Source organism: Histidinibacterium lentulum, from assembly GCF_003789055.1.
GTDB lineage: Bacteria > Pseudomonadota > Alphaproteobacteria > Rhodobacterales > Rhodobacteraceae > Oceanicola > Oceanicola lentulus.
The window spans coordinates 1-55,955 of record NZ_ML119081.1 but is presented as its reverse complement, the minus strand read 5'-3'; the positions used below and the strand labels follow the sequence as shown (position 1 = coordinate 55,955).

Below are 55,955 nucleotides of genomic sequence, written 5' to 3'. Positions count from 1 at the left end.
CGCGCGCCTGCCGGAGCCGGGTTGCCCATGGCGCCCTCGGTCCCGCGCTGGCCGCGCAGCAGGCGTGTCAGGCGGTATCGACCCGGCGCCAGCAGCTCCGCCGCGCCCGCCTGCACGATCTCCCAGACCCCCGGCGCGGTTTCCACGGCCAGCGCGTTCGCCCCGCCGAACAGGGTGAGATCCGTGACGCTCTCCAGCGTGCCGGTCAGCAGATCGACCACCAGCGCATTGCCGAGGTCGAAGCGCGAGGTGGGCCCCGCGTAGAAATTCGAGGCCAACGCCCCGATCCGGGCGCGGCTGCCAAACGTGGTCAGCAGTTCGAAGCCATCGGTCGAGGGGCTGCGGAACACCGCCACCTCGCCGGGCCAGGGAACCGCATGGGCGGCGACCAGCGGCCGATGCGCGGGCTGGTCCTCGGTCAGCTGCGGCAGATCCATCAGCACCGCATCCGGCGCGCCGAACACGACGGCGCGCGTCAGCGACGCTGCGCGGGGATCGCCGGGTGGCAGATCGTAGGTCGCCCGGTCCTGGCGGACCGCCTCGATCCCGCGCGCCTCCGAGTCGGCGATGGAGACCAGCCGCAGATCGACCAGCCGCCCGTCATGCTCCAGCCGGATCGCGTCGGCCGGATCGAGCGCGAGGCGCGAGGGCGGCAGACGGAACGCCGCGGTCTCGCGCCCCACCCACGCCTCCATCAGCGCGCGGCGGCAGCGCCGCTCGGCCTCCTCGGGCGGCACCGCCATCTGGAAGGACTCGGACGCAATGCGCGTCGTGTCCACCGTGATGCGCCGCGCCTCGACGAGGGCCGCGTCGTAGTCCTCATCGGCGCGGGCGACCTGCCACTTCAACGCCTGCGGCAGTTCCGTCTCCTGGCCGCGGGTCAGCTCCAGCACGTCGCCCTCGCGGGGGGCCACCAGATCGTCTGGCCCGAGGGTGACGACCGAGGCCCGGCCGCGCATCACGAAGCGGATCACTCCCTCGGTCTCCACCGCGTCGAAGCCGAAATGGCGCGACAGCGTGGTGATCGAGGCGCGCGGGCTTTCCAGCGCCGTGATGGCGTAGCCCTCGACCGCGCCCCAGAGGCCGGTGACGTCGATGCGATCCTCGGGGAGCCCCGCCCGCTGGCAGAGATGGCGGACCAGTGCGGCCAGCGACACCGCGCCGAGCCGCCCCGTCAGCCAATGGCCGAGCCGCCAGTTCGCCCCGTCTGTCCAGACGTCGGTCAGCGCCGGAAAGAATGGGTACGGCCGCGCGTCCCAGGTCCAGGCGGCGCATTCGGGGGCGTGCACCATGCGGCCGCCGTAGACTGAGGAAACAGGGTTGTTCGCCGCGGTGCCCCACCAGAGGTACGTTGCCTCCAGATAGGCCCGCTGAATGGCGTCATCCCGCCAGCCCCGCGAGAAATGTGGCGTGAAACTCTCGGACGACTTCGGATCGAAGAAGACGTTCGGCTGGTTGGTGCCACGGTCGATGGCCGGGCAGCCCAGCTCGGTGAACCAGATCGGCTTGGACTGCGGCGCCCACGCCGTCGGTGTCGCGCTCTCGACTCCGCCCGGGCGGTCGTAATGCGTGTTCGACCACCAGGCGCGCAGATCCTTGTAGCGGAAGACCCACGGCTTGCCCGCCGCGCCGTCCGTGATGGCTGTCCGAACCTGCGCCGACCGATCCGCCGCGCTGGCGTAGAACCAGTCGAAACCTTCGCCGCCCGCGATGTTCCCCTGCAGGTAGGCCCGGTCGTAGATGGCGGGCCAGCCCTCGGCCGCGTCGAGATGCTCGAACCCGTCACGCCAGTCGGAGAGCGGCATATAGTTGTCGATCCCGACGAAATCGATCTCCGGATCGGCCCAGAGCGGATCGAGGTGGAAGAACACGTCGCTCGAGCCGTCGCCCGGCTGGTGGCCAAAGTATTCCGACCAGTCCGCCGCGTATCCGATCTTCGTCCCGGCACCGAGGATCGAGCGGACATCCGCGAGCAGGTCCCGATAGGCCTGCACCGCCGGATAGGTACTGGCGCCCGAGCGGATCGTCGTGAGCCCGGGCATCTCGGTGCCGATCAGGAACGCATCGACCCCGCCCGCCGCCGCGCAGAGATGGGCGTAGTGCAGCACCATGCGGCGCAGACCCCAATCGCCCGCAGGCCCGGTCCACGAAACCGACTGTCCCGCCACGCTGAAGCTGGCGGGCGTGGCCGCACCGAACAGCGCCGCGACCTGGCTTGCGGCCGTGGCGGTCTTGTCCACCGTCCCGGCGAAACCGGCCGCGGGCGAACAGGTGATCCGGCCGCGCCAGGGAAAGGCGGGCTGGCCCGTCCCGGCGGAGTTGTCGGAATACGGGTTCGGCAGGGTGTTGCCGGGCGGCACGTCCATCAGGATGAAGGGATAGAAGGTGACCCGCAGCCCGCGCGCCTTCATCTCCTGGATCGCCTGCACCACCGCGAAGTCCGACGGCGTGCCGCCATAGACGGGGCGGTCCTGATCGTCGCGGCTGACGAGGAAGGCGCTGGCGCGGCTGACGCCATTCACCGACCAGCTGGCGGGCGTGGTCGACTTGGCGGACACCTCGACGCCCGGCCGCACCTTGCACGATCCCGCGCGCAGGTCGTCGCCGAACCAGGCGACGACGAGGCTGACGCTCTCGACCGCTGGCGCCATCGCCTGCAGGCGATCGAGCGCTTCGACCATGTCGGTGGAGTCGGCCAGCGCGTTCAGGTTCTCGGGCACCGTCGCGCCACCATCGGTCTTGCGGATGGCCTGCGTGGCGTAGGTGAACTCGCCCGAGGCAGGGATCATGGTGACGGCGCGGGTCAGCCCTTCGGCGGTGTCGGGATCGGCCAGCGGCCGGAACACCTCGAACGACAGTTGCGGCAACCGGTTGCCGTAGGTGGACAGCGCCAGTTCCTCGAAGACGACATAGGCCGTGCCGCGATAGGCCGGCGTGCTGGCCGCGCCCATCCTCGCGGCGATGAACGGGTCAGCGGTCTGTGCCTCGTCGCCCGGATACCAGCGCCAGGTGACGCCGGAGAGGTCCATCGGCTTGCCGTCGGCCCAGATGCGGCCGATGCCGGTGATCGGCCCCTCGCAGAGCGCCACGGCAAAAGAGGCGTAGTACAGATACTCGGTCGTCTTGACCTTGCCGCCCCCGCCGCCCTTTCCGCCACCCTGCGTGGTGGTCTTCGTCTCCTCGCGGAAATCCGTCGCCCAGATGATGTTGCCGCCCATCCGCATCCGGCCGTAGAGCCGCGGGATGACCGCGCCCTCGGTGGCCGAGGTGATGCGCAGCGTGTCGAGCCGCGCGCCCTCGATCCGCTGGGTCGGCGCCAGTGATGAGATGATCCAGCTGTCCACGACCGAGCCGACGGTGGAGCCGATGAAGCCGCCGATGGTGGCGGCGCTGACGCCGAGGATCGCGCCGCCGATCGAACCGCCAATGGCGGCGCCAGCGGCACCGAGAACGAGGGTGGCCATGTCGGGGTCTCAGCGTTGCGGGAACAGGAAGGCGAAGGCGATGCGCCGTCGCCAGGATTGCGTCAGCGGTTCCTCGATGACGCCGAGCCGCTCGTAGGCATGGAGGAAGCTGTCGGGCCCGGTCAGGATCCCGACATGCTTGGCGATGGCGCGGGGCTTCATGCGGAAGAGGACCAGCGCGCCGGGGCCTGCCTCGGCGGGCGACACCTCGATCATCATCCGGCGTGCGCCCTCGGCCAGAACCTCGCACGGACCGGTCTCGCCCCAGTCGCGGCTGTAGGGCGGGATCGGGAATGGCTCTGGGCCGACGACCTCGCGCCAGACGCCCCGGGCCAGCCCAAGGCAGTCGCAGCCGACGCCGCACAGGCTGGCTTGGTCGTGGTACGGTGTGCCGAGCCACGCGCGCGCAACCGGGATTACTCGGTCAGGATTAGCTGCAGCCTTGGGTGCCGCCGTGGGGGGCGCCTTGCCATTCCGAGGGATTTGTGGCGTCACCATGGGTTTGACTACCGTGCCTTGAGGGCTATCGAGATGAACTTTACTGGTCTGTCCGCCTTTCCAATCACGCCGGCTACCGGGGACGGGCGCGTGCAGACCGACGCGCTTGTTCGGGTGCTGGAGCAGTTGCGGCGACCCGATCTTGGTTCGGTGGGCCTGCTAGGCAGCACCGGCACATTCGCGTATCTGACGCGCGCAGAACGACGCCGGGCGGTGTCTGTGGCGGCTGATGTGCTGGGCAGCAGTGTGTCGCTGATGGTTGGGGTCGGAGCGCTGCGCACCGACGAGGCCTGTGCATTGGCCCGCGATGCGGCGGAGGCTGGTGCAAATGCTGTGCTGCTGCCTGCGGTCAGCTACACGCCTCTGACTCAGGATGAGGCCTACGCCCATTACAGCGCCGTTGCGACCGCAAGCGATCTGCCGCTGTGCATTTACAACAATCCCAGCACCACGCATTTCAACTTCGACGTCGCGCTAATACAGCGACTGGCGCAGGTACCCCGGATCGCTGCAATCAAGATGCCGTTGCCCGCGCAAGGCAGTCTCGCCAGCGATCTGGCCCGGCTGCGCAGCACGCTGCCTGCAGACTTTGCCATTGGCTACAGCGGGGACTGGGGCTGCGCCGAGGCGCTGCTGGCTGGTGCAAATACGTGGTATAGCGTGATTGGCGGGATCCTCCCCGAGATCGCATTGCGGCTGACTGCGGCGGCGATGGCAGGCAATGCGGCGGAGGCCCGCCGGATTGATGAAGAGCTTGCCCCGCTCTGGGCGCTCTTCAAAGCCCATGGCTCGCTGCGGGTGGTTTATGCGATGGCGCGGCAGATGGGCCTGACCGACTGCGACCCTCCCCGCCCAATCCTGCCGCTGGACGACGAGACGTGCCGCGAAATCGCCGCGGCGACCGAGCCTCTGGCTCGCTAAGCGCTCCCCTCACAGCACGCCCCCATCATGACCACCGTCCTTGGTCGCGTACCGCAGGACTGCGTCCTGACCGGGGATGTGCGGGAAGCCTCGGAAGTTGGCGGTGTTCCCGAACTTCGCGCCGCAGGTCTCCATGCGCTTGTCGCAACCCGCACGGATGATGAAGGCGTCGTCCTCGGCGATCGCGCGCACCGGTGCCTCGAGCAGGGTCAGGATCGCCACGCCGTCGGTCACCTCATGGCCCAGCACCTCGGTGCGCCGTCCTGCGTTCGCACCGCTCGTCCAGTCCAGCGTGCCGAAGGTGAACCAGCCGGAGGTGAAGCTGCCGAGACCCGAGGCGGTGAAGGCGCGGTCACGCAGGAGATCGATGACGGCGCCGATGCCCTTGAAGGTCGGATCCTCCAGATCGACCCCGCAGCGCGCGTCGCCGAGCGCGGCATCGCAGGTCGCCTGAAAGGTTCGCCCGACCGTCTGGCCCAGCACATGGGCGAGCGAGCGGACTTCGGCGACGAAGGCCAGCCGCCCACGCCGGATCTGGCCAATGGCGCCGCGCCGCATCAGCACGCGCTGGCCGGTGCCCGCCCAGTTCACTCGCCAGACCTCCACCGCCGCGTTGTCCCAGCGACCGTCGAGGATCTCGGTCTCGGTGATGCGCTCCGAGGTCAGCACCCCCTCAGCGTCCTGCGCATCGACGGACAGGTCCGAGCCCGAACGGACCTCGGAGGCGGTCAGCCCGCTCTCGGGCTCAAAGTCTGTCCCGTCGAAGGCGAGTGTCCGGTCGTGATCGGTGAAGCCGAAGGTGGCGCCGTCGGCCCGCGTGATCCGCCAGCACCAGGCGAGCGTCGTCGTGCCCTCGTCGAGATGGGCCTGAAAGGCAGGAGCGAAGGTCTTCATCGGCGCAGTTCCAGAAGCGGAATGGAGGTGATCGAGCCGAGCCGCTCAAGGTCGAGCGTCACGTCGAGCACGTCGGTGTCGAAGCGGACCGGCACGTCGAACTCGAACCCCGCGGTGATCGCGACGCCAGCGCCCGGCGCGGTGCCGAAGGTCACGACGCCGGTGGCGATGTCGACCGACCAGCCAGACGGCTGCTCCACGCCGCCGAGCGCGATGCGCACGGTTCCGGTCACCGGTTTGGCTATGGCGCGTGTCCAGGTTTGCGCGCCGGAGGTGTAGCGCTTCACCAGCTGGAAGGCGCTCGTCGTGCCGTCGCCGGTGCCGATCGCCTGATCGGTCGGTGACGGCGTGCCCGATGGCAGGCAGGACTTGTGGTCGCCCCAGTCCTTGAACCGGAAGCCATGCAGCCGCCCGTTCCGCGCCTCGAAGAAGGCGACGACCGCCGCCAGATCGTCGGCGCGGCGGATGCCGTAGGCCACATCGTAGCGGCGGCGCGAGTTGGCCCAGCTGGCGTTCCTCTCCTCGTCGCCCGAGGCGAGCTCGACGATCTGGGTGCGCCGTTCCGGCCCGCCGCGCGCGCCGCGACTGATGTTGTCGGGAAACCGGACCTCGTGAAACGCCATCACATGCCCCTCCGCCCGAGCGACACGGCGCGGGCGATGTCCGCCGCGACCTGCGTGCGCGACTGCCGAAAGCTCTCGGCGTCGCGGGCCATGATGGTGACGTTGACGCCGCCGCCCGCGCCGTAGCTCTGGGCCTCCCGCCGCGACAGCACGCGCTCGCCGCGCTGCAGGATTGCGGGCACCTCGTCGTGGCGGAGGCCAGCCATCCCGCCGCCGTGCATCCGAGGGGCAGCGGCGAAGGCCATGGCGGGCACCATGCGCGAGGGCCCCGCGAACCCGACCATCCCGCCCGCATGTAGGACGTTGGCGAAGATGCCGCCCGCCCCGGAGAACACGCCGGAGAGCGCATTGGCGATCGGCCCCAAGATGAACCGCCGCGTCGCCAGCTGGGCGAGATCGGCCAGCAGCGAGATGACGAGGTCTCGGAAGTTCAGCTTGCCGGTCTTCACGAACTGGCCCACCGCGTTCTCGGCCGACTGGAAGGCGCCGACGAGGCTCTGGCCGATGTCGCCGCCGATCTCACGCGCCTTGCTGGCGTAGTCCGAGAGCGCAGCCGTGACCGCCTGCCAGCCGGTGACCGCGATCTCCACATTGGGCTCGGCTGCAGCTGCGGCAGCACCCGCGGCGGAACCGGCATCGGTCGCCGCCTGTCCGGCGCCGTCGAGCGCGGTCTCGAACCGCTCCGCCGCGGCCGTTGCCTCGGCCAGCGCATCGGCCCCGTCCTCATCCGTGCCGCGCACCGCGTCGCGCAGGGCTTGCCAGCTTTCGAGGGGCGCACGAGCCCCCTCGGCCAGATCGCGCGCCGCGCCGCGATAGAGGTTTGCGGACTCGAGCGCGCGAGCGGCCGCGTCCGTGAGCCCGAGATCGGGCGCGGTGAGCGGGTTGTCCTCGAAGGCCCGGTCGAACGCCGCCTGCGCAGCTGTCGTGGCAGCACTTGCCGCGCCCTCGAAGCGGTTCTCGATCTCGCCCAGGTCGAGGTCGGGCACCAGCGAAATGCGCCGCTCGGAGCCGAGAGCTTCCAGTCCCTGGTTGATGCCGCCGATGAAGCCGTTGATGCGCGAGACCACGCCGTTCAGCATGGCCTCGACGCCGTCGACCAGGCTGTTGGCCGCCTGGAACGCCAGATCACCGATGGCGGCGGGCAGCAGGCCCCAGACCGCCTTGATCGCCTCGTAAGCCCCCTCGAACGTGTTCGCGGCGGTGTTGCCGAAGCTCACCACGCTATCGATGGCGCTCTGCATGCCCGAGGCGGCGTCCGCCTTCAGGTCGAAGAACATTGCCGTGGCGGCCGCGGCCGCCGCAGCGGCGCTCATCTTGATCCGCTCCCAGACCTCGACGGCGAGATCCTTCAGAAGCGACATCGCCTCGCCGAACCCGCCCGCGCCGGAGACGAGGCGGGTGAACTGGTAGACGAGTTCACCCGCACCGACGATCAGCGCGCCGATGCCGGTCCGGATCAGCGCCCCGCGCAGCACGACCAGTGCTGTGGCGAGGCCGCGGACGGAGATCGCCGCAGCCGCCATGCCGGCCACCCAGCGTCCCGTGAGGAAGGCGGCGAAGGTTGCGGCGTAGGTCGTCAGGCGGCCGATGTTGTCGAAGAGGCCGCGGATCGCGATGCCGAGCGGCCCGGTGCGGCTGGCGACCGCGGCCATGGCGTCGGCGACGGCTTCCAGCGCCGGAGCCGCAGCGACCGCCAGCTGGTTCGACAGCCCGCGCCAGATAAGGCCGAGCCGCGAGATGGCGTCGTTCGTCCGCTCGATCTGGTCGGCGTCCTGTTCGGAGACCACGACCCCGAAGGCAAGCACGTCCTCCGTCGCCTGGCGCAGCGTCGCGGTGTCGATCCGCGACATGGCGATGGAGCCTTCCTCGCCGAAGAGCTGCCCCGCCACGGCGGCGCGTTCTGCGGCGGGCACGAAGCTCTCGATTGCCGCATTGATCGCGCCGACGCGCTGGTCCAGCGGCAGGGCGATCAGCTCATTGGCCGAGAGCCCCAATCGGTCCAGCGCGTCGGCAGCAGGGCCGGTCCCGGCGGCCGCCTGGCTAAGACGGCGCGTCAGATCCTTGGTGGCTTGCTCGATGCCGGACATCGACACGCCCGCCAGCTCGCCCGCGCGCTCCAGTGTCTGGATCGAGGCGACCGTGGTGCCGAGCGACTGCGCCAGCTTGGCCTGCGCGTCGACCGTCTGCAGGCCGGAGCGCACCATCGCCACGCCAGCGGCGGCTGCGGCGGCCACGGCAGCGGCTGCCGCGACCCGGACCCGCCGCGAGAAGGCCGCGAGCCGGGCGTTGGCCGCCTCCATCTCCCGGCTCAGCCGTCCGAAACCGCGCGATCCGGCTTCGCCCACGCCTTCGAGCTCGGCGCGCACCTGCCGTCCGCCCACGGCAGCGAGGCGGACGCTGACCCTCTTCTCAGTCATGGGAGTGATCCATCTGTTCGTTGAGCTTGGCCACCATCACCGCTTCGATGACGGGCAACAGTTCGGCCATGGCGAGCGGCGGCACGCCGAGCGCGTCACCGAGCGCGAGTGCTGCCGACATGTCCCAGCCGATCACCGCGCCGGGCAGGACGCGCAGCTGGCCGCCGAGCCGGCCGACGAGATCCCAGACCTGCCAACCCTCCGGAGTTTCCGGACGGTTCAGCCGCGCCGGGCAGTCCGGGCAGGTTTGCGCGCAGGCTTCGCAGTAGCGCTCGCCCCCGCCGAAGGACCATTCGGCGAGAGCGCGGAGGCGTTTTTTTCCTGTTCCAGCAGCAGGCCCTTCGAGACGTAGGTCAGTTGGAACGCCTCGAAGATCGGCCAGATGTCGAGCAGCGCGTCGATGGCTTCCGGGCTCGGGGCGATGGCGTTGCCGTCCGCATCGCTGATGCCCTCCCAGCCGAGCACTGCCCGCCGCGCCAGCGCCTTGGCGAAAGCGACGGCGCGCTCCTCGTCCGAGGCCTCCTCGGGCACCGCCTCGACGGCCGGATCGCTACGCGTCGCCACCATCAGCGCGGTGGTCAGCGGGCGCAGCTGCACCCGGACACCGGGCGCGAGATCGTGCCAGCGCGGCGCGTTCGTCAGGTCGAGCGTCAGCATCAGTAGCTCTCCACGTCATTCACGAGGGTCGCGGTGCACATTCGGCCCACGACGCTGTCGCGGGCGGCCTGCCAGTCGAATGTCGCCTGCACGCCCTGCGGCCCGGAAATCTCGATGCGCGGGCGCGGCAGGTAGACGGCGTGGACGGTGAAGGTGAAGCTCTCGCCCGAGGGCAGGACGTAGGCGAACTCCATCTCGCAGGCCTCGCCATTGATGGCCTGCGTCACCAGCGTCTGGTCGGCGAAGCGCACCTCGATCCGGCCGGTCAGCGCCGCGATGGACGGGTCCGCGCCATCGATGCGCCCGTCGCTTCGGATGGTCTCGATGCGGTCGAGGTTGTTGGCATAGGTGATCTCGGCCGAGACCACATTACCGAGCACGGAACCGTTGCGCTGGATCGACCCGTTGAAATGGCCGAAGCGCTTCAGCTCCAGCGCAGCTGGGGTACCAGCGCTGGTGGTCATGCCCACCGTCTCGCCCTGCGCCACCAAACGCGCCGTGGCGGTCAGCAGCCCGGAGCGCTGCATCTGCCAGGTGATCTGGTCGAGCACGCAGCCGGAATACATGGCATAGCGCGGCACCTCGGGCATGCCGGTCTCGATCGACATGCTGGGCAGCGTCCAGGACCCGGACTGGAACTCGTGGGTGTAGGGAGCTTCCGCGCCCGTGGTCGTGGGTGTCCCGAAGGCCGCCTTCAGCCAGAAGCCGAAGGCCTCTGCGTCGAGCGGCACGACGACGTCGCCATCGGCCGTCACCGCGTCCTTGATCGGCGCCAGCGGATCCCGGCCGTAGCCGAGCAACTCGCTGTTCAGAAGCGGTTGCTCCGCGCCAAGCGAGGTGCTGGCGAAGGGCATGCGGGTGAAACCGCTCGCGGGCGGCGTTCCATAGGTCGTCTCGAACGCAAGCGCCATCAGCGCCCGCGCCCCCTGGGCTCGTGCCATGTTCGTCTCCTCGAGTTGTCGGGGTCAGGCCAGCTGGTCGGCCGTGGAATAGTGCAACACCACCGGGATCACGGCCGCCTTCAGGCTCGCCGCGCCCTCGACCGGCACGTCCACGGGGCGCGGCGCTTCGGCCTCGATCCAGTCGCAGAGCCCGCCAAGCGTGCGGTCGGCGGCGAGCGCCGTGCCTATGCTGGCGGTCAACGTGTCGAAGGCGGCGTCACGGTCGTCGCCCTGCACGACCGCTTCGATCTCGGCGCGGTGCTGGTAGTGGTAGCGCAGCGGCGACAGCGTGACCTCCGGCTCTCCCGGCTCGCCGTCGCGCAGGATCAGGAGCCCCGCCGCCGGGACGCGCTCGGGTAGCACCTCACCGCGAAGCACGGTGGCGGGCAGCGCCGAGAGCCGCGCGTGCAGCGCGGCGAGGATGGTTTCGCGTGGGGTGGGCATGAAGAATGAAGCCTACGGCGTCGCCGACCAGCTCAATCTTGCCGAAATCGCTCGTCGGTAGTTCGTATCGATCTGAGGTGGAGTTTTCCGAACGTATTGCTCTGCATTGTCCCGGGCCGCCCCACGAAGTCCCGCGAGGTAGTCCACGACTTGATCTTCGGTGGGTATCTTCTCGGCGTCGCCAAACTTGGGTGGAAGCGCGGTCCAGACAACTGCGTCCAACTGCTGATACCGAAGCCATTCCGCGCTGCCCACTATTTGCGCCGGTCCATCACCACCGCGTTCTAGGGAGCCGATAAACTCTGGTTTACTCTTTGGCACGCCTTCACGGGCGCGCAGCGCTTCCCGAGCAGCCTCAATGTCTGTGCAATCCATTAGTGCCCACAGAGAGCGCACAATTGCGCCTGCTTCGGTGAGGACAAGGGTTATGCGTCCGTCCCGTGATTGACGAGCAAACTCAACTTGGACCAGTGGCCCATCTTCGAACCACGAACCTCTAATCGGCAGGTCACGCGGGTCCCAGACCAACGAACCCCATCCGAGGCAAGCTATCCGCATTGATTCCCTCCTGCCGACGTCTGTGTGAGTTCGCTAGTCCCCTTTGTCTCTGTCGAATAGCTCAAAGACGAACGTCGATCCAATTCGCCACGATCAGCCCCGACACGCTATCGAGCGCCCGCTCGGCGTCTCGGTCGAGGTCGAGCCGCTTCGGCAGCTTGACCTGCGGTACCAACAGAAAGATCGGCGCGGTGACCTGGTTACGGCCGGTCTTCGAACGCGAGGCGACCGCCTGACCGCGGTTATTGATGCGAGCCCTGTCGGCGACGAGCAGGCTCGGGCCGCGGCGGCGATAGACGAAGCGCAGGCGCAACCCCCGGCGGCGCTCCCATTCGCCGGGGGTGATCTTGCCGCCGCGAAGGCCCCGCCCGGCGGCTTCGGTCGGGATTGCCAGCCAGAAGCCCTCTTTCGAGCGGATCAGCGGGCCGGTGTCGTGGGCGCCGACGATGACTGGCGCCTTGGACCAGACCAGCGCCGCAGCATTCAGGCTCTCGCCGGCCTTCGGGTAGGTCTGGCTGCGGATCGAGTTCGCGAGCCGCCGGCCGAGCCCCGCTCCGGTGATCTGGCCGCGCCAGGCGGTCTTCAGCCCCGTCCCGGCCTCGCGCATGGCGGCGGTGACAGCCTTCTCGCCGGCCTTCACCTCGGCGGCCATGGCGGCGATGAGGTCCGGCGTGATGTCGAGCTTCAGCTTCATCACAGTCAGACAGGGCGCAGATCGACGGTCCAGACCAGCCGCTCGCGGTCGCGAACGGGCTCGCCATGGATCAGGAAGGCCTCGCTGTCGATCTCGATGCGGTCGCCGGGCCGCGGGGTCGCCACCTCTGCGAGGCGCAGGTCCAGCCGGGTCGTTTCCGACCAGATACGCGCCTCGCCGAAGCCGGTCACTTCGTCTGGCTGGCGCAGGATGGCGCGGACCAGCGACGGCGCGCCACCTTCGGCGGTGTAGACAACATCGCGCGCGAGATGCGCGTCGGCGAAGAGCGCATCCAGTGCCGTGGCGAAGGCACTCATCAGGTCCGCCTTGCCGAGCGCAGCACCTGCGGCCGGGTGCAAATCGGGAGCGGATTACTCTCGATCTCGAGCCGCACCCACTCGTCGCGATCCCGGTCGGGGATCGTGCGCGCATAGAGAGGCTGGCCGAGCGTGTTCACCGTCTCGAAGGTGTCGGCGGGGGCGTAGTAGATCTCGAAGAGGCCCTCGATCCCTTCGGGATAGAAGTACGCCTTGTCGGTGGGCACCGTGAAACCGACGCCGCCCCGGTAGCGGCGGAAGGTGATGCCGCCGAAGCTGACCTCGTCGGCGACGCGCCCTCGCAGATCGGCCGCGGCGGCGGTGTTGAGGTAGGTCTCGCGCACTTCCTTGTGGGCCACGAGATCGGCGAAGAAGGCCGAGCCGCATTCGGCGCGGATCTGCACGGCGCCGGCCGAGAGCCCGCCCATCGAGTCCTCGATGCTCTCGATGAGCGCCTGGCAGCGCTTGCGCAGCGCGCCCGAGGCCGGGCTCGCATTGTCGAGGTCGAAGTCGATCTCGGCGGCAGGCGAGATGCCGAACTCGGTAAAGTAGTTCACCACCGTCGCGTGGTCCTTCGGATCCTTCACCAGCCCCTGGATGCCGTTCAGGAGGTGGTACTCGAAGGTCGTCTCGGCGTCCTGGCGGAGCTTCCTGAGCCGATACGCAACCTCCGTCTGCACCTGCTGGGTGGCGCTCTCGGAGCCGAAGTCGCGGACGGACTGGATTTCGGAAGCCCAGAGCACGTCCTGCTTCTTGAACTGGCGGCAGACGAAGGCGCGCATCTCGCGCCGGTCGGGCACCTGCTGCTCGTAGGCCGACCCGCGCTCCGAGAACGGGATCAGCGAGAGCGTGCCGTCCCGGCTCTCGATCACGACGGTACGGGAGCGCACGCCGCGCGGGCTGAAGAGGTTCGAGCCCGAGAGCAGCGCGGGCTTGTAGGGGATGTTTTCGAGCGCGCGCGTGAGCTCGACGATGGTGAAGGCATCGCCTTCGAAGATGTCCATGGTGGCCATGAGGATGCCTCCTGTCAGGAGCGCGCCCAGCAAAAGTGGATGCCGGTTTTGCGTGCGGGCGCGCGTGAAAAAGGGAACTGGGTCAGCGGACGAGGATGCCCGCGGCGAGGAGCGCCGTGTGGGCGGCCGCGATCTCGCCCTCGCTGGGCGTGCCGGCGAAGACGAGGTCGTGACGGTTGACGATGGCGGGGCCGCGGACGACGGCGACGGCCGGCACGTCGCCGGCGGACGCATCCGCATTGCCCCAGAGCACGGCGACGGCGGTCTCGGTGCCGTCGACGGCGGCCGGCTCGTGGGCGGTGTATTTGCCGGACGCGGTGATCTTGCCCAGCACCGTGCCGGGCTCTAGCGTGCCGGCGGCGACGGTGATCGTCTCGCGGGTGTAGTCGCGGAAGGCTTCCCAGACGAGGAAGCCGCCGGGGTGCGTGCCTTCGACCAGCGTGGTCATGGTGTCATCCTTTCAGCTTGAAGGTGCGGGCGACGATCTCGCCCCAGGGGCGCGCGGCCGAGGAGCGGCCGGGCTGCGGGTGATGGGGCGCGATCTCGGGCTCGGCCTCGGCCTTGGCGGCGAGGAGCGCGGCGCGCACCTCGTCGAGGCTCGCGTCCTCTTCGAGGAAGCGGCCCGCCATCTGCGGTTGGCCTGCGAGGAGGCAGAGGTCGACGACAGCCCGGGCGTGGCCTATGGCCTCGGCCCGGATCGCGGCGGGATCGGGCGGCGCGCCACTGGGCGGTGGCGTCTCGGCCGGCGGCTCCGGGGTATCGGAAGTGGGGGCCGGCTGGTCCTCGGCGTCCGCGACCTCGTCGCCTTCGGCGGCGGCCTCAGTGTCCTCCTCCGCTTCGATCTCACCGCCGTCGCTCTCGCTGTCGGGCTCCGGCTCGGCCCCGATCGCTTCGACCAACATCGGCGGCGCGTTGCGGAAGCGCCCGATGTCGAAGTTCGCGGCGATCCGGACAGGCTCGATCAGCCGGTCGGCGAAGCCCTGCGCCACGGCGTCCGACGCGTCGAACCAGGTCTCGGCAGCCATGAGCGCCGAGACTTCCTCCGGCGTCCGGCCGGATTTCGCGGCATAGCCGGAAACGAGGCTGCCTTTCACCTTGTCGAGCGCCTCGGCCATGGCGCGCATGTCCTCGGCCGTGCCCATCACGAGGCCGGCCGGATCATGGATCATCAGGAAGGCGTTCTCCGGCATGACGATCTCGTCGCCCGCCATGGCGACATAGGAGGCCGCCGAGGCGGCGATGCCGTCGATCCAGACCGTGACCGGGCCTTCGTGCCGCTTGATCGCGTTGTGGATCGCGACCGCGTCGAAGACCGAACCGCCAGGGCTGTTGAGCCGCAGATCGACGGGCGTGCCCTCGGACAGCGCGCCCAGGTCGCTGAGAAACCCCTTCGCCGAGACCCCGTAGGCGCCGATCTCGTCATAGATCGCAACTTCCGCCCCCGTTCCCCGGGCGCGGATCGCATACCAGCTTGCCATGTCGTCACTCCTGTTCGGTGGCCGGATCGGTCGTCGCCGCGCCGTCGTCCGAGTCGTTGCCGGCGCCATCGCCGGGCGTTGCCCGCGTTGCCGGAGACGCGCGGGCGCCTTGCGTCTCGCCGGGGCTCGTGCGGTAGCGCAGGCCGAGACCCGTCGCGTGCGCGGCGTCGGCGGCGTTCTCGCGGTCGACTTCCTCGATGTCGTAACCGGTGGCCTCGACTACCTTGCGCCGCGAGGTGATGCCGGCCTCCATCGCCAGCACCTGCGCCTGGATGTCCTTCAGCGGATCGACCCAGTCCCAGCGCGGCGGGATCCATTGCACCGGCCGCACCGCCGCAGCATCGGCATCGAGCGCGCCCGACAGCACCGCCGTCTCCAGCCAGCGCTGCCAGACCGCGCGGCAGAGCTGGTGCACGATCACGCCATGCTGCAGTTGGCCGATGCGGCGGCGGAACTCGACAAGCTCGGCCCTGAGGCTCGAGTAGTTCGCCTGCCGGACATCGCCGGTGACGAGGTGATAGGGCAGCCCGAGCGAGGCCGAGACCGCCAGCAGCGTGCGGTATTGGAACGCCTCGTAGCCGCCGCCGACATCCGCCGGCGACGAGAACTTCACGTCCTCGCCCGGCAGCAGCACCTGCATCGTGCCGGGCTCGAGGCTCGCGATGGCGGCCCCGTCCAAGTCCGCCTCGGCCTCGCCCATCATGGGCTCTTCCGGCGCGGTCTTGGTGATGAACCCCGCGAACATCGCCGCGGTCTTCTTCCGATCGAGCTCTGCGTCGTCGTACTGGTCGAGCAGGAACAGCCGCACCATCGCCGGCGCGATATGCGGTAGTCCCCGGATCTGGCCCGCATCGATCGGCCGGTAGATGTGCAGCACGTCGGCCGCCGGCACGCGCGCAGTCTCCGGGATCACCGCCCCCTGGTCGGTGCTGTCACCCGGATGCCGGCGGCGGAAGTGGTAGGCCACGCGTCGCCCGATCGCATCGAACTCGATCCCGCAGCGGATGCGGTTGCCGTTCGCCGCCGTCTCGGTCTTCTCGAAGGGCAGCATCTCGGACTGGAGAAGCTGCAGCTGCAGCGGGACGAGCAGTCCGTCCTCGGTCCGGCGCGTGCGCAGCCGGACAAAGCACTCGCCGGCGACGAACATCTCGCGCGCGACCATGGCCTGCAGGCCGTAGAAGTCGGTCAGCCCGTCCGCATCGGCCTCGTCGGTCCAGGCGAGCCAGAGCCGCTGCACCTGGTCGCGCAGATCGGCGTCTCCGATCAGCGAGGACGGCTTGATCCCGTCGCCGACAAGGTTGGCCGCGAAGGCTTCGCAGGCGTTGGCGGCATAGCCGTTCGTCACCACCAGCTCTCGGGACCGCGCCAGCAGACGCGGGCCACCGGAGGCGACCAGCGCGTTGATGTTCTCGAGCGGCGGGTTCCAGCCGCGCAGCCGACGCTTCGCCATGGCGCCCTCAAGGCGGGCGCGTACGGCGGCGGGGCCGCCGGCGGACCGACGGCGGAAGCGGTCGAAGAGGCCCATGGGTTCAGAGCCCCTTCGCCGTCGTCACGCGCACTTGCCGCACAAGCCGACGCCCCTCGGCCGTGGCGATCTCGCGATCCAGCGCCTCGATGGCCCGGTCGATCTCGGCGACGCTGCGGTAGTCCACGGTCTTGCCGTCATAGCTGACCCGCGCCACGCCCGAGGACCGCTGCGCGGTCAGCGCGTCGCGGCGGGCGCGGAGCTCGGCGGCCGTGGCCATGGATCACCTCATGTAGCTCGAGCGCACCGTCCGCCGGCGCGGCGTCGTTCGTGTCGGGCTGGACGGCGCCATCGCCGGACCAGCCTCGGGCCCGTCCTGCTTCGCCACCCCGAGCTGCGCTTCCAGATCGGCCCAGCGTGCTTCGGGCCAACGATCCGCGCCCGCGATCCACGCTGCCGCGCGGGCATAGACCCGTGTGTCCAGCGCCTCGTTGCGCTCGCGGAGCTTCTGCCATTCGAGCCGCGCAAAGCCGCGTTTCGTGCGCACCGTCACCAGCTGCTCGGCGGTCAGCTGCTTGAGCCATTCGCTGTCCGCCCAGTCCGGTAGGTGGATCGTGCCGGGCGGGCACAGCGCACCGGCCGCCTGTTCTTCCCTCGTCGGCCGGTCCTGCCGCAGGAAGCGATAGGTCTCGGCCTTGAAGGTCGAGGTGGCGACGGTCCAGAGCCGCGCGCCGCGCCGGAGCCGCTTGCCCGCGACAGTCGCATCGACATAGGTCGGCCCGGTCACAGGACTTGTTCGCGTGAACCCCTCGACGCCCTTCACCGGCGCCACCTGCGCGAACCCCACCTGGCGCGACCAGGCATAGACCGCGCTGGTCTCGTAGCCCGTGTCGATCGCGAGCCGCGCGAGCGCCAGATGCTCGCCGGAGGCATGGGACCATGTGCGCCCCAGCAGATCGGTGAGCAGCTGCCAGCAGGCCGGATCGCCGGGACCGCCCTCAAGCACGAGGTGGTCGACGAGCCAGCTTTCCAGCCCGCGGCCCCAGGCCCAGACATCGACCTCGATCCGGTCCTTCTGAACGTCGGCGCCCGCGGTCAGGAAGAGCCCGCGCTCGGGCACCGTGCCCGGCGTCCATGCCTCGCGCCGGTCCGCCAGCCGCTGCCAGTCGGGCGCCTCGCCGGTTTCCATCCAGGTCTCGCCGAGAATGGTGTTCCGGAACGCCCGCATCGCCTCGTCGCTGCCCCGTGCCGCCTCATGCGCTCGAGCAATCCGCTGCCAGCTGAGCCAACCCACCGGCGAATAGAGCGCCGAGAGGTGGTAGCCGGCCGTCGTGGGATCGGTAGCCGTTCCCGTCGCGCGCCACTCGCCGCGCTCGAGCATCCTCGTCTTGTGGTGCTCGGCGATCGGCCGCTCGCAGCCCTCGCATTGATACTCAGCCTTCTCCGGCCGCCCCTTCTCCCAGCGCAGCCGCTCGAACTTCAGCCACTGCATCGCGTCGCAATGCGGGCACGGCACGAAGTACCGTCGCTGGTCGGACGCCTCGAACTCGCGCTCGATCCGGGAGAGCCCCCGGATCGTCGGGGTCGACACCAGGAACACCTTGCGCCGATGGGCGAAGGTCAGCGAGCGGGCCTCGGCCAGCGTGACCGGGTCGCCTTCCTCGTCGGCCGAGGCTGGATAGGCGTCGACCTCGTCGAGGAAGATGTAGCGCGCCGGTGTGGACCGCAGCCCGACCGCCGAGTTCGCGCCCGTCATGATCAGGATGCCGCCCGCGAACTCCTTCGACAGCATCGTGTTGCCAGCGTCGCGGGAGCGCGCCGGCTTCACCCGCTCCCGCAGGCCGGGGCTCTCGTCGATCAGCGGGTCGATCCGCTGGCGCGAGTTGCGCTTCGCCAGCTCCACCGTCGGCTGGACCGCCAGCATCGGCCCCGGCGCCTGGTGGATGACGAAGCCGATCCAGTTGTTGCCGGCCTCGGTCGCGCCGACCTGCGCGGCCTTCATGAACACGATCCGATGGGTGGGATCGCCGGGCGAGAGCCGGTCCATGATTTCGCGCATGTAGGGCGTGCGCGCGGACCGGTACTGCCCGGGCTCGGCCGAGGCGCGCGAAGCGAGTTTCCGGTGGCGGTCCGCCCAGCTCGAGACGGTCAGATCCGGGTCGGGACGCAGCCCCCGCGACCAGGCGCGGATCAGCGCGGCGGCGCCGTCGAACCCGAAGAGATCCTCATCCAAGCCCGGGTTGGATCTCCGCGAGGCTGTCGAGCTGGGCGCGGACATGGGCCTCCAGAACCTTCTGCATCTGCGCCGCCTCCACCTCGCATGCATCCCCCAGCGCCGCGGTGATCTCCGAGGCCATCAGCGCGGCAACTCGCGCGGGCCAGGTCACCCACGCATCGCGTTCGTCGCGCGCGAGCCGGAACATCAGCGTCTCCGCCCGCGCACGGTCGACCAGTTCCCCCTTCAGCTTCTGGAGCCGGATGCGCCGCTCCTGCGCCTTCAGCACCTCGTTCGCGGTCTTGGCCTGCAGGAACGTCGTGCCGCCACCCATGGCCGGGGCGGATAGCCCCTGTTCCCGTAGCGTGTCGCCGACGGCGGCGACGGCGGCCTCGGGCACGGGCTTCAGCTTCGGCGACGCCGGCTTCCTGGTCTTCGACGGATCCGTCGTCTCGGCTCGCCGCTGGTCGGACGCCGCTGCGTCGATGCTGCCATCCTCGTGCAGGACGAGCCGGCTGGCGGCCTTCGCCTTCTGGATCGCGCCGCGCGACAACCCGACATGGGCGGCGTACTGGCGCTCGCTCATGCCCAGCATCGAAGGCTCCGATTATCATTCAGAATCATGTGCTTATCGAGTTGATAAGCGGTGCGGACAGAGGGAACGTGTCTCCAGGAGGACGATGCAACTCACCACGGAGCCACCCCGATGACCACCCGCCTGAACCAGATCACCACCCCGCGCCACGAACTCCGCGCCGAGAAGGCGCGCCGGAACAAGGAAGCCGCGCTCGCGGCCTTCATCGGCAAGAAGGCCGAGATCGACGAGATGCTCGCCCGCCTTCAGGCGCTCAGCGACGACCATTTCAACTGCGCGCCCGACGAGGTGGGCTGGGCGATGGTCGGCACGCTGGAGCACTACGCCAGCCTCCTGAAGCGCATCACCGACAGCGCGTTCGGCGAGGGCGAACACGCCGAGTGATCTCCGGCCCCGCCGGAACTCCCGCCGCGCGCCCTGCGCGGCTCGGGGTCGTAGAAGGCGCCGCATGTCGCGGGCCCCGTACACGGAGACGACCCCATGACCAAGCTTTCCGACACTCAGCTCGTGATCCTCAGCGCCGCCGCGCAGAACGAGGACCGCAACGTCCTGCCGCTCCCCGGCTCCCTTCGCGGCGGCGCCGCCGCCAAGGTGGTCGGCGCGCTCCTCTCCCGCGGGCTGGTCGCCGAGACCACGACCGACAGCCGGACCAAGGCCGACGCAGCCCTCAACCGCATCTGGCGCAACGACGAGGACGGCCGCGCCATCCTTCTGCACATCACGGACGCGGGTCTCGCCGCCATCGGCGTCGAGCCGGAGGGAGGCGACAGCGCGCCCACGGGCGCCGACGAGGCGCAGAGCCCAGAGCCCCCGCAGGACGCTCCCGCCAACGCCGACCCCGCACCCAAGGCGCGCGCACCGCGCGCAGGCACGAAGCAGGCGAAGCTGATCGAGATGCTCCGCGCCGAGGGCGGCGCGACCATCGACGAGATCGTCGCCGAAACGGGCTGGCAGCCGCACACGGTCCGAGGCGCCTTCGCCGGCGCGCTCAAGAAGAAGCTCGGACTCGAAGTGACTTCCGAGAAGGTCGAGGGCCGCGGGCGGGTTTACAGCCTGCCCAGCGACTAGGGCCGCAGATCACCACGGTCCGATGCCGCCGTCCCGCTCGGGGCGGCGGCTCTCGTTTCAGTGATCCGTCTTCCGGAACACGCTGTACTGGAAGCTTTGCCGGTTGCCCTTCGGCGTGATGTGCAGATGGCGTCTAGCGTCAATCATATCGAACTGCCCCGGCAGCAACCTGTCGAGTTCCTGCGCCAGAGCCTCGGGCGCATAGCGCACCACGGGCAGACCCGAGCACATCTCCGGTCCGTCATCCGCAAAGGTCGCAATGATCGCAATCCCACCCGGTCGCAGGGCGTCCGAAAGCGCGCGGGCGTAACCGGCACGGTCGTCGACTGCGGTCAGAAAGTGGAACACCGCACGGTCGTGCCAGACTGCGTAGGCCCGTTCCGGCTCCCATGTCGTAATATCCGCCTCGGTCCAGGCGACGTCGTCGCCCCGAGCGCCGAGACGCTGCCTGCTGACCGCCAATGCGGCGCCTGACAGGTCCAGCACGGTGAGGGGGCCGAAGCCCTCATCGAGCAGGACATCGACGAGGCGCGACGCGCCGGCGCCGATATCGATGAACGGCTCACCCGGCTGCAGGTGCTCACGGACGAGTTCGAGCGAAAGGCCGGGCGTGGCCTCGAACCAGGTCAGTTCGTCTTCCGACCTCGCACCATAGACCCCGTCCCAATGCTTTTGTCCGCCCGACATTCGCTTCGTTCCTCCCTCTCGAAGCGAGTGTATTTCACCGGACGAGAGCGCGTCACCTTCATTCCGTCATTCGGCGACTTGGGCTCACGGATGCGGATCGCCTCGAACAGCCGCCGCAGGACATAGGACCGCGCGATGCTCACCACCGTGAACACCGCACCCATCTTAAGGTTCTGCGCCAGCGTCGTGTGCAGCCCGAAGGCCGGGAAGACGAGGATCTGCGTGATGACGGCGACACCATAGCCTACCGCCACGTTAGCGATGGCTTCGACCAGCGACATGGCTCGGCTCTGTTTCATCGCGCACCCTCATCCATCGGCCAGCAGCTCAACTGCGAGAGTTCGGAGCGCATGCGCCGCGACCAGCGGGACCACTCCGTTGCCACAGAGCCGAAGCCGGTCCACCCGGTGGGCCAGCCCATCAGCGCCTCGACGAATGCTGGGTTCAAGGTCCGGGGCGTGTCGCAGGAACGCCCGCCAGCCGTCGGCGTCACCAGGACCTGGCGGCCAAGCAGCCCGTTCACCGGCGTGTTCGCGAGGCTCGTCGCCCCGTCCTTGTGATCCCGCGCCGTTGGCGTCATCCAGAGTCGCATCATCTCCGTCCGGTTGCCGCCGCTCGACCGCGTCCCTGAACAGGCGCGCGGGGTCGGCCAGATGGTCGCGCTCGCGGTGGGCGAGGATGAAGAGCCGCTCGCGCCGGTGCGGCGCACCGACCTCCGCCGCCGTGAAGAGGCCTGCCGCAAGGCGGTAGCCCATGCCGACCAGTCCTCCGGCGACTTCGGGGAAGCCGAGGCGGAGATGATGGGCGACATTCTCGAGGAACACGAAGGGCGGCTCGACCTCGCCGATGATGCGGGCGACATGCGGCCAGAGGTGACGCGGGTCGTCCGCGCCCCTGCGCTTGCCCGCGACGGAGAACGGCTGGCACGGGTAGCCCGCAGTGACGATGTCCACCGCGCCGCGCCATGGGCGGCCGTCGAAGGTGGCAACGTCGTCCCAGAGAGGCGCGCGATCCAGGGTCGCGTCTTCCATCCGCGCCACGAGGACGGCCGCGGCGTAGGCGTCCCGCTCGACATGACCCACAGTGCGATATCCGGGGAGTGCGAGGTGCAGCCCGAGATCGAGCCCGCCGGCGCCGGAGCAGAGCGAGAGGCCGAAGAGGCACGCGTCGCCGGCTCCGGCAGGCAGACCGGAGGAAGGTAGAGCCACGCCATCCACGTCGTCAGGCCGCGTGGGTCCCCTCGGGTGCGGCCGGCGTTTCGCCCAGCCGCTCGGCCTTCACCTCGGCGAAGGTCCGTCCGTCGTCTTCGAGGACTGCCTCGCGGCCAGTCTCGGCCTGCCAGCGCTCGACGGCGACATCGACATAGGCCGGGCTGATCTCCATCGCGAAGACGCGGCGGCCATTCGCTTCGCCCGCCATGATCTGCGAGCCGGAGCCGGAAAACGGCTCGTAGCAGAGCCCGCCGCGGGCGACGTGCTGGCGCATCGGGATCCCGAAGGCGTCGAGCGGTTTCGGCGTCGGATGGTCGGGGCGCTCCTCCTTCGCGAAGGACGGCATCTCCCAGGTCGAGGGCAGCGTCTGCTCGGCGATCTTCGGCGGGCGGTTCGGACGGCGCCAGCCCATGAAACAGGGCTCGTGCTTCCAGAGGTAGTGCGACCGGGTGAGCACCCCGCGGTCCTTCACCCAGATGATCTGCTGGTGCACGAAGGCGCCAGCCTTCTCCCAGCAGGCCTCGAGCATCGCCTGGCGGCGCGAGGCGTGCCAGCAGTACCAGGCCGCGTCCTCAGTGATCGCCTCAGCGACAGCCGCGGCGATGAAGCCGTCGTAGAGGTCCGCGCCCTGCGAGCTGTCGTCCCAAGTGACACCGTAGGACTGCGACCAGTCCTTGTTCCGCGTCGGGTGGTTCGAGCCGTCGTAGTCGACGAGGTATGGCGGGTCGGTGGCAAACAGCACCGCACGCTCGCCGTTCATCAGCCGGCGCACATCGTCGTAACTCGTCGAGTCCCCGCAGAGAAGCCGGTGATCGCCAAGGATCCAGAGATCGCCCGTGCGCGAGGCCGGATTGCGCGGCGGCTCGGGAATGGTCACCGGTGGCACGGAGCCCCCGGCGCCACCCTCTTCTTCACCGCCCCCGTCCGGATCGAAAGCCAGCAGCTTGTCGAGTTCACCATCGGAGAACCCGACCAGCGACAGGTCGAAGTCTTCGGCCAGCAGGTCGTTCAGTTCGGCCGACAGCAGCGCCTCGTCCCAGCTGCCGAGTTCGGTCAGCTTGTTGTCCGCGATCCGGTACGCCCGGCGCTGCGCCTCGGTCAGATGCCCGAGCACGATCACCGGCGCCTCGGTCAGCCCGAGCTGCGTGGCAGCGAGGACGCGCCCGTGCCCCGCGATCAGCTCGCCGTCCTCGCCGACGAGGCAGGGCACGGTCCAGCCGAACTCGGCCATGCTGGCGGCGATCTTGGCGACCTGGTCGGCCCCGTGCACCTTCGCGTTCTTCGCGTAGGGCTGCAGGCGCGCAAGTGGCCATATCTCGATCCGCTCGGGGGCGAAGGCGACGGTCATGCGGGTTCCTGTTGATGGTCGATCGGCATTGGCCGGGTGGACTCCGGCGGCGGGGTCCACCGGCTTCCGGTTGGACTCCGGCATCCGCGGGGTATCCACCCCGCGCAGCCAATCAGGTGTTTGAATTTACGAGGGTTTCAGGCGTCACGGCTGGACGCTGGACTCCGGTGGCTTCCCAAAAATCCGGCCCTGTCGCTGGCGATACATCGCGCCAAGCCCGCCAGCATACGTTTCGGCCCGGAAAGGAACCGGAAAACAAAGGCTTGGCGACCTGGACCCCTGTTGGACCCTGGAAGCCAGGTTCGGTGTCCACCCCGGTGTCAGCGTCGGTTCGCCCGCGCACACGACCCCGAGTATATCGCCATGGATAGCGTCAGCGGGGCGATCCGTCTCGTCTTGCGGTGTCTCGCCGAAAGTTGTCTCGGTTGACCGAAGAAGCTTGACATTGGAAAGCGCGACTGCCGCCAAACAGGCGCCGGTCACTCCGACGTGCTGTCCTCAAGTTCAGTCGGCGCACCAATTTCTTGAAGCATATCCAAGAAATCTATACCCGAAAGCCTGATACCAACAGCAAGGATAATCAGAATGAGGGTATTGATCGCCGTAGCTACAATTCCGAACCCAACCTGCTTCCAGAAAGATGTTTGACTACCCACTTCGGTAGCCGCTTTTTCAATGCGCGCAGTGATGGCTTCACGCTCAATGTCCGCGCGGGACTCGTCTACAGTCTGGTTTGCGAATGCGATTAGAATGTCGCGCGCGTCTTTCCGATACCGTTCGAGCTGGTCTTCAGTCGACGCTACTTTTGCGAATGCTTTGTCATCTGCGGAAGTAGGTGGAGAACCGTTTGCTGCGGTAAATTCCTTGGCCCACGCTCGCTTATGGCGCTTATACAGCCCATACGCAGTCAACGCCTCGATATCGTCGCCTTCTGCGCCAAGAAGATCAAATACAGGATTGTCGCTAGTCAACGATCATTATGCCGGCTGTTTGCGCGCCTTCAAGGCTTTCGCTGCAGCCTTCTTGGCCGCCACATACGCGTCACGCTTGAGAGTTACGACCTCGCTCCCAGCAGGCGAATGCCTCGTCACAAACGCCCCGGTTCTTCCATCACGACCGGTGGTTTGAACACGGAAGAATTTTCCTACCTTCATATGGCCCATGTCTGTGTCCTCTCCAAGCCGTCACCCCAACATGTAGCAGTCAACGTCCAGTGTAGCCAGTATCAATTGAAAATCTCCTACAGGGGGGTCGCGAGTCCAGGGCGACTGGTTTTGTCGTAGTGGATCATGACACCTTTTCAACGATGTAGGCAAGGGACCGGTTCCTCGGCACTCGCCTCCCGTTCAGCCGCCAGACGATCACCGCGATGCCGTACTGCCAGCGCCGGTTGGCAGTGGCACGGCTGATGCCGAGTTCCCAGCAGATCGGCTTCCACGGCTTCCGGTTCGCCCGGAGCCAGAGCAGGCGCGCGTCGGCGGGGTCGAGCCAGCGCAGCCAGAGCAGAGCATCCTCGGCCTGCGTGATGTCACGCGGACCGGGCTTGGGCCTGCGGGTTCGGGGCTCCTGGCCGACCTGGTCGGCGAAGCTGTGGAAATACTCGGGCCAGGCGTTGAAGTAGCCCTGCGGCTTCACCTCGGGCAGCGACCAGAACACGTCGGCCGCGCTCTCGAGCCGGTCCTCGACCATGGTGGGCGTCCACTCAGACATTCGCGGCCTCCCGGTCGTTCGCCCGAGGCCCATACAGCTTCTCCCCGAGCTGACGGACCAGCTCGCGCTCTGGCCAGGTCAGGCGGTGGTCGTCGACGGAGACGGCGAGCACTCCTTCGTCATGCCAGCCATCGCGCTTTACCTGATCCGGATCCCGGCGCGTGCCGCCGTAGCCTTTCGGATACCACCTCATCCCAGGCCCCCGTTCGTCTCGATCGCCCAGTGCAGAATGGCGATGGCGTCGGCCTCGTTGTCGTCGGCGGGAGAGAACCCACGGGATCGGGCCGCGGCGATCATCGCCTCCTTCGGCGCGTTGCCCTTACCGGTGGCGTGGCGCTTGATCGTGCCTACCGGAACGCCGTGGTAAGGGATGCCGCGCAGCTCGGCCCATGAGGTCAGGGTTGCCATCAACCCGCCGTAGATGTGGGCCGCGTCGGTTCCGGCGTGGCGGCGCACCTCCTCGAACCAGATCGCGGCGATGGGCCCCGACAACCGGTCCAGTTCGGTCAGCCAGTTGGTGAAGCGCAGGTAGCGCATGCCGCCGCCGTCAAAGCGGCCGGGGCGGAAGCTGACCGTGCCACTGGCGATCAGTCCGTCATGGCTGCGCAGCGCCCAACCGGTCGTGGTGCCGAGATCGAGGGCGAGGATGCAGGACCGGTTGATCGCGTCCGGCTCGGGGCGGACGTCCTGCGCGGGGATCGGTGTGTTCATCGTGAAGGCTCACAAGCTGTGGGCCTTCGGCTTTGGTCGCCGCAAGATGTAGCATCCGGCGGTCCTCAGCCAAAGCGAAAACGACCATGGCTGCGGCGTCCGAAGGTGATTGGCGATCAACCCGTCCCGGTCCCAACCTCCGACCGCGTGGTCCCAACCTTCGAGGGGGTTGGGACAGCCCTTTATCGTTTCACTCCAATGGCTTGACCGGATGTGGTCCCAACCTCGGTGTCCCCAACGGGGGTCCTTCTCTTTTCGTATAGAAAAACATGTTCCCGACCTTTTCCGTTCTACCACATGAATGTGTAGCAAAAGGTTGGGACCACGGGGTGAGGTTGGGGACACCGTTGTTTTTGAACGGTTTTTTGTGTCCCCAACCCCCTCCGGAGGTTGGGACAGGGTTGGGACCACCGGAGAGGTTGGGACAGCAAACAGCCACAGAGACAGTGCAACGTCTGAACCGCTCAAGGGTAGGCACAAGCCGAGACAAGTCGGACGCGCGTGCCGGCGAGGCAGGCTTTCGCGTCGGAGAGCGCTACTCCAGCTTGCGACACAACTGGTCAGGTTGCATCTTTGTCTGAATTGCGAGTTTCTAGAGAGAACAAGACACTGCCGCCGTTCCACATCCCACGTAAGCTGTTGTTGGGTGAGATGCAGTTGCCGGAAGCGGACCTGCTGTCCGAACCCGGCGTTGCAATCGTTCTAGCCGAACCAGGAGCGGGAAAATCCGCACTGCTGGCGAGTCTTGCCGCACGCTTTGGCACCACCCCAGTCAAGGCCAGCATCTTCGAAAGAATTCGGGCGCCCTGCATCGTCGTCGATGCATTCGATGAAGTTGCTCGCATTGATCCCACGGGTCTTCATCGCACGTTGAAAGAACTGCGTCACACGGGGGCAGATCGCACGATCCTATCAAGCCGATCCGGGGAGTGGAGCGACGCGGACACACGCCTGCTGCATGACATCATGGGTATCGAGCCAATCCTCGCAAGGGTAGTCCCATTCGATGAATATGAGCAGGCTCTGCTCTTTCGACACCGACATCCCGACGCTAGGTTCGAAGACTTCCTTTCCGATGCCGCCCGTCACGACCTAACTCATCTCCTTGGCAATCCAGAGTTCCTAAACCTGTTCGCGGATGCGTTCGTTCAGGCCGGAGGCCGATTCACCGAGCGACAAGAGATTTTCAGCGACGCGGTTCGGTATCTCGCTCGCGAAACGAATAGGTCGGTTTCCACACGAGATGCACCTACAGCTGAGCAACGCATCGCTCTCGCGGACGAGGTCTTTGCACGACTTCTCTTGTCAGGTTCCGATGGCGTTTCAACGGCTGATTTCGCCGAAGGCCCGACGTTTCCACGTATCGAGGACCTTGGGCTGGCCGACCAACGAGTCGCTTCGATCCTCGACACCCGCCTCTTTCGACCAGCCACTGGCGCCGACCGACATGAACCTGTCCATCGCATCGTTGCGGAGCATTGTGCAGCCCGTGCGCTTGTCCAGCGAATTGACGATCCTGCAAGCACCTTCACCGCAAAACAGTGTCTGAGCCTCGTCGCTCCGAACGGAGCCACCCGCGATGATCTTCGTGGTCTCCTTGGCTGGATGGCTGCTTTAGGAAGCCAGAATGTCCAAGATGCGGCCATCGACGTTGACCCATATGCCGTCCTCTCAAACGGGGATCCATCGCGTCTCTCGGTTAGGTCCAGACATCGACTTCTTGAAGCGCTCGGCAAACTGGAGGCCGATGATCCCTTCTTCCGCCGCGTAGATCGCTGGCGAAGTTTCAGCGCGTCGGGGTTCTTTTCTCCCGACATCGTTGATGCGATTCGCCCAATGATCGTCCGCGAAGGCGGAGGCGACTTGCGCGCATTGCTGCTGGAGCTTCTATCGGGCTCGCCTGCTGTCACCTCGCTTCGTCCAGAACTGGAAGCGATCGTACTGGACGACACTGCTACTCCACAGTGCAGGCACGCAGCGCTCGATTGCCTCGTAGGAGAAAAGCTTGACCTCGCACCTATCATCGATCCGCTAATCGCGTCTGGCACGAACGAGTCCCTGCGTCTTGCTGCAAAGACTGTTACCCACGTGGGGGTGGGCCGGCTACCTCGCGAAAAGCTTCGCGATCTGCTTCTGGCCAGCGCCAGCTTGTATCCGACTGATCCAACGAAGCGCGAGCGCGTGATCGGATCGCGGTATTTCATACGAATTCTGATGCGAGATTTCGACGCCGATCTGTGTGGCTGGCTGCTTGATGAGATTACACAGGGCTTGGCTTGCACTTGTGGTGCGCGCTCATGGGAATGTCACTGCCGGGATGGCATCAGCAAGATTGCTGGGCATCTGCTAGACAGATATTTCGAAATCGCCGAGGAGCCGCGGGATCCGGGAAGGATCTGGGGCTGGTTGAAACCGCTTCATTTCCATCGCCCGGTCGGTGCCAAGGATAGCCCGGCAGTCCGCATCCTGCACGAGGAACATCACCTGCGTCGTGATATTCAACGACTGATGTTCGACGGGCTAACTACCCGGGAGGCCATGATCGACGAAGGAACAGATCGATACGGCCATGCGGGCCTTTCTTTTCTGTATGACGATATCCGGCCGATGATGGATCATGCACTTGCAACAGGCAATGTCGAGCTTTGGGACTTTTTCGTTTACTCGCACAACTTCTATCGAGCACGAACCGAAAGGGGTCCGGACGAACTTCGGCAGTATGCACGACAGCAAGCGCAGCAGCACCCAGAGTTTCTTGCTAGGTGGGCAATAAGGCAACGTAGGCAATTCCGCAGCTGGCAGCAGAACCGTGACCGACGCTTTCGCTTTCATGCCCGTCAGCGCCGTCGGGAACGCGCTGCTGAAAGCGCCGCGGTCAAATCACTGACCAGAGATCGCAGCATTATCGAGGCTGGCCGTCACAAGGGTTGGCTAACACACATCGCGCAGTACTATCTCATTCAGCCCGATGAAATGCAGGAACTTACGCACGGGTTGATCGATGTGGATGCGGCGCTGCGTAACTACCTCCGCACTATCGGCGATGACATCCCGACCTTGGAGCAGTGTGCGTTGAACACCGCCCGCGCAAGCGTTTTCAGGCTCCATGCCGCCTGTGTCGCCGAGTTCAGGGCCTCCTGCGACTTGACGCATATTGATCGGCGCATCCTCGCTGCGGTTCGCACGGATATCGGCGGATATAATGGGGTCAGCGAGGATGAACGCGAACAATTCGAGGAAGCGGTCGACGCATCGCTTTTTCGCAACGAGTCTGACGCAGACGCATTCATTACAGCGTACGTTGAAGCTCAGCTCGCCTCTGGCAGCGAAACCGCAGACGTGAGCTGGCTGGAACGCAAGGAAACATTCCATTTCCTGCTGCCAACCCGTCCTTTGGACTGGTTGCGCAAGTTTCCGGTCATTGCGCAGCACCCCTTGAACCGGCTCTTTGATATGGCTGTTCGCTACGGTAATCGTGCAGATCTGCTCGCATTGATCCGGGAGCGCTGTGCAGACCTTGACTCGGGCATGCTGCCCCACAAGCTCGAAGCACAACGGCGCTTCTGGTTCCTTCGCCATTTCTGGTTCCTGGACGACGATCAGTCTGCGGTCTGGGCGGCTCTGGATCGAGATCCCGATTTCATCTTCGAACTCGACCATATCAGAAGCGAGCAAAGAGGCGACCATGCGAGCTGGCCCGACCTGAGTGCCGCCAAGATCGCGCGCATCCTTAATACGTTCGTCGACCGCTGGCCTCCTGTCCCACTTCCGTCAAGTTGGGGAACTGGCAGCCCGAAGCCGGAAACCGCTTATCGCTATCTGAGCGAAATCGTCTACACGATTGGTAGGGATACGACAGATGCCGTGCTGCCAATCCTAGATGGCCTGCTTGCCGATCCTCGGATGGCTCCGTTTCACAATAATCTGCGGAGCATCCGGGCGGCAAGCAGGCGCGTTATTTCCCTGCGTGATTTCACGCCACCTAGCGCTGCTGCCGTCAGAGCAGCGCTTGATCAGGGGCGTCCCGCCAGCGTCGAGCACATGCGCCGTATCGTTGTCGAGTTCCTTGGACAATTACAAGACGACGTCCTCGGCGGTGATCTTGGAGTGATCGACCAGTTTTACGAGAAAGGACAGCGGCTTGGCGAGAATGCTGCGACGCGGCGCATCGTAAACTGGCTGAGACCGCGCCTTGAACCCCTGGGGTTCGCGGACGTGATTGAACATCAGCTTGCGGGCGGCAATCGATGTGACATTACATGCTCTATCCAGACGCCTGCCGGGCGCAAGATGCTGGTTGTGGAAGTCAAAGGCCAATGGAATGCCGAGCTTTTCACGGCGGCCCAGGTGCAGCTTGCAGATCGCTACGCGGTACATCCAACAGCAGAAGAACAGGGGGTCTATCTGGTTCTCTGGTTTGGGGCAGATGAAAAGATCGCGGGTCTGAAGAACCACGAGAATTTGCAGCCTATCGGCTTGAAAGAGAAACTTGAAAAAGGCCTGCCTGTCGAGCTTGATGGCAAGATTGACGTAGTGGTTCTTGATCTTGCCCGGCGTTGAGACCCGGGTATATTGCAACTGCGCTTGAATAGCGGATTTTGGGAATATCCGAAAGCATCGGCAAGCTCCGAATGCCCGCAGGAAGCCTTTAGCTCCGGTTCAATGACTATTGTGCCCCCTCCGGTACCGCCACTCCCGCGGCGCCTCGCGCCCGCCTTCGTCGCGCCGCCGGTATCGCTCCCAGCCGTTCGCCTTGAGGTAGGCCGAGACGCGCATCTGGTCTCCGCGGGTCCAGCGGGCCGGTTCGAGCCCGATGGCCTCTTCTAGGATCTCGCCGACCGACACGTCCCGCAGCGGCTCCGCGCGCGGAACGCTCTCGGTACGGGAGTTGCCGTAGTCGGGGAAGCCATCCGAGATGGTCCGAATTTCGTGGGTCAGCCAGTGCTCGATCAGGTCGTCCCAGGCGTCGGACTGGTAGCGGCGGTCCTGTTCCTCGCGGGCTTCGGCCAGCAGCGCCGGGTCGTCGATCCACCAGATCGCGCCGGCGCGGAAGCGGTGAACGGCTTCGGCCCAGAGCTGGTCCCGGTCGCGGGCGAGCGAGGCGATGTCGATGGCGCCGCATCGGAGCGGCCAGAAGCGCCGGTTGCCCGTCTCGTCGCGCAGATAGGTGTCTGGATTTACGGTGCCGGCGAAGACACACTGGCGCGGCACCTCGACGGTGTAGCGCCCGTAGGGCGGGCGGAAGCGGTCGGTGGTGCGGGTCAGGAACGCTTTGATGCGCGAGACCTCGGCGCGGCCGATGGCGTCGAGTTCGGCAATCTCCACGATCCAGACGCCCTGCATGTGCAGCGCCGCGTCCTTGGACCCGAGCTCCGGCAGCTCGTCGGTGAACCATTCCTCGCCGGCGAGCACCTTTATGGCGGTGGACTTTCGCGCACCCTGCGGCCCCTCGAGGATCAGCATGTGATCGGCCTTCACGCCGGGCCGGTATATGCGGGCGATGGCCGAGATCAGCCAGAGCGCGCCAATGGTGTGATGGAACGCCGTCGGCTCGGCGCCGAGATAGATGCTCGTCCAGGTCTCGATCCGGGGCGTGCCGTCCCATTTCAGGGTGTCGAGCCAGTCGCGGACGGGATGGATGCGCAGTTCTCGGGCGACGGCACCGACGGCGCGGCTCACGACCACCGGCGCCACGTTGATGCCGCGCAGCTGCAGCCATTCGGCGGTGCGAATGTCGTCGGCGTCCTCCCACGGGCGCGGGAGGGACACGGCGGCACAATCCCACGGCAGCGCCTGGCGCACCACGATCTCCTGCCCGAACTCGTCGAAGGCCAGCACACCGGCGAAGGCCGGATCGGAGGTCAGGGCGACGATGACGTTGGCCTCGTTGCGCTCGGGCGCGCCGGCCAGATCGAGCCGGAGCCGCCTGAACCAGGCGGGCTTCGGGATCGGCGCGTGCGGATCGCCGGTGGCGTTCACGCGGCGGCGGAGTTCGGCCAGCTGCTGGGTCAGGACCGACATGCCGATCCCGGTCGCGAACTTGATCCTTGCGATGACCTGTCGTTCGGGCAGCGGGTCGAGCTTTGCCAGCGCGATGCGCCCCAGCAGCGTGGACAGGGCTTCGAATTCGGGCGGGTTGGTCAGCGCCTCGGCCGCGGCGATCAGGGCGGCGGGATCGTCGACGGACGTGACGACGGGTGTGACCGTCTCAGGGTCGATACGATCCGCGGCCTGCGGCTCCGCTGCAGTTTCCCTGTCGAGCGTGTAGTCCTCGGCGCGCGCCCCGCGCAGCAGATCGTCGTTGAAGTCGTCGCCATGGAGCGGGGCGACGATCTCGTTCGGGATGTCGGCCCGGTTCAGGCGGTCCGAAAGCGTCGCGGCCGCCTGGCGACCTGCGTCCCCGGCATCGGCGTAGATGGTGACGCACCTAGTGCCATCGGGCCACTGGAACCGCGCCAGACCGTCGGCGGACAGGGCCGCCCAGACCGGCGTGCCGAACAGCGCATGGGCAGCGAGCGCCGTCTCGATCCCCTCGGCGATGCCGATATGCCCGTCCTCCGGCATCGGGCACAGCCGGACCAAGGCATCCTTCACGCTGCCGAGCATCTTCTTGCCCGGAGGCGCCTTGGCGCTGCCGTCGTCGAGCAGGAACGTGCGATGGATACCCGGTGCGCGCTCCCCGTCCGGCAGCCGCAGGATCGCGATCAGGCCAGGCCAGCCGCGGCAGCTGTCGAAGTCCGGCAAGTCGGGATGGAACAGCAGGTCGGGCGATCCGGGATCCGACAGCCCGCGGGCGCGCAGGTAGGCCTCGCCTGGCGTGCCCGCGAGCGGCACCGCCCCGTCAACGAGGCGGGCGATTTCGGCCGAATGGTCGGGGCGCGAACGGAGTAGCGATGCTGGCCCGGGCTGCGGCGCGGGATGGTCTATCCCCGCCAACCGCGCCGCCTCGTCGAAGAGCGCGCCGTCGCAGAGGCCGGTCGCCTGCGCGATCAGGTCGATGGGGCCGGCCCGCTCGCCTGTTGCGTAATCGAAGCCCCAGCCGGCATAGGGCCCGTCGAGATGGATGGTGCAGGACCCCTCCTTGCGCGGCGGGCGCCCCGACAGATCGGCGCAACGCAGGCTGCGACGGTCCCGCGCGAGCCGGGCCTCGGGGAAGAGCCCCGGCAGCCAGTCGGCCGCGGTGCAGGCGAGCCGCTCCTTTACCGCCGCGAGATCATGCCGGGTCTTCGGGACCGCGATGTCGTTGAGGTCGATCATCGCACCCCTCAGGCCAGGAGGACGAGCCCGCGCTCGGCCCGGGTGATCGCGGTGTAGAGCCAGCGGCGCCGGTCGATTTCGTTTCGGCCCAGCCCGTCGTCCCAGACGATGACGTTCTCCCACTGCGAGCCCTGCGCCTTGTGGGCGGTGATCGCCCAGCCGAAGGTTGCCTCGGTCAGCAGGCGCTTCTCCTTGTAGTCGCGGTCGTGGCGCTTGTCGTCGTAGGCGACATGGTCCTCGAAATGCCCCTTGTAGATGCGCAGCCGGCCCGGACGCCCGTCCTCATACGGCTCGCCGATGTGGCGCCCGTCCTCGTCATGGACGACGGCCGAGAAGTAGAGGCTGCCCTCGTCGACGATGTCCTCGAGCGTCACGAACATCCCGTTGATCAGCCCCAGATCGTTCTGGTTCTTCAGGCAGATGATCTTCTCGGCCGGTCCGGTGGGTAGCCAGGTCCCCCCGAGTCCGGCCGCCGCGCGCATGGCGTTGTTGATCTGCAGCCGCGTGGCGTTCAGCCCGCAGATCAGCTGGCCGCCGCGCAGCGCCTGTTCCGGCGTGATGTCGCCCTTGCGGAGCTTGGCGACGTGATCGTCGTAGACGCCGAAGCCGATGGGCCGCCCCTCGCGCGCCATGGTGGCGAGGCGGATGATCGCGCTCTCGGCCGCCTGGCGATGGATCTCGGTCAGCATCACGTCGGGCTCGTCGCGGGTAAATGCGCCTTCGCCCCGGATCGGCGGCAGCTGGCCCGGATCTCCGAGGACGAGGATCGGTTTGCCGAAGCTCATCAGGTCGCGCGCCATCTCCTCGCCGACCATCGACACCTCGTCGAGCACGATCAGCCGGGCGTCGGCGGCGTCGCTTTGCAGGTTCAAGGCGAAGCGCGGATGCTTCATGGCCGAGAGCCCCTGGCGCATCGCCTCGATCGCGGCATCGGCCGTGGTGCGAGCGAACCCGGTGAGGCGAAGCGCGTCGCGTTCGGCCATCGCGATCTTGCGGGCGGCGTCCTCGATCTCCTCCTCGGTCGACTCGATCACCGAGTAGATCAGGCTGTGGATGGTGCGCGCAGGCGTGCCCTTGCGGGTCAGCACCAGCGCGGCCTTGCCGGTGAAGGTGGCGGTGACGACGCCGGGCACGCAGCGGCCGTCCTTCGCGCTGCGGTGGGGCGAGAGGCCGAGCTCGTCGAGCGCAAATTTCAGCACGGTGGTCTTGCCGGAGCCTGCATAACCGAACAGGCGGAACACCTGCTGCTGCTCGGTGCGGGTCTCGAACCACTCCTTGATCTCGCGGATCGCGGCAGCCTGCGTGGCGGATGGGGTGAACTCGGTCATGGCTGGGGCGCCTCCACTGCGTAATCCTTGACGATCCCGCCGCGGGTCGGATCGCCCACCTCGCACGGACGGACGAAGACCCGGCGACCGTCGGCGAGCTGCCGCCAGTGCCCGCGGCGGATGTGCCAGCGCGGGCTGGCGTGACTGCCGCCCTGCGGCGGCGTCGCCGCGCGCAGACGCGCCGGATCGACGGCGACCTGGCGCCAGACCCACTCGCGCACGCCCTCGCGGGCGAGGCGGGACCGTTTCGCGAGCGATACCTTGCGGTCGCGGATTTCAGGTGAGGCGCCGAGGATGGTCAGCGCGCGCCAGACGATGCCGGCGGCGACTTCGCCGTGACCGCGGACCGTCTCGTCGCTCCGCTCGGCCGGGTTGCCCTCGATCTCCGCCTTGCCGTCCGGATGCATCCAGACCCGCACCAGGCAATCCGTCCAGCCGCGCGGCGCCCGCTTGCGCATGAGGAACGTGGCCTCGACGATGTCGCCGTCGGCGCGGGCGCAGACGATCAGGCCCGAGGGAGACGCGCGCTGCTCGCGGACCTCGAAGATCACGGACGGATGCGGCAGCCGAAGCGGACCGGTAAAGACCCGGGTCATCGCGCGGTCGACGATTTCGCCATCGAAGGCGGCCTGATCGTCGAAGAAATAGATCGGCGCGAACTCCGCCGCTCCGAGCAGGTCGGAGCACCAGAACCGCTCGCGATGCGCGCGCACGATCCGCTTGAGTTCATAGGCGTCGGGCATCATGGTCGCTCACTCCAGCATCGTTTTGCCCAGGCGCAGGGGGCATGCCACTTGCCGGCCGCCATGCCACCCCGGCAGAGGACCGCCGTGGGCTCGGCCGCGGCGCGCGGCAACCATTCCCCCACCTCGGAGGCCCGCACCACCGCGACGGCGCGATCCGACATTTCCTGCGCGAGATGCACATCGAAGGGCACGAGCTCGGCGTGCAATTCCATCGTGTCGCGGTTCAGCGCGGTGAAGAGCGCCGGGGCCGGCAGGTCCATATAGGCCTGATAGAGCGCGATCTGGGCGGCATAGACCGGCCGGGCGAGGCTGACGCCGCGCTTGACCACGTCCTTCCAACTTGGCGCCCCGAGCGCCTTGTTTTCCCAGAGCGCGGGATAGTCCATCGCGACGGGGCCCGAGACGAAGCAGCCGTCTATGTGGCCCTTGAAGCGACCGCCGAGGGCTTCGAACCCGAACTGGCGGCCGTCGGGGCGCGCGGTGCGCAGGTCGAAGCCGGCGATGCGGAACCAGCCGGCGACGATGTCCTCGGCCCTATGGCCCGCCTCGAAGATGCGCAGCGTGCGCGGCGCGAACTCCTGGCCTTCGTCCTTCGGCACCGCGAGGAAGTCGTACTGGATCTGGCGCAGGCAGTCGCGGCCGAGACCCGAGGAACTGACATAGGTCCGCGGGCGCTCCGCGCGGTGGCGCGCGGACAACGCCGTATCGATGGCGGCGGACACGGCTTCCGCGATGGGCGGGCGTGGCGCGCCGGCGCCGTAGAGGAAACCCGAGCCATGGTTCAGGTCGATCATCGCTCGCGCTCCCAGAACCCGCCGGCCTGCGCGATGCAGGTCAGCTTGTGAAACTGCGCGTCTGTCAGCCGGGCGCTCTCGCCGAGCCGCGCGAGCTTCTCGCGGAGGCTCTCGCAGAACTCGATCTCGAAGTCGGTGACGGCGTTCTCGGTGGCCGCCTCGAGCAGGTGCTTCCAGCTGCAGGACGCGGTGTCGTCGTTCAGGTCGATCATGACCGTGCCCTCCGACGCTTGCCGACCGCGACGGGATGACGATCTCCGGTCCTCCCGCGGCAGTATTCGAGGAAACCGGGCGCGTTCAGGTTCTCTCGCTGCGTCCCCCACGCGAGGTTGTCGGCGCGATTGTTCGCGGCGTTCTCGTCGAGATGAATGACGACGGCGCGGTCGAATGGCGCGGGTCCGTGGAACGCCTCCGCGACGAGCCTCGCGACCTTGTAGGTCGTTCCGCGCACCACGATGATGAAGCGCGCATCCTGCTTGTTCCACACGCCGAAGGTCGGCGTGCCCCCGTAGGATCGTTCGCCTCCCTTTGGCATCGGTCCGCGATAGGGCGCAAGCATCACGCGCCCCTCGCTGCTCACCAGCACATCGGGGACGCTCGGGACGGTTCTCCAGATTTCACCATTGGTCATTTCGCCCTCCGACTAGAATGGCAGAGGGTCGTCGAGGGCCGTGCCGGTGCGCTCCTTGCGCGCGGCCTGGTCCTGCATGCTGTCGATGTAGCCGGTAACCGCCGCCTCGATCAGGCGGTCGATGTCCTCGGCGCTGCGGTGAAAGAAGGACTCCATGAGTCCGAGGTCGGTGAGCGCTTCGGCGAAGAGCGTCCGCGCATCGCGGATTGCCTGCGCCTCGCGCGCGGTCTTGTCGATCATGCCGTTGTTCCTTTGGGCGATGGCGCTGCCCACGTCCTGACAGCGGCGCGAGCAGAAGCGGTGGTAGGGGTGGCGATCCCAGCGGAGGCCGTGGCAATAGCCGAAGCCGCGCGCCTCGCGGGCGCAGACGGCGCAGAGCGCTACCCGAGCAAGAAGGTCGCGATCGGGTCCTCCGGCGGCCAGCCCGCCCTCTGGAGCTTTTCGGACTGGAGCACGATCCAGCGCGAGATCGCGTTGCTGGCCATGGCTTCGAGGTCGCCGAGGCCGAGGCTTGCGATGGGGGCGTGCAGTCTTCCTCGGGCCTCGAGCCATCGTCCGATCTCCAGCGCGGCCTCGCGCGTCACATGCGCCTGCCATTCATCCGGGGTCATCGGCCCGGCAGGATCGCGCCGGGCCTCGGGCAGCGGCGAAGGCCGGTTTGACCTCCGCCGCCGCGCTGCCGACTGCGCCTCAGCCATTGAGCCAGGCGGGCATGCCGGTTGCCGGCGCTCCGCCCGGCGCGGACGGCGGGGACGCCGGCGGTTGCTGGGCGGGCGGTTGCTGTGGGGGCTGCTGCGGAGCCGGCGCCTGCGCACCCCATGCCGGAGCCGCCGCCGGGGCTTGCGGTTGCGCCCCCCATGCCGGCGTGGGCGCCTGCCAGGCTGCTGCCTGCGCGCTCGCGGCCTTGCGCGGCGGGGCGTTGACGGGCTCCGGGGGCACGGTTTCGCCACGCATGATCGGGCCGTGTTGCGGCTCGTCGGGCAGAACGACATTCGCGATCCGGTTCTGGTCGCGGTATTGCGGGTTGGAGGCGGGCTCCACCATGATCCGCGCGGCGAAGACGATGCCGTCGAGATGCTTGAGCCCGGGCAGCACCCGCTTGGCCTTGGCGTCGGGGCTCTCGTCCCTGGGATCGAGCCCGAGAGCGCTGTCGACCATCGCCCGAAAGGTGGACTTCGAGATCTTCCAGCCAATCGACTGGCCCTTCTCATCGACCTTGCCGCCCGCCACGGTGAAGCTCTGCCAGAACTTCCGCCGGGCATGTGGGCCCTCGATGATGGTGAACTCGCAATCCAGCATCTTCGCATCGCTCGACTGCGAAGCCTTCAGGAGCTTGGCGTCCATCGGCGTGGCGCCGTCGACGCCGCCGGGGCGTACGGTCAGGCGGACCTTGGCGAAGGTGCCGTCGGGGATCAGCTCGCCGATGGGAGCCATCTGGGGCTGGGCGTCGTTGAGATCGTAGCTCATGGGTCTGTCCTTTGCGTCTGGATCAGGAAGGGATTGCGGATTGGGTGGGCGCGCGGCCGTCGATCTTCGCGATCAGTGCGCCGAGATCGGGCGGCTCCGTGGTGTCGAGACGACCGGAGCGGTCCTTGGCGGGAAGGCCCCAGGGGTTGCCGGAGCGGCAGACGAGCCGGCGCTCGGCGGAGGTCTCATCGAGGGTCCAGTCGCCCTTGGCGTCGCGGCCGAAGAGCTGCATCGAGACCACCTGGTCGACGATGCCCGGCAGCTCGCGCCCGGCCTTCGTGCCCTCCATCTGCGGTTGCCATGTCGTCGTGCCGAACTCGTCGGTGACCTTTTCCAGCACGCCGACGAAGATCACCGTCTTGCCGCGCGCGTGCTGGAGGTGCTTCAGGGCCTGGATCACCTCGCGGCCCAAAAGCCCGTAGGCGCCGCGGACATCCGGTTTGCCGGTCCGCTCGGAGAAGGCCTCGGGCTGCTGGCGGGCATAGGCCATGGCCTGCCGCGTCAGGTCGGTGATCGAGTCGACGAAGACGATCCGCTTCCGGGCGAGGAAGTCCTCGATGCCGGTGCCAAGGTACTGCTGCTGCAGCCAGGCGTGATACTCGGCGCCGTACCAGGACTTCGGATGCTGGGCCGGGTCGTGCCCGCCGATCAGCACCGCGAGGTCTCGGAAATCGGTGAAGCTGCGCACCGGGATCGAGTCCCCGCGCCAGTCCTGTACCGACTTCATGCCGGCCTCGAGATCGAGGCAGACCGTCTCCTCGGCGGGCAGCGTCTTCAGGAGCGTTGTCTTGCCGACGCCGGGTGGGCCGAAGATGGCGAGCGAGGTCTTGTTCTCGGCGGCCGAGAGCCGTTCGTCGGCGGTGATGATGCGGAAGGCCATGGGGTTCTCCGGGATTGCGTTCAGGGTGCGCGGCGGCGGGGGTGACCGGGTGCCGAAGGGGAACCTGCCCGGCGTTACCGCTCGGGCGTCCCGCCGCCGCGCGTCACCGGTCTCGAGCCGGAAGACGGGTTTGCCGGTGGTCTCGCTGCGCGCGTCCGCGAAGCCCTCGCGCATCGCCGCGGGCCAGGCGCCGAAGCGCCGCTCGGGCACGCGATAGGCGATCTCGAGATACTCGGTCGGGTCGTCGCCGGCGGCGCGGATGCGCTCGACCATGGCGGCGAGCCGGTCCTGATCCCACGTGACCTTTTTCGGCAGGTCCGCGACGATCACGACGTTTTCGTCCTCGACGCGCACGGTGCCGCTGGTCTTGCCCTGTGCAGCCCGCTCGGCCGTGGCGGCGGCCTCGTAACGCTGCGCGATCCCGGCCTCGAGCCTGTCCCGCAGCCGCTTCACGCGGGCGGTCTCGGCGAGCGCCGTCGTCTGCAGATCCAGCAGCAGCTCGGGTGCCAGCGCCGCGATGTCGCTTAGGGCGAGACGTTCGAGATCGTTGAAATGCGGGGCGTTGTCGGGATGCGGCATGGTGGGGTCTCCGTTCGAAGGGAATGGCAGGGCCATCACGCGGCGCGCTCTTCGAGGAGCAGCGCCGAAAGCGAGGTGGCGGCGGCTTTGGGTCTCGGACGGGCGACGGCGATGTAAGCGAAGCGATCGGGGCCCGCGCGCTCCTGCACGAGGTGGACGAGGCCCTTCTCGAAGGCGCCCAGCGCGGCCTGACCGAGATCGGCAAGCTGGCGGCGCTCGGGCTCCGGCAGGGTCGAGATCACCGGCGTGACGTCGATCCCGAGGAAGCCGCGGTGATATTCGATCCGGGCGCCGGCTTCGGCCTGCGCAATCCAGGCGTAGAGCTCGACATCGCTGAGCTTCGGCGTTGCCACGCGGGCGCCGATCGGGGTGGCGGCGACCATCAGCATACCCGTGCGGCCCGCGCGGGGTCCGCGGTCAGCTGGCGGCGCGGATGATCGACGCGCGCGACCGCCTCGCTGATCTTCAAGGCACGCTGAAGCTGGCTCTGCTCGAAGGCTTCGACGTCGGCGAGCCGGTAGAGCACGCGCCCGCCGAGTTTGAGAAAGGCCGGTCCCTGGCCGCTGTAGCGCCAGCGTTCCAGCGTCCGGTGGGAGATCCCCCAGCGCCGGGCCAGCTCCTTCTGGTTCAGGCAATGCCTCTGCAGCATCGGTGTCTCCTCTCGTGTCGTCGTTGAGGAGACAGTGCGCAATTACGGTGTGGGATGTCGTGGGGACTGGCGGGGGATGCGGAGGGGGATCAGACGGCCCTTGCGGGACTGGCTCTTGGCCGCTGGCGGGGCGCCGTCATCCCCCACCATCCCTCACTCGTCCCCCTCCCGATCCCACAGGGACCGGGCGGACGGGGATCGGTCAGTCGAGATTCAGACGGTAGCCGCCGCGCCGGTCGGAGCGGATCAGATGCCGCCAGTCTTTCTGCGACTTGAAGACGTCGGCCATGCGCAGGCTCTTCGAGCCGGCGCGCGACAGGATCGCCTTGCCGTTCTGCCAGGGCGCGCCGGCCTGCGCGGCCTCGTGCAGCGCGCGCACGACCTCCGCCTGGATCGGGCCCAGCTTGAACCGGCAGCCGTTGCAGCGAACCTCGAGATAGTCGGCCGAGTGGATGAAGGTGGCCTCCTCCATCGGCTGTCCGCCGGGCGAGAACCCGGTCTCGACCTCGAAACGGTCGCGTTCATCGCGCCTTAGCAGCAGGTCGCCGATCATGACGAGGACGGGCTGCGCATCGCCCCAGGTCTCCGCGTAGTCGGCCCTCGGCGTCCGAAAACTCGCGAGATGAACCTCACCGTACCGGAAAAGCTGGAACACATCACGGGCATGGAGATCGAGCAGGCCGCTGTAGTAGTTCTGCTCCCACGGCACCCGGCAGGTCTCGCCTCGCACGTCCTCCTCGATGTCGCCGAACTCGATCGGCACGCCGAACACGCGCACCGACAGGCGGAGCTTGTCGTTTTCCGCAAGGTAGATCAGGTCCGCTTCCGTGATCTGCCAGCGCTCGAGGATCTCGGGAAGCGTGAAGTACGATTTGTCGATGTGCATTCGCTGCCCTCCGCCCCGATTCCCGTGTAAGATGTTTACCTTCTGTTCTTATTCGCTTGACGGGCTTCGATCAATCCTATTTTATCCTATTTCATCCACAGTTGGGTGGGGATGACATGACCGAGCACCACACGCTTTCCGACCGCCTCAGAGCCCGGGCCAACCAGCTCGGCATCAGTCCCGCCCACGTCGCCGAGATGGCCGGCGTGAACCGTTCGTTCGTCTACGACATCCTCCGCGGACGCTCGACGCGCCCTGGCATAGACCGGCTGGCCGAGGTCGCCCGCGTGCTGAAGGTGGATCGCGACTGGCTGATCCATGGCATCGGTGAGGTGGAGGGGAAGCCCCCCTTCCTGGACAATCCTGACGACGCCTTCGTTGCCATCGCCCACGCCACCCCGCGCCCCGCGATGGGCGGCGGCGCCGTCGTGACCGAGGACGGCGACACGCCCGGCCGGGTCTATCATTTCCGCCGCTCCTGGATCCGAAACAGCCTCAAGGCCACTCCGTCGCAGCTGCGCATCATGCATGTCGAAGGCGACAGCATGGCGCCGACGCTGTTGAGCGGCGACGCGGTGCTGGTCGACATGACCCGTCGCGCCCCCAACCCGCCCGGCATCTTCGTTCTGGACGACGGGATGGGACTGGTGGCCAAGCGGCTGGAGCACATCCCCAACAGCGACCCGCCCGCGGTGCGCGTCATCTCCGACAACAAGCACTATCCTGAATACGAAAGAACGGCAGACGAGATTCACATCGTCGGCCGCATCCGATGGTTCGCGCGGGAGATCTGAGGTGATCGCGCTGCGGGAGATGGACGATGCCGATCCGGCGCTGGGGTTCTCGCCGCTGGTGCGCGGGATGGAGAAGACCTTCGCCTGGATCGGCGAGCATGGCGGCATCCCCCTGACGCCGTCCAAGGCCTTCAAGCGGGTCTTCGTGCACTGGGCCGCGGCCGCGTTCGACTGGCCCGGCCACACCGAGGCGGACCTCTTCGCCGTCAACAAGGTGCTGAACGAGCCTGACTTCGCCCCGCTCATGGTGCTGCACGACCTGATGATCGCGATGAAGCTCGGGCGGCACTACAAGGGTGAGTTCCGCCTGACCAAGACCGGCCAGGCGCTGACGGGCCATCCCGGCCGGATTTTCGGCACGGTCGTCCCGTTCTTCCTGTTCCGGATCAACCACGCCAGCATGTCGCGGTTCGACGACGCGCCGATCCTGGGCAATTGGGACGTGTTCCTGAACGTGCTCAACGTCGAGACCGAGGACGGCGCCACGGGCGCGCACCTCCGCCGCGTATTCTTCGGCGAGCCTGAGAAGGGACCTCTCCCGCGCTACGACGAGGTGATGGGCCAGCTCTACATCCACGTCCTGCGCCCGCTCTGCTGGGCTGGCCTGTTGCAGCAGGAGCGGGGAACGACCAGCTATCGCTGCGAGGAGGCGGTGTTCATGAAAACGCCGCTCTGGAGATCGGCGCTGGTTCTAGACACCGATGCACAGGTCGCGCCGGCGACACGTCACTGAGGCTCCGCCGGTTCCCATCCTCTGCGCAGGCTTACGCGGGACTCCCATAAGCCTTTGAATCCGATTGTTTTCGGAGAGTGCGCGGGTAGCGTTTCCCTCATGCGAAACGCCCCGACATACCCACGGCTGGGCTCGAACCCACTGCCACCCGACCAGATGACCCCCGCCGAGCGCCGCGCCGAGTTGTGCGGCCTGCTGGCGCTCGGGCTGGTCCGACTTCGACTGCGGGAAGTGGGCGAACCTTCTGACGATACTGGAGAAATTCACCTACACTCTCCGGCGAGCGCATGCCGTCATGAAACTCCAACTCACCGGAGAACCGCATGACGACCCACGATCCCATCCCCGCGCGCCTCGCCGCGCTGAAGGCCGCCTCGACGGCAGACCTGAAGGCGCAGTGGCGCGATCTGTTCGACAGCGAGCCGCCGCCGTTCAACCGCCGCTACCTGGAGAGCCGGCTGGCCTATCGCATCCAGGAACTGGCCTATGGCGGGTTGAAGCCCGAGACCATCCGGCGGCTGGAACGGCTGGGGGAGGACCTCGACGGCGGTGACCGCAAGAAGAGCCGCGTCCGCGCCGACACCATGCCCATCGCCGGCACGCGGCTGATCCGCGAGTGGCAGGGCGTTGAGCACGTCGTCACCGTCACCGCAGACGGGTTCGAGTGGCAAGGGCGGCCGTACAAGTCGCTCTCGGCCATCGCGCGAGCCATCACCGGCACGCGCTGGAACGGCTGGGTGTTCTTCGGGCTCAAGAACCGGAGGGCGCGGACATGACGAAGCCGATCGTCCGAAAGCTGCGGTGCGCGATCTACACTCGGAAATCATCCGAGGAAGGGCTGGAGCAGGAGTTCAACTCGCTCCACGCCCAACGCGAGGCATGCGAAGCCTACATCGCCAGCCAGCGCTCAGAGGGCTGGGTGCTGGTCCGCGATCAGTATGACGACGGCGGCATCTCGGGCGGCACGCTGGAGCGGCCCGGATTGAAGCGGCTGCTGGAGGATATCGAGGACGGGCTGGTCGACGTGGTGGTGGTCTACAAGATCGACCGCCTCAGCCGGTCCCTCGCGGATTTCGCCAAGCTGGTCGAGGTGTTCGACCGAAACGGCGTGACTTTCGTCTCGGTCACGCAGTCCTTCAACACGACCACGTCGATGGGCCGGCTGACGCTTAACATCCTGCTCTCGTTCGCCCAGTTCGAGCGCGAGGTCACTGCAGAGCGCATCCGCGACAAGGTCGCAGCCAGCCGGAAGAAGGGCATGTGGATGGGCGGGGTGCCGCCCTTCGGTTACAGGGTGGAAAACCGGAAGCTTCTGGTCGATGAGGAGAACTCCGAGCATGTGCGCTGGATCTTCGCCCGATTCATCGAAATCGGCTCCTGCACGCTGCTGGCCCGCGAGGTCGGCGCGCGGGGCATTGCCACGCCGCGCGGCAATCGGATCGACAAGAAGTACCTCTATCGGATGCTGTCCAACCGCGCGTATATCGGTGAGGCGGTTCACAAGGGCGACAGCTACCCGGGCGAGCACAATGCGATCATCGACCGCGAGACGTGGGACCGCGTTCACGCCATCCTGCAGGAGAGCCCTCGCAAGCGCGCCGCCCGCACCCGCGCCGAGACGCCCGCGCTCCTGAAGGGGCTGCTGTTCGGGCCCGATGGCGCAGCGTTCTCACCGACACACACCCGCAAGGGTGGTCGGCTCTATCGCTACTATGTCAGCCAGACGGTGCTGAAGCACGGGGCTGGGGCTTGCGCGGTCGGCCGCGTGCCCGCTGGCGACATCGAGGCGGCAGTGGTTCACCAACTGCGCGCTGTGTTCCGCCAGCCCGAGATCGTAGCGGGGACATGGAAAGCGGCGCGGACGCAGGACGACGGAATCACCGAGGCCGACGCCCGCGCGGCGCTGCAGCAGCTCGATCCGCTGTGGGATGAACTGTTCCCCGCCGAACAGGCGCGCATCATGGCGTTGCTGGTCGAGCGCGTGGACATTGGCACGGACGGGCTCAACGTCCGGCTGCGCGTCGACGGGCTCGGCAGCCTCGCGCGCGAGATGCTGGCCGGCGGCATCGAGGCGGCCGCATGAACCGCAGCACGCCGATCCCGGAGACTGTGACGCTCCATGTCCCGTTCCGCATCGTGAAGCGCGGCGGGAAGAAGGAGATGCAGTTGCCAGAAGGCGCGGCGCACTCGCGGCGGACCGACAACACGCTGGTCAAGGCACTGGCTCGCGCGTTCCGCTGGAAACGGATGCTGGAGTCGGGTGAGTTCGCTACCATCGCCGAACTGGCCGAACGGGAGGGCATCGCGCCCTCCTACATGACCCGCGTCCTGCGGTTGACGCAGCTTGCGCCCGACATCGTTGAAGCGATCCTGGACGGCAAGCAGAGGCCGGAGGTGGCGCTTGCGCAGCTGCTGGAGCCGTTCCCGATCATATGGACAGACCAGCAATCCATATTCGAGCTGTAGGCGGCTTCGCGGCTGACAAATTCGCGCGCCAACATTAGCTTGCCATATCAGCCGCTTTTTCTGAAGGCTCCGCCCGTTTCCATGATTTGCAGGATCGAAGACGCCGCGGCGCTCGAGCCGAAGTGCTGAGAGCCGCCGGGGACGAGAAGAACGGCCGTCTATTGAGGTTCGCGACGTTGGCCGTGTTGCCTGCCCCAAAAGCACAACTGCGTTATGCATTTGCATTGCCAGATGATGATCTCCCGGCTAGCCTGATGTAGACCCAGAAAATGGGCGCGCATAGTTACCATGCGCATCATGGCGCTTGGAGGCCGCGGTGGACAACGATAGGTCCGAACTTCGCTGGGGAGTCGAGCAGCGTCTCGAGTTCATAGAGTTCCGCCTGTTCTGGGAGGGACATGTGAACCGCAGCGACCTGATGGACCAGTTCGGGGTCTCGGTGAACCAGGCGTCCACCGACCTGAACCGTTACATCGGCTTCGCACCCGACAACATGTTCTACGACAAGAGCGCGCGGACTTACGTCCGTGGCCCCGAGTTCAAGCCCCGGTTCCTCGAACCCGACGCAAGCCGCTACCTCGCCCAGCTTCGGTCGGTAGCAGACGGGATCCTCGACCGCGAGGACTCTTGGATCGCCGATCTCCCACCCTACGCCTCAGCCCCGACCCCGGTGCGCGGCGTCAATCCGGTGACGCTCCGCTCCGTGGTCGGCGCCATACGCCGGTCCGAGGCGATCGAGGTGAAGTACCAGTCCCTGTCCAGTCCGGAGCCGCGCTGGCGCTGGATCGCTCCGCACGCCATCGGGTTCGACGGGTTCCGTTGGCACACACGGGCGTTCTGCCTGACCGACAAAGCCTTCAAGGACTTCCTGCTCTCGCGAATGCTCGAGATTCGAGAGTGTCGGGAAAGCGATGTGTCCGCGACGGACGACCACGACTGGAACACTGAAGCCACTCTGGAAATCGGGCCCCACCCCGCCCTTTCCGAAACCCAGGCCAAGGTCATCGCGCTCGACTACGGGATGCGTGGCGGCAAGGCGAAGATCAAGGTCCGGCGCGCGCTGCTGTACTACGCGCTCAGGCGTCTCGGGCTTGATACTGATCCCGGCGCGAGGAAGCCGCAGGACCAGCAGATCGTGCTTCTCAACAGGGAGGTCATTCATGAAGATCATGGATAGACTGTCCCGCATCCTCGGCAGTCGCGACCAAGCGGCGAGCGAACCGGAAAGCCATGTTCTTGGGCCTTTCGAGATCCGGCTGATCGCCGAAGGGAAGCTCGAGAGGCTTGCCGAATTTGCGGCATCTTCTCGCCTCCACGCCGCCGATCCGAAGGGGGACACGCCCCTCCACCTTGCGGCGCGCATGGGGAATCTTGCCGTCTGCGATCTCTTCATTCGGTCCGGCGCCGAACCCGGCGCACTGAACCACGACCGACAGACACCTGCGGATGTGGCATTTGCCGAAGGTCACGGTCTCGCCGCGCAGCTTCTGTCTTCGCTTGTTGCGGGGTCTCCGGAGACGGAAATGGAGAAGGTTGGCGGGCGCGAGGTTTCACTTGTGGTCGAGAATGTCACCGGGCCCGATAGAGTTCCGGAACATCGTGCCCCTGTGTTTCAGGAGACGGAGCCAGCGGATAGGGTCGACGACCTCAATGACCTGCTGACTTTCGAAGCTGAGGCAGAACCAGAGGAATTCTTCGATCAGTACGCCGGCGATACGGCATCGGGGACATTCGTAGCGCTCGTCAGTTCGTCACCCGTGGTTTCGGATGACGAGGATGGGGATTGGGATCTCGACCTTTCACAAGCACCAATTTCCGGAGAGGGCATCGGCTCCAGTGCCGCTGCGGCCGCCGATCACGGTGCAGAGAGTGACTTCCTGCAGGTCCGCAACCGCGGCCGGCAATCGGTCAAACGAGCGGTCGTCCAGACCGGCACGCGGATGTCGATCGACCCAGATCTCTGCTTCACCTGGGCTGAGGAGATTCTGGCTAAGGGTCGGTGCTCCCTCGACGATATCGACCGCCTGGTCGCCCATTGCGAAGGGAATGGTGATCTCGAGGAACTGCGCATCAATCTCCAGCGCAACCTGGAAGCAGCTGGCTTCGATCTCGCTCAAGCGACGGGGCATGATGCCGACATTTGGGACGCCGTCTCAGACACATCGTCCGATGACCTTGCTGACGCGATAGAGGCAGCCCTTACGCGTTGGACGCGGCTTCCCGGCACACAGCGATTCGTCATGGACAAATCAGAAGAGCTGCAACTGCTGGAGCCAATGATGCGGGCCAAGCAGGAACTCCAGCTGGGCATCCTGGCCTCCGAGACCGCCGTCGAAACGATCCTCGACGTCATGGACCGCATCCGCGACGGTTCGCGAGACCCCGGCTCGGTCTCCCTGAGAACCATTATTCCCTCGCGACCGGGCCATGCGGAGACGTCCGAAGTAATGGCCGCCGCGGACGCCCTGAGGTCTTGGAACACTACTGGCCGGGTAACGGACGGCAAACGACGAAGAGAGGCACTTGCTGCGCTCGAGGCATTGGATCTCTCTCTGGCATTCCAAAAGGAGTTGGTCCGCAGACTGGAGCAGTTCCCAGCGTGCCAAGCCGAGGCCAGTCAGCTGGAAGCCGAAATCCTGATCTCCGAATCCGCTACCGAACACCTTATCCGCGAGCACCTGCCTTACGTGCGGCGGTTTGCCTCGCGGAACGTGGAGGAAGGCGAGGATCCAGAGGACGTCTTTCAGGTCGCGTTCATGGGTCTGCAGCGTTCCACAAGGCGATTTGATCCCGAACGTGGTTATCGCTTCCTCATCTACGCCACCTATTGGATGCGACAGGCCATCATGCGATGGCGCGCTGATGAAGGCGCGGCGATCCGCATCCCGGTGCATCGGAACGAGAAGATCACCAAACTTGATCGCGCCCTCGACAGGCTGGACGTTCGGGTCGGCGGTGCCGTTTCCGACCTTGATCTTGCCGAAGAGCTGGAATGGGCAATCGACGAGGTCAGACAGTTCCGCGGCATCCCACGTGAAGCCGAATATCCCGCAAGCCTTGACGACTGGGACAACCTGCTGCCCGAGCCTTCAGAAGTGGATGTCTTCGACCAGGCAGAAACCGAGAGGATCGTGACAGAAGCGCTGGCTGATCTGCCGGAACGTCAGGCTGATGTGATCCGGATGCGCTTTGGTATAGGGCGCGAGACCGACATGACCCTCGAGGAAATCGGTCAGATCTACGGCGTGACGCGCGAGCGCATTCGTCAGATCGAAGCGAAGGGCCTTGATCGACTTTCCCATCCGGGCCGCAAGCGTCGGCTCCAGGAATTGTTGGGGATGTGACGGGATGGGTGTGAGAAATGCTCCTCCTCATGCCGGATCGATGCTCGAGTCCCTTCGTGGACTCGGCTATGCGCCTCCCACCGCACTTGCCGATCTGGTGGACAATTCCATCGCCGCAAATGCCCGCGACGTCGCCGTTCATCTTGAGTGGGCCGGTCCAGAGAGCTGGGTAAGAATCGTCGATGACGGTGACGGCATGGACGACGCGGCTCTGGAGGCGGGCATGCGTCTTGGCGCTCGCGATCCGAGGGCTGAACGCGCCGCCACCGACCTCGGGCGCTTCGGGCTCGGCTTGAAGACGGCCAGCTTCTCTCAGGCCCGTCGCCTCACCGTCGCCAGTCGGAAGGAAGGTGGACCGGTCGTCTGCCTGCGCTGGGACCTCGATCTCATCGGTCAGGAACCCGGGGCAGACTGGCCGCTCTTCGAGGGACCGGCGCCGGGATCAGAGCATCTGCTCGCGCCGCTGGATCAGATGGCCCACGGCACCGTCGTACTCTGGGAGAAACTTGACCGTATCGTGACGGATGGCTTCGTGGCCACCGACATGATCGAGCTCGCGGATCGCGTGGAGGCGCATCTTGCGATGACCTTCCATCGCCTCATCGATGGCCAACAGCCTATTCTGCGCCTCTCGCTCAATGGCAGAGGGTTGAAGCCTTGGGATCCGTACCTCATCGGCCATCCCGGCAAGGCGCTCGAAAGTCCGGAGTATCGGATCCTCCACACCACCGGTGTGACCGTGCAATGCCACGTCCTTCCGCATCGCGACATGCTCAAACCTGCCGAGCAGGAAGCGGCGGCGGGGCCCGGGGGATGGACGCAGCAGGAGGGCTTCTACGTCTACCGCAACAAGCGTCTCCTTCTCGCTGGGGGGTGGCTTGGCCTCGGCGATGGCGGCAAACCATGGCCGCGCGATGAAGCTCACAGGCTCGCACGTATTCGGCTCGACATACCGAACAGCGCGGATGCCGATTGGAAGATCAATGTCCTGAAATCGACGGCCAGCCCCCCGGTGCGTCTGCGATCCCAGCTGCATCGTCTCGCAACAGAAACACGCGACACGGCGCGGCGGGTCTTCGCACACCGCGGACACGTGACCCCGGCCTCAGGCACGCGCCCGAACGCAGTCGCCGAAGCATGGCAAGCACGGCGTTCGGCACAAGGAACGTCTTACCGGATCGCTCGTGACCATGATCTTGTCGCCTCGATCCTCGATCGCGCCGGTCCACTCAAGTCCGACATCCTCGCTCTTCTGAGGCTGATCGAAGAGACAGTGCCCGTGCAGCGTATCTGGCTGGATACGGCGGAAGACAAGGAGACGCCGAGAACTGGCTTCATCGGAGCGGCCGAGAACGAGGTGATGGAGACCCTGTCCTCGATGTTTGAAGCACTGGTGAAGTTCCGCGGGCTCAGCCCGACCGAGGCACGCGAGCGGCTCGGTCGCACGCCCCCATTCGACCGGCACCTCGACCTCGTTGCAGCCCTTGAAGCGAAAGACACGCAATGACGATTTCAAACCAGAAGGCCTTCGATTCAATCCTTTCCATGGCCCAGAACATGCTCCGCCTTGCTGCGGAACGCGCTCAGAGCCCTGTCACTCCGGAAATGATCGAGAAGGAGCTGACCAAGCTGTCGATCATGATGGAGGACGATTTCGCCCTTGTTGATAGGGACGCGCTCGTTGACGAGCTGATCCGCCGTTCAAGCCGCACGGTGGGCGAGAACGCCACCCTGTCGAGCGGTGAGGACCATGTCGCCTGGCTTGATGCAGAAAGGAAGAAGGGCTGGACCTATTGGCAGCGTTACTCGGAGTACATGGAAGCGCGCATCCCCTGGACGGCCCTAGATGCTCTCGATGTCGCCACTGACGAAGTCCTTTCGCAGCTCGAGGACCCGACCCGGGAAGGCGCTTGGGATCGTCGCGGCCTGGTCGTGGGCCACGTCCAGTCGGGGAAGACAGGCAACTATACTGGACTGATCTGCAAGGCCGCCGACGCTGGTTACAAAATCATCATCGTGCTCGCCGGCCTGCACAACAACCTTAGAGCACAGACCCAGATCCGCCTCGACGAGGGGTTTCTCGGTTTTGCCACCATCGCGGATGCTGACGAGCTCCCAGCAGTGGGGGTCGGACTGATCGACAAGGACATGTCGGTCCGTCCCAATGCTGCAACGAATCGGAGCGACAAGGGCGACTTCAACACGGCAGTTGCCGCGAAGATGAACATCAGCCCGGAACAGCGACCGTGGTTGTTCGTGGTCAAGAAGAACAAGACGGTGCTCGAGCGCCTGCTGCACTGGATCCGCAACCGTGTGGCCAATCACGTCGACCCCGAAACAGGGCGCAAACTCGTCACCAACCTGCCTCTCATGGTGATCGACGACGAGTCCGATCACGGATCTGTCGACACCGGTGAAGATGTCGTGGACGAGTTCGGCAACCCGGATCTCGAACACGAGCCCAAGACGATCAACAGGTTGATCCGGTCGATCCTCCACCATTTCTCGCGGAAGGCCTATGTCGGTTACACGGCTACACCCTTTGCGAACATCTTCATTCATGATCGCGGGGAGACTCAGGAGCACGGACCGGACCTCTTCCCCGCAGCCTTCATCACCAGCCTTGCGGCGCCATCGAATTATGTCGGACCGGGCCGTGTCTTCGGATCAGCTTCCAGCACGCCAGAAGACCTGCCTCTGGTGCGCCCGCTTTCGGACGATGAGTTCCAGCCGTGGATGCCGCCACGACACAAAAACGGCTACCGGCCGCGATGGCAGGGGGAGGACCGTGTGCCGGACTCGCTCGCAGAAGCGATCCGCTCCTTCGTCTATGCCTGTGCCGTGAGGAAGCTGCGCGGACAGGGCAGCAAACACTCCTCGATGCTCATCCACGTTACCCGCTTCACCTCGGTACAGAATGCTGTCGTCAACCAAGTCGCAGAGTACGTGCGAGATCTTAAGGGCCGCTACACACGCGGCATCGAGCTCGACAACCTCGAGGCGTCCATGCGCACGGAGTATGAGGAAACCTTTCTGCCGGGGATGCAGCGTATCCGTTCCGCCCTCGTCGAAGACGAAGCGCTGGAGGACTTCTCGTGGGCCGACATTCGCGCCGTCCTCCCAGACGTGCTGTCCGACATTCGCGTCCGCGAGATAAACGGCACGGCCAAGGACGCACTCGACTACGCCGACAATGATGGCACCGGCCTCAAGGTGATTGCCATCGGCGGCGACAAGCTGGCGCGCGGTCTGACGCTGGAGGGTCTCTGCACAAGTTACTTCCTTCGGACCGCGCGCATGTACGACACACTGATGCAGATGGGGCGCTGGTTCGGCTACCGCGACGGCTACCTTGATGTCTGCCGCCTCTACACGTCGCAGGAAATGGTGGAGTGGTTCGGCCATATCGCCGATGCCGCCGAAGAGTTGCGTCAGGAGTTCGACAACATGGTCGCGGCCGGCGCCACGCCAAAACAGTTCGGTCTGCGAGTGAAATCGCATTCGGTGCTGACGGTGACCTCTCGGGCCAAGATGAGAAACGCTCGAGCGATGCAGCTGACCTATTCGGGCGACCTTCTGCAAACTATCGTGTTCCCCAACCGCAAGGACGACATCACGGCGAACTTCAAGGCCACGGATCGGTTCATCAACGCACTCGGTCCATCGACGGATCTGAATGATCAGCATTTCGTTCCACAAGGCCAGAAGTGGAACGGTCACCTTTGGCGAGATGTGCCGGCCCTGAGCGTCATCTCGTTCCTGCGGGATTACAGAACCCACCCTGCCAGTTTCCGGATCATGAGTCCGCTGATTGCGGACTTCATCGAGGAGATGAACAAGGATAGCGAGCTTACGAGCTGGACAGTTGCGCTGATCGGAAAGGATACGGGCCCGGACGACAAGTACCGCAAGGTCGGCGGCTCTTCGGTCAACATGCTGAAGCGGAGGAGAACGACCGAACATGCAGATCGATATTCTATCAAGACCCTGATCTCGCCTCGCGATCAGGCCATCGATCTGACGGAAGCAGAATGGAAGGCTGCGCTCGACCTCAGCCAGAAAACGTGGCGCAACGATACAGATCGCAATGAGGGCAAGGAGCCTCCGTCAGAGCCGAGAGGTCCGCAGATCCGTCATATTCTCGGGGAAGGAGACACCGAAGCAGGCGTCCGGGCGCGCCGGGAGCGTGGTCTCCTGATGCTCTATCTGCTCGATCCCGAGGGTGCCGAGGTCGAAGAGCTAAAGGATGCCGATCCCGTCGTCGCCTGGGCAATCAGTTTTCCGTCAAGCAACTCCGAGAGAAGGGTCTCCAATTCGAGGTACATCGCCAACAGCGTACTGTGGGGAGGCCTCAATGAGTGGGTGGACTGAAGAGGGAATCGCACGTGCCTGGCGAGCTCTCGCGCGCCAAGAAGCGGCGGAAGACTGGCGATTTGTCCACCTCACAGGGATGGGCGCCGTCTCGGTCGAAGCAGGCTGTCACTTTCCGCTCGGTCGGGAAGCCCTGATCGTCTCTTTTCCCGGATCGTGGCCAGTCAATCCGGCACGGCTGCCCGAAGGCAAGGGTTTCGACGTCTCCTGCATCGAGGGTCAAACCGTATTCGCGGGCAAGACGGCGATCGCCCTCGTGAGGCGACCAGAGGGCTCACCTGATATCTTCGCCATAATGGTCGTGGATGTCTTGAGAACGCTGGAGACTGCGGCCAATAGCGCGAGCCGCGACGTTGCGGACGCCTTCCTCGAACGGGTCCGGGAGTGGCAGGCTTTCATGGCCCGAACGCACCGTCCTCTTTCGTCCGATGCGCAGATCGGCCTGCTCGGCGAACTCTGGATGCTCAGGCAGCTCACGGAAACCTCCCTTGGAGGTGGTGCTCTAGACTGCTGGCAGGGGCCGTTGCGGGCTGCACAGGACTTCCACGTTCGGGGTGGCGCGATAGAGGTGAAGAGCACGGTCCGGACCGGCAGCTTCCTCGCGCGGATCAACAGCATCGAACAGCTGGATAGTGACCGGGCGCCCAACTTACTGTGCGCCTTTCGCTTCGAGGAGAGTACCGATGGGATCTCACTCGTCGGCCTTGTGACTGAGCTCCGAGAGAGGTTCGGACTGGCTGGAGTGCAACGCGGGTTCGAAGCTCTGCTCATGGTGATGGGGTACCTCGACGAGCACGCAGCGCTCTACGGGCGCACACTGACATTGAAGGACGCAAGGGCGTTCCGCGCGGAAGGTGACATGCCGCGTCTCACGCGCGCTGCGCTTCCAGCTGCTATCCGCTCAGCTGCCTATGTGCTCGACCTCGACGCGCTCGAAGTTCCCTCGATCGGACTTTCAGAGTTGATCAACGAATTTGGACTGGATTGACATGAGCCTCGACGAATTTCATCGCAACTTTCGTTCCGACCTGCAGACCATTATCGCCGAGCGCGTAGAGGCTGGCGAAGGCCCATTTCCTTCGGATGAGCTCGTTTTTGCAGAAATGGTCATGGAGCATGTCGCAGAAACCGGGATTTGCGAGTCACCAACCGTCTGCCACTGGAGCGGCAAGGTCGGCAACGCGAAACTCCGCATTACGGGCTATGCGCTCAGCTCCGATGAAACGGCTCTAGACCTCTTCGTGACCCACTATTTCGGGACCGAAGAACTGAACGATCTCAGGGACTCGGATGCCACCGCAACCGCAAGCGAAGGCGTTCGCTTTCTGTTTCGAGCGGCAAGCGGCAATCTCGATGCAAGGATCGATCCGACGCATCCCGTCAGGGATCTGGTTGCGACCATTCGTTCTCGCTGGGGCGACATCGACCGACTTCGTGTGTTCGTGATCACCGATGGGAAGACCAAGACCAAGCGGTTCTCGAACAAAGAGGTTCACCAGAAGATGGTGGCCATCGAGGCCATGGATATGGAGAGGCTGTTCCGCCATACCGAGGGCAAACCGCGAGACGAACTGGCCGTAAGTTTCGTCCAGTCGATCGGTCGGGCGCTTCCCTGCGTACATGTTCCAGACCCGGACGCTGACTACGAGTATGCCCTAGCTGCCATTCCCGGGCAGCTCATTCGGGATCTCTATCTGCGCTACGGGACGACGTTGCTTGAAGCCAATATTCGTACCTTTCTGGGGAACAAGCGCGCGGTCAACAAGGGCATCGTCGAAACGCTGCGAAAGGAACCGGAGCACTTCCTCGCCTTCAACAATGGCCTTGTGCTTGTCTGCGACGAAGCGGCCTTCGAGCGGACCGAGGACGGGAATCTGGGCCTGTCCTTTCTGAAGGGTCTGCAGATCGTGAACGGCGGCCAGACGACCTCGACCATCTACTTTTCATCTCGCGATGATCGCACGATCGATCTCAGCCATGTCATGGTCCCGGCCAAGATCATCATCCTGAAGGGATCGCAGGATGAAGCGCGCGAGAGACTGATCAGCAACGTGTCCCGCTACGCGAACAGTCAGAACGCGGTGAAAATGTCCGACCTGTCTGCAAACCGCCCGTTCCATCGAGAGCTTGAGAAACTCGCAAACGAAACCTGGTGCCCGGACGGTGCGACGCGATGGTTCTACGAGCGCGCAGCTGGCGCCTACAACGTCATGCTGCTGAGAGAAGGCACCACGCCGGCCAAAAGGCGAAACCTGAAGGAGATGATCCCGCCGAAACGCAAGCTGACCAAGAATGACATCGCCAAGTACCACGAAGCGTGGCGCTGCAAACCGAACCAGGTCGCCATGGCTGGCGAGAAGAACTTCGCGGCCTTCATGGCTGCTCTCGATGACGATCCAACCATTGTGCCCAGCCCGCTCGATGCCCGCTGGTATCGGGCGATGATCGCCAAGGTCATACTGTTCAAGGCGATCGAGAGCATGATCAAGACGAAGGAGGCGAAGGAGGTGTTCCGCCAGGGATGGGTGAACATCGCCACCTACGTGGTGTCGGTGGTCGCTGACCGACTTGGCGACAGGCTCGACCTCGAGCAGATATGGATGCGGCAAGGGATTTCGGGTGGTTTGCGGGACCTGCTCTGGGACTGGGCAGTGATCGTGAACGCCGAATTCAACAGGATCGCTCCGGGTCAGCAGATTTCAGAAGTCGCGAAACGTGCGGACACCTGGGCAAAGATCAGAGCGGCTGACTACCCGCCTCATTCGTTGTCTATTCCTGAGATCAAATCTCTCTGAATCGAAGGCGGCGCACTAGCATGCCAGAATCGAAGCAGGATTTGTTAAAGTTTTGTGGTCCGACGGAATACTCCCTAAGGAATCTCGCAGACGGTGTGATCTATTGTCAGCACTATTCAGCCTATAATGACCCGTTTGAGTTCTGGAGCAACATCTACGAGGGAATTCCCGACGCTTTGGTAACCGGCCGGTTAGGACCGCAGCTCAGGCGACGGCCTTGTCCTCCTGAGTGAGCGGCACCCAGTTCCACGGCAGCAGGTCGTCGAGGCGGTTGATCTTGTGGTCGCCGATCCGGGCGAGGATGTC

55 protein-coding genes (1 of these 55 running past the window's edge) are annotated in these 55,955 nt (G+C 66.2%); 15 read left to right on the top strand and 40 right to left on the bottom strand.

Annotated elements, in window-relative coordinates; genetic code table 11:
- Positions 1–3,464 carry the 5' portion of a baseplate multidomain protein megatron gene (locus tag EAT49_RS00275; RefSeq protein WP_123640234.1) on the bottom strand. The gene continues 502 nt to the left of window position 1, outside the view, so 3,464 of the gene's 3,966 nt are visible here — the first part of the coding sequence; it begins with the start codon at positions 3,462–3,464; its stop codon lies beyond the left edge, outside the window.
- Between the two features lie 9 nt (positions 3,465–3,473).
- Entirely contained in the window at positions 3,474–3,962 is a 489-nt protein-coding gene (locus tag EAT49_RS00270) for an NlpC/P60 family protein (RefSeq protein ID WP_123640233.1), read from the bottom strand.
- A gap of 33 nt (positions 3,963–3,995) precedes the next feature.
- On the opposite strand from EAT49_RS00270, the gene EAT49_RS00265 reads away from it, so the two are divergent.
- The gene (locus EAT49_RS00265; protein ID WP_123640232.1) at positions 3,996–4,883 is read left to right on the top strand and encodes a dihydrodipicolinate synthase family protein; all 888 of its coding nucleotides are present in this window, start codon (positions 3,996–3,998) and stop codon (positions 4,881–4,883) included.
- A 9-nt stretch (positions 4,884–4,892) separates the two neighbouring features.
- On the opposite strand, the gene EAT49_RS00260 is transcribed toward EAT49_RS00265, so the two are convergent.
- The 16 genes from EAT49_RS00260 to EAT49_RS00190 all read right to left on the bottom strand — a co-directional run bounded on the left by EAT49_RS00260 (position 4,893) and on the right by EAT49_RS00190 (position 19,194).
- Positions 4,893–5,777, bottom strand: coding sequence for a DUF2163 domain-containing protein (locus EAT49_RS00260; protein ID WP_123640231.1), 885 nt, complete (start codon positions 5,775–5,777; stop codon positions 4,893–4,895).
- The gene (locus EAT49_RS00255; RefSeq protein ID WP_123640230.1) at positions 5,774–6,400 is read right to left on the bottom strand and encodes a DUF2460 domain-containing protein; all 627 of its coding nucleotides are present in this window, start codon (positions 6,398–6,400) and stop codon (positions 5,774–5,776) included. Before EAT49_RS00255 ends, EAT49_RS00260 begins: the two co-directional genes overlap by 4 nt.
- Positions 6,400–8,817, bottom strand: coding sequence for a phage tail tape measure C-terminal domain-containing protein (locus EAT49_RS00250; protein WP_123640229.1), 2,418 nt, complete (start codon positions 8,815–8,817; stop codon positions 6,400–6,402). Before EAT49_RS00250 ends, EAT49_RS00255 begins: the two co-directional genes overlap by 1 nt.
- Positions 8,810–8,938 carry a DUF7697 family protein gene (locus EAT49_RS21665; RefSeq protein WP_281274693.1) on the bottom strand — a complete coding sequence of 43 codons (129 nt, stop codon included), beginning with the start codon at positions 8,936–8,938 and terminating at the stop codon, positions 8,810–8,812. Before EAT49_RS21665 ends, EAT49_RS00250 begins: the two co-directional genes overlap by 8 nt.
- Before the next feature lie 98 nt (positions 8,939–9,036).
- Positions 9,037–9,474 (bottom strand): hypothetical protein, encoded by a 438-nt coding sequence (locus EAT49_RS00245; RefSeq protein ID WP_123640228.1) that lies wholly within the window; start codon positions 9,472–9,474, stop codon positions 9,037–9,039.
- A complete protein-coding gene (locus EAT49_RS00240) occupies positions 9,474–10,415 on the bottom strand; it encodes a phage tail tube protein (protein WP_123640227.1) in 942 nt (313 codons plus the stop codon). Before EAT49_RS00240 ends, EAT49_RS00245 begins: the two co-directional genes overlap by 1 nt.
- Before the next feature lie 24 nt (positions 10,416–10,439).
- Positions 10,440–10,859, bottom strand: a complete 420-nt coding sequence (locus tag EAT49_RS00235) for an acyl-CoA transferase (RefSeq protein ID WP_123640226.1) — start codon at positions 10,857–10,859, stop codon at positions 10,440–10,442.
- A 619-nt stretch (positions 10,860–11,478) separates the two neighbouring features.
- Positions 11,479–12,111, bottom strand: coding sequence for a DUF6441 family protein (locus tag EAT49_RS00230; RefSeq protein ID WP_123640225.1), 633 nt, complete (start codon positions 12,109–12,111; stop codon positions 11,479–11,481).
- Between the two features lie 5 nt (positions 12,112–12,116).
- Positions 12,117–12,428, bottom strand: a complete 312-nt coding sequence (locus EAT49_RS00225) for a head-tail joining protein (protein ID WP_123640224.1) — start codon at positions 12,426–12,428, stop codon at positions 12,117–12,119.
- Complete coding sequence (locus EAT49_RS00220; RefSeq protein WP_123640223.1) at positions 12,428–13,441, bottom strand: major capsid protein; 1,014 nt, start codon at positions 13,439–13,441, stop codon at positions 12,428–12,430. The genes EAT49_RS00225 and EAT49_RS00220 overlap by 1 nt, the downstream gene beginning before the upstream one ends.
- 82 nt (positions 13,442–13,523) lie before the next feature.
- Positions 13,524–13,889 (bottom strand): head decoration protein, encoded by a 366-nt coding sequence (locus tag EAT49_RS00215; protein ID WP_123640222.1) that lies wholly within the window; start codon positions 13,887–13,889, stop codon positions 13,524–13,526.
- 4 nt (positions 13,890–13,893) lie between these two features.
- Positions 13,894–14,919 (bottom strand): head maturation protease, ClpP-related, encoded by a 1,026-nt coding sequence (locus EAT49_RS00210; protein WP_185020591.1) that lies wholly within the window; start codon positions 14,917–14,919, stop codon positions 13,894–13,896.
- A 4-nt stretch (positions 14,920–14,923) separates the two neighbouring features.
- The gene (locus EAT49_RS00205; protein ID WP_123640784.1) at positions 14,924–16,369 is read right to left on the bottom strand and encodes a phage portal protein; all 1,446 of its coding nucleotides are present in this window, start codon (positions 16,367–16,369) and stop codon (positions 14,924–14,926) included.
- 79 nt (positions 16,370–16,448) lie between these two features.
- Positions 16,449–16,664, bottom strand: coding sequence for a phage head-tail joining protein (locus EAT49_RS00200; RefSeq protein ID WP_123640220.1), 216 nt, complete (start codon positions 16,662–16,664; stop codon positions 16,449–16,451).
- A gap of 3 nt (positions 16,665–16,667) precedes the next feature.
- Positions 16,668–18,662, bottom strand: a complete 1,995-nt coding sequence (locus EAT49_RS00195) for a phage terminase large subunit family protein (RefSeq protein WP_221181408.1) — start codon at positions 18,660–18,662, stop codon at positions 16,668–16,670.
- Complete coding sequence (locus EAT49_RS00190) at positions 18,610–19,194, bottom strand: hypothetical protein (RefSeq protein ID WP_123640218.1); 585 nt, start codon at positions 19,192–19,194, stop codon at positions 18,610–18,612. The genes EAT49_RS00195 and EAT49_RS00190 overlap by 53 nt, the downstream gene beginning before the upstream one ends.
- A gap of 111 nt (positions 19,195–19,305) precedes the next feature.
- Here EAT49_RS00190 and EAT49_RS00185 point away from each other — a divergent pair, with 111 nt between their 5' ends.
- Positions 19,306–19,578: a hypothetical protein gene (locus EAT49_RS00185; protein WP_123640217.1), complete on the top strand. Its 273-nt coding sequence runs from the start codon at positions 19,306–19,308 to the stop codon at positions 19,576–19,578.
- Between the two features lie 96 nt (positions 19,579–19,674).
- On the top strand, positions 19,675–20,262 hold the full coding sequence (locus EAT49_RS00180; RefSeq protein ID WP_123640216.1) for a DUF3489 domain-containing protein: 588 nt from the start codon (positions 19,675–19,677) through the stop codon (positions 20,260–20,262).
- A 57-nt stretch (positions 20,263–20,319) separates the two neighbouring features.
- Here the strand turns inward: EAT49_RS00180 and EAT49_RS00175 are convergent, their stop codons facing one another.
- The 9 genes from EAT49_RS00175 to EAT49_RS00140 form a co-directional block, all read right to left on the bottom strand.
- Complete coding sequence (locus tag EAT49_RS00175; RefSeq protein ID WP_123640215.1) at positions 20,320–20,949, bottom strand: class I SAM-dependent methyltransferase; 630 nt, start codon at positions 20,947–20,949, stop codon at positions 20,320–20,322.
- A complete protein-coding gene (locus EAT49_RS21790) occupies positions 20,889–21,248 on the bottom strand; it encodes a DUF7220 family protein (RefSeq protein ID WP_425459505.1) in 360 nt (119 codons plus the stop codon). The genes EAT49_RS00175 and EAT49_RS21790 overlap by 61 nt, the downstream gene beginning before the upstream one ends.
- Positions 21,249–21,257: 9 nt before the next feature.
- Positions 21,258–22,157, bottom strand: a complete 900-nt coding sequence (locus EAT49_RS00165) for a DNA cytosine methyltransferase (RefSeq protein ID WP_246003708.1) — start codon at positions 22,155–22,157, stop codon at positions 21,258–21,260.
- A 13-nt stretch (positions 22,158–22,170) separates the two neighbouring features.
- Positions 22,171–23,508, bottom strand: a complete 1,338-nt coding sequence (locus EAT49_RS00160; protein ID WP_123640213.1) for a site-specific DNA-methyltransferase — start codon at positions 23,506–23,508, stop codon at positions 22,171–22,173.
- 479 nt (positions 23,509–23,987) lie between these two features.
- Positions 23,988–24,479 (bottom strand): hypothetical protein, encoded by a 492-nt coding sequence (locus EAT49_RS00155; protein ID WP_123640212.1) that lies wholly within the window; start codon positions 24,477–24,479, stop codon positions 23,988–23,990.
- Positions 24,480–24,485: 6 nt separating this feature from the next.
- Positions 24,486–24,671: a hypothetical protein gene (locus tag EAT49_RS21000; RefSeq protein WP_185020590.1), complete on the bottom strand. Its 186-nt coding sequence runs from the start codon at positions 24,669–24,671 to the stop codon at positions 24,486–24,488.
- A gap of 124 nt (positions 24,672–24,795) precedes the next feature.
- Complete coding sequence (locus EAT49_RS00150; protein ID WP_123640211.1) at positions 24,796–25,218, bottom strand: DUF6362 family protein; 423 nt, start codon at positions 25,216–25,218, stop codon at positions 24,796–24,798.
- Positions 25,211–25,411 carry a hypothetical protein gene (locus EAT49_RS00145; RefSeq protein WP_123640210.1) on the bottom strand — a complete coding sequence of 67 codons (201 nt, stop codon included), beginning with the start codon at positions 25,409–25,411 and terminating at the stop codon, positions 25,211–25,213. The genes EAT49_RS00150 and EAT49_RS00145 overlap by 8 nt, the downstream gene beginning before the upstream one ends.
- Positions 25,408–25,929 carry a crossover junction endodeoxyribonuclease RuvC gene (locus EAT49_RS00140; RefSeq protein ID WP_123640209.1) on the bottom strand — a complete coding sequence of 174 codons (522 nt, stop codon included), beginning with the start codon at positions 25,927–25,929 and terminating at the stop codon, positions 25,408–25,410. Before EAT49_RS00140 ends, EAT49_RS00145 begins: the two co-directional genes overlap by 4 nt.
- Positions 25,930–26,502: 573 nt before the next feature.
- Here EAT49_RS00140 and EAT49_RS00135 point away from each other — a divergent pair.
- Positions 26,503–30,489: an NACHT domain-containing protein gene (locus EAT49_RS00135; RefSeq protein WP_148078719.1), complete on the top strand. Its 3,987-nt coding sequence runs from the start codon at positions 26,503–26,505 to the stop codon at positions 30,487–30,489.
- Positions 30,490–30,588: 99 nt separating this feature from the next.
- Here EAT49_RS00135 and EAT49_RS00130 read toward each other — a convergent pair whose 3' ends face one another.
- The 13 genes from EAT49_RS00130 to EAT49_RS00065 all read right to left on the bottom strand — a co-directional run bounded on the left by EAT49_RS00130 (position 30,589) and on the right by EAT49_RS00065 (position 41,146).
- Positions 30,589–33,186, bottom strand: coding sequence for a VapE domain-containing protein (locus tag EAT49_RS00130; RefSeq protein ID WP_123640207.1), 2,598 nt, complete (start codon positions 33,184–33,186; stop codon positions 30,589–30,591).
- A gap of 8 nt (positions 33,187–33,194) precedes the next feature.
- Positions 33,195–34,514, bottom strand: a complete 1,320-nt coding sequence (locus EAT49_RS00125; RefSeq protein ID WP_123640206.1) for an ATP-dependent DNA helicase — start codon at positions 34,512–34,514, stop codon at positions 33,195–33,197.
- The gene (locus EAT49_RS00120; protein ID WP_123640205.1) at positions 34,511–35,257 is read right to left on the bottom strand and encodes a hypothetical protein; all 747 of its coding nucleotides are present in this window, start codon (positions 35,255–35,257) and stop codon (positions 34,511–34,513) included. Before EAT49_RS00120 ends, EAT49_RS00125 begins: the two co-directional genes overlap by 4 nt.
- Entirely contained in the window at positions 35,257–36,054 is a 798-nt protein-coding gene (locus tag EAT49_RS21480) for a hypothetical protein (protein ID WP_123640204.1), read from the bottom strand. The genes EAT49_RS00120 and EAT49_RS21480 overlap by 1 nt, the downstream gene beginning before the upstream one ends.
- The gene (locus EAT49_RS00110; protein ID WP_123640203.1) at positions 36,051–36,266 is read right to left on the bottom strand and encodes a hypothetical protein; all 216 of its coding nucleotides are present in this window, start codon (positions 36,264–36,266) and stop codon (positions 36,051–36,053) included. Before EAT49_RS00110 ends, EAT49_RS21480 begins: the two co-directional genes overlap by 4 nt.
- Positions 36,263–36,685, bottom strand: a complete 423-nt coding sequence (locus EAT49_RS00105; RefSeq protein ID WP_185020589.1) for an HNH endonuclease signature motif containing protein — start codon at positions 36,683–36,685, stop codon at positions 36,263–36,265. Before EAT49_RS00105 ends, EAT49_RS00110 begins: the two co-directional genes overlap by 4 nt.
- Before the next feature lie 12 nt (positions 36,686–36,697).
- Complete coding sequence (locus EAT49_RS00100; RefSeq protein ID WP_123640202.1) at positions 36,698–36,925, bottom strand: DUF6511 domain-containing protein; 228 nt, start codon at positions 36,923–36,925, stop codon at positions 36,698–36,700.
- A gap of 140 nt (positions 36,926–37,065) precedes the next feature.
- Complete coding sequence (locus EAT49_RS00095; protein WP_123640201.1) at positions 37,066–37,296, bottom strand: hypothetical protein; 231 nt, start codon at positions 37,294–37,296, stop codon at positions 37,066–37,068.
- Between the two features lie 79 nt (positions 37,297–37,375).
- The gene (locus EAT49_RS00090) at positions 37,376–38,152 is read right to left on the bottom strand and encodes a hypothetical protein (RefSeq protein WP_123640200.1); all 777 of its coding nucleotides are present in this window, start codon (positions 38,150–38,152) and stop codon (positions 37,376–37,378) included.
- Between the two features lie 22 nt (positions 38,153–38,174).
- Entirely contained in the window at positions 38,175–39,611 is a 1,437-nt protein-coding gene (locus EAT49_RS21475; protein WP_246003707.1) for an ATP-binding protein, read from the bottom strand.
- A gap of 35 nt (positions 39,612–39,646) precedes the next feature.
- Entirely contained in the window at positions 39,647–39,994 is a 348-nt protein-coding gene (locus EAT49_RS00075; RefSeq protein ID WP_246003706.1) for a hypothetical protein, read from the bottom strand.
- Positions 39,994–40,260, bottom strand: coding sequence for a helix-turn-helix transcriptional regulator (locus EAT49_RS00070; protein ID WP_123640198.1), 267 nt, complete (start codon positions 40,258–40,260; stop codon positions 39,994–39,996). Before EAT49_RS00070 ends, EAT49_RS00075 begins: the two co-directional genes overlap by 1 nt.
- A 202-nt stretch (positions 40,261–40,462) precedes the next feature.
- The gene (locus EAT49_RS00065) at positions 40,463–41,146 is read right to left on the bottom strand and encodes a hypothetical protein (protein WP_123640197.1); all 684 of its coding nucleotides are present in this window, start codon (positions 41,144–41,146) and stop codon (positions 40,463–40,465) included.
- A gap of 116 nt (positions 41,147–41,262) precedes the next feature.
- On the opposite strand from EAT49_RS00065, the gene EAT49_RS00060 reads away from it, so the two are divergent.
- The 11 genes from EAT49_RS00060 (at position 41,263) to EAT49_RS00005 (ending at position 55,649) form a co-directional block, all read left to right on the top strand.
- Positions 41,263–41,940, top strand: a complete 678-nt coding sequence (locus EAT49_RS00060) for a LexA family transcriptional regulator (protein WP_123640196.1) — start codon at positions 41,263–41,265, stop codon at positions 41,938–41,940.
- Between the two features lies 1 nt (position 41,941).
- A complete protein-coding gene (locus tag EAT49_RS00055; protein ID WP_123640195.1) occupies positions 41,942–42,673 on the top strand; it encodes a hypothetical protein in 732 nt (243 codons plus the stop codon).
- A gap of 323 nt (positions 42,674–42,996) precedes the next feature.
- Positions 42,997–43,449, top strand: a complete 453-nt coding sequence (locus EAT49_RS00045) for a DUF2924 domain-containing protein (protein WP_123640193.1) — start codon at positions 42,997–42,999, stop codon at positions 43,447–43,449.
- Positions 43,446–44,756, top strand: coding sequence for a recombinase family protein (locus EAT49_RS00040; RefSeq protein WP_123640192.1), 1,311 nt, complete (start codon positions 43,446–43,448; stop codon positions 44,754–44,756). The genes EAT49_RS00045 and EAT49_RS00040 overlap by 4 nt, the downstream gene beginning before the upstream one ends.
- Positions 44,753–45,139 carry a hypothetical protein gene (locus tag EAT49_RS00035; protein WP_123640191.1) on the top strand — a complete coding sequence of 129 codons (387 nt, stop codon included), beginning with the start codon at positions 44,753–44,755 and terminating at the stop codon, positions 45,137–45,139. Before EAT49_RS00040 ends, EAT49_RS00035 begins: the two co-directional genes overlap by 4 nt.
- A 316-nt stretch (positions 45,140–45,455) precedes the next feature.
- Complete coding sequence (locus EAT49_RS00030) at positions 45,456–46,316, top strand: BrxR family helix-turn-helix transcriptional regulator (RefSeq protein WP_123640190.1); 861 nt, start codon at positions 45,456–45,458, stop codon at positions 46,314–46,316.
- Complete coding sequence (locus EAT49_RS00025; RefSeq protein ID WP_185020588.1) at positions 46,300–48,483, top strand: sigma-70 family RNA polymerase sigma factor; 2,184 nt, start codon at positions 46,300–46,302, stop codon at positions 48,481–48,483. The genes EAT49_RS00030 and EAT49_RS00025 overlap by 17 nt, the downstream gene beginning before the upstream one ends.
- 40 nt (positions 48,484–48,523) lie before the next feature.
- A complete protein-coding gene (locus tag EAT49_RS00020) occupies positions 48,524–49,990 on the top strand; it encodes an ATP-binding protein (RefSeq protein ID WP_246003705.1) in 1,467 nt (488 codons plus the stop codon).
- Positions 49,987–52,854 carry a Z1 domain-containing protein gene (locus EAT49_RS00015; protein WP_123640187.1) on the top strand — a complete coding sequence of 956 codons (2,868 nt, stop codon included), beginning with the start codon at positions 49,987–49,989 and terminating at the stop codon, positions 52,852–52,854. Before EAT49_RS00020 ends, EAT49_RS00015 begins: the two co-directional genes overlap by 4 nt.
- Positions 52,838–53,842 (top strand): PD-(D/E)XK motif protein, encoded by a 1,005-nt coding sequence (locus EAT49_RS00010; protein WP_123640186.1) that lies wholly within the window; start codon positions 52,838–52,840, stop codon positions 53,840–53,842. The genes EAT49_RS00015 and EAT49_RS00010 overlap by 17 nt, the downstream gene beginning before the upstream one ends.
- Position 53,843: 1 nt before the next feature.
- Positions 53,844–55,649: an AIPR family protein gene (locus EAT49_RS00005; protein ID WP_123640185.1), complete on the top strand. Its 1,806-nt coding sequence runs from the start codon at positions 53,844–53,846 to the stop codon at positions 55,647–55,649.
- Positions 55,650–55,955: the final 306 nt, after the last annotated feature.

What these genes read in the sequence shown, in the direction of transcription:
- EAT49_RS00270 (WP_123640233.1), bottom strand. Translation starts at nt 3,962, where the DNA reads ATGGTGACGCCACAAATCCCTCGGAATGGCAAGGCGCCCCCCACGGCG.
- EAT49_RS00265 (WP_123640232.1), top strand. Translation starts at nt 3,996, where the DNA reads ATGAACTTTACTGGTCTGTCCGCCTTTCCAATCACGCCGGCTACCGGG.
- EAT49_RS00260 (WP_123640231.1), bottom strand. Translation starts at nt 5,777, where the DNA reads ATGAAGACCTTCGCTCCTGCCTTTCAGGCCCATCTCGACGAGGGCACG.
- EAT49_RS00255 (WP_123640230.1), bottom strand. Translation starts at nt 6,400, where the DNA reads ATGGCGTTTCACGAGGTCCGGTTTCCCGACAACATCAGTCGCGGCGCG.
- EAT49_RS00250 (WP_123640229.1), bottom strand. Translation starts at nt 8,817, where the DNA reads ATGACTGAGAAGAGGGTCAGCGTCCGCCTCGCTGCCGTGGGCGGACGG.
- EAT49_RS21665 (WP_281274693.1), bottom strand. Translation starts at nt 8,938, where the DNA reads ATGTCGGCAGCACTCGCGCTCGGTGACGCGCTCGGCGTGCCGCCGCTC.
- EAT49_RS00245 (WP_123640228.1), bottom strand. Translation starts at nt 9,474, where the DNA reads ATGCTGACGCTCGACCTGACGAACGCGCCGCGCTGGCACGATCTCGCG.
- EAT49_RS00240 (WP_123640227.1), bottom strand. Translation starts at nt 10,415, where the DNA reads ATGGCACGAGCCCAGGGGGCGCGGGCGCTGATGGCGCTTGCGTTCGAG.
- EAT49_RS00235 (WP_123640226.1), bottom strand. Translation starts at nt 10,859, where the DNA reads ATGCCCACCCCACGCGAAACCATCCTCGCCGCGCTGCACGCGCGGCTC.
- EAT49_RS00230 (WP_123640225.1), bottom strand. Translation starts at nt 12,111, where the DNA reads ATGAAGCTGAAGCTCGACATCACGCCGGACCTCATCGCCGCCATGGCC.
- EAT49_RS00225 (WP_123640224.1), bottom strand. Translation starts at nt 12,428, where the DNA reads ATGAGTGCCTTCGCCACGGCACTGGATGCGCTCTTCGCCGACGCGCAT.
- EAT49_RS00220 (WP_123640223.1), bottom strand. Translation starts at nt 13,441, where the DNA reads ATGGCCACCATGGACATCTTCGAAGGCGATGCCTTCACCATCGTCGAG.
- EAT49_RS00215 (WP_123640222.1), bottom strand. Translation starts at nt 13,889, where the DNA reads ATGACCACGCTGGTCGAAGGCACGCACCCCGGCGGCTTCCTCGTCTGG.
- EAT49_RS00210 (WP_185020591.1), bottom strand. Translation starts at nt 14,919, where the DNA reads ATGGCAAGCTGGTATGCGATCCGCGCCCGGGGAACGGGGGCGGAAGTT.
- EAT49_RS00205 (WP_123640784.1), bottom strand. Translation starts at nt 16,369, where the DNA reads ATGGCGAAGCGTCGGCTGCGCGGCTGGAACCCGCCGCTCGAGAACATC.
- EAT49_RS00200 (WP_123640220.1), bottom strand. Translation starts at nt 16,664, where the DNA reads ATGGCCACGGCCGCCGAGCTCCGCGCCCGCCGCGACGCGCTGACCGCG.
- EAT49_RS00195 (WP_221181408.1), bottom strand. Translation starts at nt 18,662, where the DNA reads ATGTCCGCGCCCAGCTCGACAGCCTCGCGGAGATCCAACCCGGGCTTG.
- EAT49_RS00190 (WP_123640218.1), bottom strand. Translation starts at nt 19,194, where the DNA reads ATGCTGGGCATGAGCGAGCGCCAGTACGCCGCCCATGTCGGGTTGTCG.
- EAT49_RS00185 (WP_123640217.1), top strand. Translation starts at nt 19,306, where the DNA reads ATGACCACCCGCCTGAACCAGATCACCACCCCGCGCCACGAACTCCGC.
- EAT49_RS00180 (WP_123640216.1), top strand. Translation starts at nt 19,675, where the DNA reads ATGACCAAGCTTTCCGACACTCAGCTCGTGATCCTCAGCGCCGCCGCG.
- EAT49_RS00175 (WP_123640215.1), bottom strand. Translation starts at nt 20,949, where the DNA reads ATGTCGGGCGGACAAAAGCATTGGGACGGGGTCTATGGTGCGAGGTCG.
- EAT49_RS21790 (WP_425459505.1), bottom strand. Translation starts at nt 21,248, where the DNA reads ATGAAACAGAGCCGAGCCATGTCGCTGGTCGAAGCCATCGCTAACGTG.
- EAT49_RS00160 (WP_123640213.1), bottom strand. Translation starts at nt 23,508, where the DNA reads ATGACCGTCGCCTTCGCCCCCGAGCGGATCGAGATATGGCCACTTGCG.
- EAT49_RS21000 (WP_185020590.1), bottom strand. Translation starts at nt 24,671, where the DNA reads ATGGGCCATATGAAGGTAGGAAAATTCTTCCGTGTTCAAACCACCGGT.
- EAT49_RS00150 (WP_123640211.1), bottom strand. Translation starts at nt 25,218, where the DNA reads ATGTCTGAGTGGACGCCCACCATGGTCGAGGACCGGCTCGAGAGCGCG.
- EAT49_RS00145 (WP_123640210.1), bottom strand. Translation starts at nt 25,411, where the DNA reads ATGAGGTGGTATCCGAAAGGCTACGGCGGCACGCGCCGGGATCCGGAT.
- EAT49_RS00140 (WP_123640209.1), bottom strand. Translation starts at nt 25,929, where the DNA reads ATGAACACACCGATCCCCGCGCAGGACGTCCGCCCCGAGCCGGACGCG.
- EAT49_RS00130 (WP_123640207.1), bottom strand. Translation starts at nt 33,186, where the DNA reads ATGATCGACCTCAACGACATCGCGGTCCCGAAGACCCGGCATGATCTC.
- EAT49_RS00125 (WP_123640206.1), bottom strand. Translation starts at nt 34,514, where the DNA reads ATGACCGAGTTCACCCCATCCGCCACGCAGGCTGCCGCGATCCGCGAG.
- EAT49_RS00120 (WP_123640205.1), bottom strand. Translation starts at nt 35,257, where the DNA reads ATGCCCGACGCCTATGAACTCAAGCGGATCGTGCGCGCGCATCGCGAG.
- EAT49_RS21480 (WP_123640204.1), bottom strand. Translation starts at nt 36,054, where the DNA reads ATGATCGACCTGAACCATGGCTCGGGTTTCCTCTACGGCGCCGGCGCG.
- EAT49_RS00110 (WP_123640203.1), bottom strand. Translation starts at nt 36,266, where the DNA reads ATGATCGACCTGAACGACGACACCGCGTCCTGCAGCTGGAAGCACCTG.
- EAT49_RS00105 (WP_185020589.1), bottom strand. Translation starts at nt 36,685, where the DNA reads ATGACCAATGGTGAAATCTGGAGAACCGTCCCGAGCGTCCCCGATGTG.
- EAT49_RS00100 (WP_123640202.1), bottom strand. Translation starts at nt 36,925, where the DNA reads ATGATCGACAAGACCGCGCGCGAGGCGCAGGCAATCCGCGATGCGCGG.
- EAT49_RS00095 (WP_123640201.1), bottom strand. Translation starts at nt 37,296, where the DNA reads ATGACCCCGGATGAATGGCAGGCGCATGTGACGCGCGAGGCCGCGCTG.
- EAT49_RS00090 (WP_123640200.1), bottom strand. Translation starts at nt 38,152, where the DNA reads ATGAGCTACGATCTCAACGACGCCCAGCCCCAGATGGCTCCCATCGGC.
- EAT49_RS21475 (WP_246003707.1), bottom strand. Translation starts at nt 39,611, where the DNA reads ATGCCGCATCCCGACAACGCCCCGCATTTCAACGATCTCGAACGTCTC.
- EAT49_RS00075 (WP_246003706.1), bottom strand. Translation starts at nt 39,994, where the DNA reads ATGGTCGCCGCCACCCCGATCGGCGCCCGCGTGGCAACGCCGAAGCTC.
- EAT49_RS00070 (WP_123640198.1), bottom strand. Translation starts at nt 40,260, where the DNA reads ATGCTGCAGAGGCATTGCCTGAACCAGAAGGAGCTGGCCCGGCGCTGG.
- EAT49_RS00065 (WP_123640197.1), bottom strand. Translation starts at nt 41,146, where the DNA reads ATGCACATCGACAAATCGTACTTCACGCTTCCCGAGATCCTCGAGCGC.
- EAT49_RS00060 (WP_123640196.1), top strand. Translation starts at nt 41,263, where the DNA reads ATGACCGAGCACCACACGCTTTCCGACCGCCTCAGAGCCCGGGCCAAC.
- EAT49_RS00045 (WP_123640193.1), top strand. Translation starts at nt 42,997, where the DNA reads ATGACGACCCACGATCCCATCCCCGCGCGCCTCGCCGCGCTGAAGGCC.
- EAT49_RS00040 (WP_123640192.1), top strand. Translation starts at nt 43,446, where the DNA reads ATGACGAAGCCGATCGTCCGAAAGCTGCGGTGCGCGATCTACACTCGG.
- EAT49_RS00035 (WP_123640191.1), top strand. Translation starts at nt 44,753, where the DNA reads ATGAACCGCAGCACGCCGATCCCGGAGACTGTGACGCTCCATGTCCCG.
- EAT49_RS00025 (WP_185020588.1), top strand. Translation starts at nt 46,300, where the DNA reads ATGAAGATCATGGATAGACTGTCCCGCATCCTCGGCAGTCGCGACCAA.
- EAT49_RS00020 (WP_246003705.1), top strand. Translation starts at nt 48,524, where the DNA reads ATGCTCGAGTCCCTTCGTGGACTCGGCTATGCGCCTCCCACCGCACTT.
- EAT49_RS00015 (WP_123640187.1), top strand. Translation starts at nt 49,987, where the DNA reads ATGACGATTTCAAACCAGAAGGCCTTCGATTCAATCCTTTCCATGGCC.
- EAT49_RS00010 (WP_123640186.1), top strand. Translation starts at nt 52,838, where the DNA reads ATGAGTGGGTGGACTGAAGAGGGAATCGCACGTGCCTGGCGAGCTCTC.
- EAT49_RS00005 (WP_123640185.1), top strand. Translation starts at nt 53,844, where the DNA reads ATGAGCCTCGACGAATTTCATCGCAACTTTCGTTCCGACCTGCAGACC.